Source organism: Nocardiopsis oceanisediminis (genome assembly GCF_048595525.1).
Lineage (GTDB): Bacteria > Actinomycetota > Actinomycetes > Streptosporangiales > Streptosporangiaceae > Nocardiopsis_A > Nocardiopsis_A oceanisediminis.
Window position 1 is genome coordinate 1,637,981 of the sequence record NZ_JAFMZJ010000001.1, and the last position, 54,931, is coordinate 1,692,911.

General features: G+C 74.5%; 52 protein-coding genes (2 of these 52 cut by a window edge). 25 read left to right on the top strand and 27 right to left on the bottom strand.

Annotated features, from left to right (window positions below):
• Both J0910_RS07380 and J0910_RS07385 read left to right on the top strand, forming a co-directional pair.
• Positions 1-1,399, top strand: partial view of an AAA family ATPase gene (locus J0910_RS07380; RefSeq protein WP_420157769.1) — the 3' portion only. It extends 1,970 nt beyond the left edge of the window; only the last 1,399 of its 3,369 coding nucleotides appear in the window; its start codon lies off the left edge, out of view; the stop codon is at positions 1,397-1,399.
• Positions 1,400-1,581: 182 nt separating this feature from the next.
• On the top strand, positions 1,582-2,235 hold the full coding sequence (locus tag J0910_RS07385; protein WP_420157770.1) for a hypothetical protein: 654 nt from the start codon (positions 1,582-1,584) through the stop codon (positions 2,233-2,235).
• Here the strand turns inward: J0910_RS07385 and J0910_RS07390 are convergent.
• A complete protein-coding gene (locus J0910_RS07390) occupies positions 2,226-2,675 on the bottom strand; it encodes a winged helix-turn-helix transcriptional regulator (RefSeq protein ID WP_420157771.1) in 450 nt (149 codons plus the stop codon). The two genes, J0910_RS07385 and J0910_RS07390, sit on opposite strands and share 10 nt — an antisense overlap.
• A gap of 62 nt (positions 2,676-2,737) precedes the next feature.
• Here J0910_RS07390 and J0910_RS07395 point away from each other — a divergent pair, with 62 nt between their 5' ends.
• Positions 2,738-3,550 carry a DsbA family oxidoreductase gene (locus J0910_RS07395; protein WP_420157772.1) on the top strand — a complete coding sequence of 271 codons (813 nt, stop codon included), beginning with the start codon at positions 2,738-2,740 and terminating at the stop codon, positions 3,548-3,550.
• A 175-nt stretch (positions 3,551-3,725) separates the two neighbouring features.
• Here the strand turns inward: J0910_RS07395 and J0910_RS07400 are convergent, their stop codons facing one another.
• The gene (locus tag J0910_RS07400) at positions 3,726-4,700 is read right to left on the bottom strand and encodes an NADP-dependent oxidoreductase (protein ID WP_420157773.1); all 975 of its coding nucleotides are present in this window, start codon (positions 4,698-4,700) and stop codon (positions 3,726-3,728) included.
• A 70-nt stretch (positions 4,701-4,770) separates the two neighbouring features.
• Here J0910_RS07400 and J0910_RS07405 point away from each other — a divergent pair, with 70 nt between their 5' ends.
• The 5 genes from J0910_RS07405 (at position 4,771) to J0910_RS07425 (ending at position 9,750) form a co-directional block, all read left to right on the top strand.
• Positions 4,771-5,763 carry a GlxA family transcriptional regulator gene (locus tag J0910_RS07405; protein ID WP_420157774.1) on the top strand — a complete coding sequence of 331 codons (993 nt, stop codon included), beginning with the start codon at positions 4,771-4,773 and terminating at the stop codon, positions 5,761-5,763.
• Between the two features lie 68 nt (positions 5,764-5,831).
• Positions 5,832-6,692: a helix-turn-helix transcriptional regulator gene (locus tag J0910_RS07410; protein ID WP_420157775.1), complete on the top strand. Its 861-nt coding sequence runs from the start codon at positions 5,832-5,834 to the stop codon at positions 6,690-6,692.
• Positions 6,693-6,811: 119 nt separating this feature from the next.
• Positions 6,812-7,594: an SDR family NAD(P)-dependent oxidoreductase gene (locus J0910_RS07415; protein WP_420157776.1), complete on the top strand. Its 783-nt coding sequence runs from the start codon at positions 6,812-6,814 to the stop codon at positions 7,592-7,594.
• 53 nt (positions 7,595-7,647) lie between these two features.
• A complete protein-coding gene (locus J0910_RS07420; protein ID WP_420157777.1) occupies positions 7,648-8,661 on the top strand; it encodes an aldo/keto reductase in 1,014 nt (337 codons plus the stop codon).
• Between the two features lie 372 nt (positions 8,662-9,033).
• Positions 9,034-9,750 (top strand): maleylpyruvate isomerase family mycothiol-dependent enzyme, encoded by a 717-nt coding sequence (locus J0910_RS07425; protein ID WP_420157778.1) that lies wholly within the window; start codon positions 9,034-9,036, stop codon positions 9,748-9,750.
• Positions 9,751-9,781: 31 nt separating this feature from the next.
• Here J0910_RS07425 and J0910_RS07430 read toward each other — a convergent pair whose 3' ends face one another.
• The 3 genes from J0910_RS07430 to J0910_RS07440 all read right to left on the bottom strand — a co-directional run bounded on the left by J0910_RS07430 (position 9,782) and on the right by J0910_RS07440 (position 12,280).
• The gene (locus J0910_RS07430) at positions 9,782-10,456 is read right to left on the bottom strand and encodes a lysophospholipid acyltransferase family protein (protein ID WP_420157779.1); all 675 of its coding nucleotides are present in this window, start codon (positions 10,454-10,456) and stop codon (positions 9,782-9,784) included.
• Between the two features lie 391 nt (positions 10,457-10,847).
• Complete coding sequence (locus J0910_RS07435) at positions 10,848-11,651, bottom strand: phosphatidate cytidylyltransferase (protein ID WP_420157780.1); 804 nt, start codon at positions 11,649-11,651, stop codon at positions 10,848-10,850.
• On the bottom strand, positions 11,648-12,280 hold the full coding sequence (locus J0910_RS07440; RefSeq protein ID WP_420157781.1) for a CDP-alcohol phosphatidyltransferase family protein: 633 nt from the start codon (positions 12,278-12,280) through the stop codon (positions 11,648-11,650). Before J0910_RS07440 ends, J0910_RS07435 begins: the two co-directional genes overlap by 4 nt.
• A gap of 602 nt (positions 12,281-12,882) precedes the next feature.
• Between J0910_RS07440 and J0910_RS07445 the strand changes: the two genes are divergently transcribed.
• Positions 12,883-13,458, top strand: coding sequence for an LURP-one-related family protein (locus J0910_RS07445; RefSeq protein WP_420157782.1), 576 nt, complete (start codon positions 12,883-12,885; stop codon positions 13,456-13,458).
• A 20-nt stretch (positions 13,459-13,478) separates the two neighbouring features.
• On the opposite strand, the gene J0910_RS07450 is transcribed toward J0910_RS07445, so the two are convergent.
• Together J0910_RS07450 and J0910_RS07455 are read right to left on the bottom strand one after the other, a co-directional pair.
• Entirely contained in the window at positions 13,479-13,967 is a 489-nt protein-coding gene (locus J0910_RS07450; RefSeq protein ID WP_420157783.1) for a DUF3592 domain-containing protein, read from the bottom strand.
• A gap of 101 nt (positions 13,968-14,068) precedes the next feature.
• The gene (locus tag J0910_RS07455; protein WP_420157784.1) at positions 14,069-15,304 is read right to left on the bottom strand and encodes a styrene monooxygenase/indole monooxygenase family protein; all 1,236 of its coding nucleotides are present in this window, start codon (positions 15,302-15,304) and stop codon (positions 14,069-14,071) included.
• A 767-nt stretch (positions 15,305-16,071) separates the two neighbouring features.
• On the opposite strand from J0910_RS07455, the gene J0910_RS07460 reads away from it, so the two are divergent.
• Both J0910_RS07460 and J0910_RS07465 read left to right on the top strand, forming a co-directional pair.
• On the top strand, positions 16,072-16,908 hold the full coding sequence (locus J0910_RS07460) for a MetQ/NlpA family ABC transporter substrate-binding protein (protein WP_420157785.1): 837 nt from the start codon (positions 16,072-16,074) through the stop codon (positions 16,906-16,908).
• Between the two features lie 139 nt (positions 16,909-17,047).
• Positions 17,048-17,404: a hypothetical protein gene (locus J0910_RS07465; protein WP_420157786.1), complete on the top strand. Its 357-nt coding sequence runs from the start codon at positions 17,048-17,050 to the stop codon at positions 17,402-17,404.
• On the opposite strand, the gene J0910_RS07470 is transcribed toward J0910_RS07465, so the two are convergent.
• Complete coding sequence (locus J0910_RS07470; protein WP_420157787.1) at positions 17,388-19,223, bottom strand: bifunctional metallophosphatase/5'-nucleotidase; 1,836 nt, start codon at positions 19,221-19,223, stop codon at positions 17,388-17,390. The two genes, J0910_RS07465 and J0910_RS07470, sit on opposite strands and share 17 nt — an antisense overlap.
• A gap of 119 nt (positions 19,224-19,342) precedes the next feature.
• Between J0910_RS07470 and J0910_RS07475 the strand changes: the two genes are divergently transcribed.
• Positions 19,343-19,735, top strand: a complete 393-nt coding sequence (locus tag J0910_RS07475) for an MmcQ/YjbR family DNA-binding protein (protein ID WP_420157788.1) — start codon at positions 19,343-19,345, stop codon at positions 19,733-19,735.
• 276 nt (positions 19,736-20,011) lie between these two features.
• On the opposite strand, the gene J0910_RS07480 is transcribed toward J0910_RS07475, so the two are convergent.
• Both J0910_RS07480 and J0910_RS07485 read right to left on the bottom strand, forming a co-directional pair.
• The gene (locus J0910_RS07480; protein ID WP_420157789.1) at positions 20,012-21,061 is read right to left on the bottom strand and encodes a serine/threonine-protein kinase; all 1,050 of its coding nucleotides are present in this window, start codon (positions 21,059-21,061) and stop codon (positions 20,012-20,014) included.
• A gap of 24 nt (positions 21,062-21,085) precedes the next feature.
• A complete protein-coding gene (locus tag J0910_RS07485; RefSeq protein WP_420157790.1) occupies positions 21,086-22,030 on the bottom strand; it encodes a MinD/ParA family ATP-binding protein in 945 nt (314 codons plus the stop codon).
• Between the two features lie 481 nt (positions 22,031-22,511).
• Here J0910_RS07485 and J0910_RS07490 point away from each other — a divergent pair, with 481 nt between their 5' ends.
• Positions 22,512-23,018: a hypothetical protein gene (locus tag J0910_RS07490; protein ID WP_420157791.1), complete on the top strand. Its 507-nt coding sequence runs from the start codon at positions 22,512-22,514 to the stop codon at positions 23,016-23,018.
• Between the two features lie 60 nt (positions 23,019-23,078).
• On the opposite strand, the gene J0910_RS07495 is transcribed toward J0910_RS07490, so the two are convergent.
• Positions 23,079-24,002 (bottom strand): alpha/beta fold hydrolase, encoded by a 924-nt coding sequence (locus tag J0910_RS07495; RefSeq protein WP_420157792.1) that lies wholly within the window; start codon positions 24,000-24,002, stop codon positions 23,079-23,081.
• Positions 24,003-24,120: 118 nt separating this feature from the next.
• Positions 24,121-25,149 carry an aldo/keto reductase gene (locus J0910_RS07500; protein WP_420157793.1) on the bottom strand — a complete coding sequence of 343 codons (1,029 nt, stop codon included), beginning with the start codon at positions 25,147-25,149 and terminating at the stop codon, positions 24,121-24,123.
• Between the two features lie 144 nt (positions 25,150-25,293).
• Here J0910_RS07500 and J0910_RS07505 point away from each other — a divergent pair, with 144 nt between their 5' ends.
• On the top strand, positions 25,294-26,166 hold the full coding sequence (locus J0910_RS07505) for a helix-turn-helix domain-containing protein (protein ID WP_420157794.1): 873 nt from the start codon (positions 25,294-25,296) through the stop codon (positions 26,164-26,166).
• Between the two features lie 196 nt (positions 26,167-26,362).
• Entirely contained in the window at positions 26,363-27,367 is a 1,005-nt protein-coding gene (locus tag J0910_RS07510; RefSeq protein WP_420157795.1) for a hypothetical protein, read from the top strand.
• Between the two features lie 91 nt (positions 27,368-27,458).
• Here J0910_RS07510 and J0910_RS07515 read toward each other — a convergent pair whose 3' ends face one another.
• The 3 genes from J0910_RS07515 to J0910_RS07525 form a co-directional block, all read right to left on the bottom strand.
• Entirely contained in the window at positions 27,459-27,761 is a 303-nt protein-coding gene (locus tag J0910_RS07515; RefSeq protein WP_420157796.1) for a hypothetical protein, read from the bottom strand.
• Between the two features lie 185 nt (positions 27,762-27,946).
• On the bottom strand, positions 27,947-30,655 hold the full coding sequence (locus J0910_RS07520) for a helix-turn-helix transcriptional regulator (RefSeq protein WP_420157797.1): 2,709 nt from the start codon (positions 30,653-30,655) through the stop codon (positions 27,947-27,949).
• Positions 30,656-30,748: 93 nt separating this feature from the next.
• Positions 30,749-31,228: an SRPBCC family protein gene (locus J0910_RS07525; protein ID WP_420157798.1), complete on the bottom strand. Its 480-nt coding sequence runs from the start codon at positions 31,226-31,228 to the stop codon at positions 30,749-30,751.
• A 152-nt stretch (positions 31,229-31,380) separates the two neighbouring features.
• Here J0910_RS07525 and J0910_RS07530 point away from each other — a divergent pair, with 152 nt between their 5' ends.
• Positions 31,381-31,890 (top strand): hypothetical protein, encoded by a 510-nt coding sequence (locus J0910_RS07530; protein ID WP_420157799.1) that lies wholly within the window; start codon positions 31,381-31,383, stop codon positions 31,888-31,890.
• A 521-nt stretch (positions 31,891-32,411) separates the two neighbouring features.
• Here J0910_RS07530 and J0910_RS07535 read toward each other — a convergent pair.
• Positions 32,412-32,969: an ATP-binding protein gene (locus J0910_RS07535; protein ID WP_420157800.1), complete on the bottom strand. Its 558-nt coding sequence runs from the start codon at positions 32,967-32,969 to the stop codon at positions 32,412-32,414.
• A gap of 224 nt (positions 32,970-33,193) precedes the next feature.
• On the opposite strand from J0910_RS07535, the gene J0910_RS07540 reads away from it, so the two are divergent.
• Both J0910_RS07540 and J0910_RS07545 read left to right on the top strand, forming a co-directional pair.
• The gene (locus J0910_RS07540; RefSeq protein WP_420157801.1) at positions 33,194-34,057 is read left to right on the top strand and encodes a helix-turn-helix domain-containing protein; all 864 of its coding nucleotides are present in this window, start codon (positions 33,194-33,196) and stop codon (positions 34,055-34,057) included.
• Entirely contained in the window at positions 34,054-34,362 is a 309-nt protein-coding gene (locus J0910_RS07545; protein WP_420157802.1) for a DUF397 domain-containing protein, read from the top strand. Before J0910_RS07540 ends, J0910_RS07545 begins: the two co-directional genes overlap by 4 nt.
• A gap of 92 nt (positions 34,363-34,454) precedes the next feature.
• Here J0910_RS07545 and J0910_RS07550 read toward each other — a convergent pair whose 3' ends face one another.
• Positions 34,455-34,712 (bottom strand): hypothetical protein, encoded by a 258-nt coding sequence (locus J0910_RS07550; protein ID WP_420161916.1) that lies wholly within the window; start codon positions 34,710-34,712, stop codon positions 34,455-34,457.
• Between the two features lie 244 nt (positions 34,713-34,956).
• Here J0910_RS07550 and J0910_RS07555 point away from each other — a divergent pair, with 244 nt between their 5' ends.
• The gene (locus J0910_RS07555; RefSeq protein WP_420157803.1) at positions 34,957-38,154 is read left to right on the top strand and encodes a DEAD/DEAH box helicase; all 3,198 of its coding nucleotides are present in this window, start codon (positions 34,957-34,959) and stop codon (positions 38,152-38,154) included.
• Between the two features lie 64 nt (positions 38,155-38,218).
• Here J0910_RS07555 and J0910_RS07560 read toward each other — a convergent pair whose 3' ends face one another.
• Complete coding sequence (locus tag J0910_RS07560; protein WP_420157804.1) at positions 38,219-38,794, bottom strand: TetR/AcrR family transcriptional regulator; 576 nt, start codon at positions 38,792-38,794, stop codon at positions 38,219-38,221.
• A 78-nt stretch (positions 38,795-38,872) separates the two neighbouring features.
• Here J0910_RS07560 and J0910_RS07565 point away from each other — a divergent pair, with 78 nt between their 5' ends.
• The gene (locus tag J0910_RS07565) at positions 38,873-39,853 is read left to right on the top strand and encodes a DsbA family protein (protein ID WP_420157805.1); all 981 of its coding nucleotides are present in this window, start codon (positions 38,873-38,875) and stop codon (positions 39,851-39,853) included.
• 1,323 nt (positions 39,854-41,176) lie between these two features.
• Here J0910_RS07565 and J0910_RS07570 read toward each other — a convergent pair.
• Positions 41,177-41,716, bottom strand: a complete 540-nt coding sequence (locus J0910_RS07570) for a hypothetical protein (RefSeq protein WP_420157806.1) — start codon at positions 41,714-41,716, stop codon at positions 41,177-41,179.
• Entirely contained in the window at positions 41,707-42,249 is a 543-nt protein-coding gene (locus tag J0910_RS07575; protein WP_420157807.1) for an RNA polymerase sigma factor, read from the bottom strand. The genes J0910_RS07570 and J0910_RS07575 overlap by 10 nt, the downstream gene beginning before the upstream one ends.
• A 377-nt stretch (positions 42,250-42,626) precedes the next feature.
• Between J0910_RS07575 and J0910_RS07580 the strand changes: the two genes are divergently transcribed.
• Positions 42,627-43,229 (top strand): DUF6286 domain-containing protein, encoded by a 603-nt coding sequence (locus J0910_RS07580; RefSeq protein WP_420157808.1) that lies wholly within the window; start codon positions 42,627-42,629, stop codon positions 43,227-43,229.
• 132 nt (positions 43,230-43,361) lie between these two features.
• Positions 43,362-44,177 carry a hypothetical protein gene (locus J0910_RS07585; RefSeq protein ID WP_420157809.1) on the top strand — a complete coding sequence of 272 codons (816 nt, stop codon included), beginning with the start codon at positions 43,362-43,364 and terminating at the stop codon, positions 44,175-44,177.
• A gap of 21 nt (positions 44,178-44,198) precedes the next feature.
• Here J0910_RS07585 and J0910_RS07590 read toward each other — a convergent pair whose 3' ends face one another.
• The 3 genes from J0910_RS07590 to J0910_RS07600 all read right to left on the bottom strand — a co-directional run bounded on the left by J0910_RS07590 (position 44,199) and on the right by J0910_RS07600 (position 46,164).
• Positions 44,199-44,987, bottom strand: a complete 789-nt coding sequence (locus J0910_RS07590) for an aminotransferase class IV (protein ID WP_420161917.1) — start codon at positions 44,985-44,987, stop codon at positions 44,199-44,201.
• Positions 44,988-45,049: 62 nt separating this feature from the next.
• A complete protein-coding gene (locus J0910_RS07595) occupies positions 45,050-45,670 on the bottom strand; it encodes a cysteine hydrolase family protein (protein WP_420157810.1) in 621 nt (206 codons plus the stop codon).
• A 41-nt stretch (positions 45,671-45,711) separates the two neighbouring features.
• Positions 45,712-46,164: a signal peptidase I gene (locus J0910_RS07600; protein ID WP_474646587.1), complete on the bottom strand. Its 453-nt coding sequence runs from the start codon at positions 46,162-46,164 to the stop codon at positions 45,712-45,714.
• A gap of 100 nt (positions 46,165-46,264) precedes the next feature.
• On the opposite strand from J0910_RS07600, the gene recD2 reads away from it, so the two are divergent.
• The gene (gene recD2 / locus J0910_RS07605) at positions 46,265-48,499 is read left to right on the top strand and encodes an SF1B family DNA helicase RecD2 (RefSeq protein WP_420157811.1); all 2,235 of its coding nucleotides are present in this window, start codon (positions 46,265-46,267) and stop codon (positions 48,497-48,499) included.
• A gap of 648 nt (positions 48,500-49,147) precedes the next feature.
• Here recD2 and J0910_RS07610 read toward each other — a convergent pair.
• Positions 49,148-49,474, bottom strand: a complete 327-nt coding sequence (locus tag J0910_RS07610) for a hypothetical protein (RefSeq protein ID WP_420157812.1) — start codon at positions 49,472-49,474, stop codon at positions 49,148-49,150.
• Positions 49,475-49,691: 217 nt separating this feature from the next.
• Here J0910_RS07610 and J0910_RS07615 point away from each other — a divergent pair, with 217 nt between their 5' ends.
• Positions 49,692-50,150, top strand: a complete 459-nt coding sequence (locus tag J0910_RS07615) for a (deoxy)nucleoside triphosphate pyrophosphohydrolase (protein ID WP_420157813.1) — start codon at positions 49,692-49,694, stop codon at positions 50,148-50,150.
• Positions 50,151-50,216: 66 nt separating this feature from the next.
• On the opposite strand, the gene J0910_RS07620 is transcribed toward J0910_RS07615, so the two are convergent.
• Entirely contained in the window at positions 50,217-51,260 is a 1,044-nt protein-coding gene (locus J0910_RS07620) for an iron-siderophore ABC transporter substrate-binding protein (RefSeq protein ID WP_420157814.1), read from the bottom strand.
• A gap of 74 nt (positions 51,261-51,334) precedes the next feature.
• Positions 51,335-52,357, bottom strand: coding sequence for an iron-siderophore ABC transporter substrate-binding protein (locus tag J0910_RS07625; RefSeq protein ID WP_420157815.1), 1,023 nt, complete (start codon positions 52,355-52,357; stop codon positions 51,335-51,337).
• 325 nt (positions 52,358-52,682) lie between these two features.
• On the opposite strand from J0910_RS07625, the gene typA reads away from it, so the two are divergent.
• Complete coding sequence (gene typA, locus J0910_RS07630; protein WP_420157816.1) at positions 52,683-54,575, top strand: translational GTPase TypA; 1,893 nt, start codon at positions 52,683-52,685, stop codon at positions 54,573-54,575.
• A gap of 213 nt (positions 54,576-54,788) precedes the next feature.
• Here typA and J0910_RS07635 read toward each other — a convergent pair whose 3' ends face one another.
• Positions 54,789-54,931 carry the 3' portion of a nitroreductase family deazaflavin-dependent oxidoreductase gene (locus J0910_RS07635; protein ID WP_420157817.1) on the bottom strand. Its footprint extends 400 nt past the window's final position, so 143 of the gene's 543 nt are visible here — the last part of the coding sequence; the start codon falls outside the window, past its right edge — the gene reads right to left on this strand; its stop codon occupies positions 54,789-54,791.

A 54,931-nucleotide genomic window follows, 5' to 3' on the forward strand; every position in this document is an offset into this window, starting at 1 on the left:
AGCGACCACCGGCAAGACCACCGCGCTGTTCGAGAAGGCGCGCGGCGGGGTGCTCTTCATCGACGAGGCCTACGCGCTGTCCCGGAAGTTCGGCTCCGGATCCGACTTCGGGCAGGAGGCCATCGACGCGATGATCAAGCTGATGGAGGACCTGCGCGACGACGTGGTGGTGGTCTTCGCCGGCTACTCCGACGAGATGCGGAAGTTCCTCGCCGCCAACCCGGGGCTGAAGTCGCGGGTGTCCAGGGTCGTCGCATTCGAGAACCTCGCCCCGGAGCAGCTCACCACGGTCTTCGCCGGTATGGCCGAGGGCAAGGGCTACGTCCTCGGCGACGGGGTCCGCGAACTGGTCCTGCGGCACTTCCAGAACCAGGTGCGGGACGAGTCGTTCGGCAACGGCCGGGAGGCGCGCCGGATGTTCGAGGAGGTCATGCAGCGCCAGGCGGGCCGGATCGTCGACACCGGGGCGACCAGCGTCGAGGCCCTGACCCTGGTGCTGCCCGAGGACCTGGACGGGGTGGTCGACGCCGGCCTCACCGCCAGGGTCGGCGAGGCCCGGGACGCGGGGCAGGCCGAACGGCTCCTCGAACGGCTGGACGGGATGATCGGCCTGGCCGCGGTCAAGCACGAGGTGGCGGAGCTGACCAGCCTGATCTCGGCCGGTCGGCGGCGGCAGGCCGCAGGGCTGGAGGCGCCGCTGCCCTCCCGGCACCTGGTGTTCGCCGGGCCGCCCGGGACCGGCAAGACCACGGTGGCCCGCATCTACGGCGAGCTGCTGGCCGCGCTCGGGGTGCTCGCCGAAGGGCAGGTGGTCGAGGTGGCCCGGGCCGATCTGGTCGGCCAGTACGTGGGGCAGACCGCGCAGCGCACCAGGGACGTCTTCGAGAAGGCCCGCGGCGGAGTGCTCTTCATCGACGAGGCCTACACCCTGGCCCGGCGGGGAGGCAGCGGGCACGACTTCGGCCAGGAGGCCATCGACACGCTGCTCAAGCTGATGGAGGACTTCCGCGACGAGGTGGTGGTGATCGCGGCCGGCTACACCGGTGAGATGGACGGGTTCCTCGCCGCCAACCCCGGTCTGGCATCGCGGTTCTCCCGGACCGTGGTCTTCGACCCCTACACCGCGGATGAGCTGGCCGCGATCTTCGGCGGGACCGCCGAGGCCAAGGAGTACACCGCTCCCGAGGCGACGCTGGCCGCGGTCGGCGGCACCGTCCGCGCAGACCCGGACCGCTTCGCCGACGGCAACGGCCGCGAGGTGCGCAAGCTCTTCGAGGAGAGCGTGACCCGGCAGGCCCGGAGGATCGAGCGGATGGCGCAGCAAGGGGAGGAGCCCGGCGTCGAGCAGCTCCGCGAACTGCTTCCCGAGGACGTCGCCCCGGAGCACGGGGCGCACTGAACCCGGGCGCCTCCGCCGGGGCGCCGGGCGGGCCGCCCCGCTGCGGGTTCGGTCGGGGCGGCGGTGTGACACGGCGGATACCGGGCCGTTCCGCCGCCGGGGGCGAGCGGAACGGTGGTCGGGCGGAGATAAGGTGACGTTCCGTCCCCCGCGCGATCACTTGAGGAGAGCAGGCGGAGCAGGTGTCCACCCCCGGTTCTGAGCAGAGCGGCTCCGACGGCGACGGCTCCGGCGGTCCGCCCGGCGGGCGGCTCCGGGCGCGGCGGGCCTCCTGGCCGGAGCTGTTCTCCTGGGTCGTGCGGTCCGGCGGGATGCTCTGCCTGGGCGGCGCGCTCCTGCTGGTGGTGCAGTTCGCCGCGCGCCTGGGCGACCTCGGCTCCCCGACCAGCAGGGTGTGGATCCCGCTGGTCGGCGGGATCGCGGTGCTGGTGGTGCTCTGCGGGCGCGTCGTGCACCGCACCGGGTGGACCCGGGAGGCGTCCGCGGCCGCGCCCCGGGTCCGCCCGGCGGAGCGGCTGGGCATCCGGGCCGCCGCGCTGCTGGTGGCCTCCAGCGCGGGCTGGGCGGCGGTCCGGGTGATCCCCGGCGGCCCGCTCCGCTCGGTGCTCCCCGAGTTCACCCGGGGCTGGCCGTGGTACACCCACGCGCTCTGGATCGCCTGCCTGATGCTGCTGGTCGGCGGGGTCCTGCTGGCCTTCGGCGGAGAGGGCGACCGCTCCGGCCGCTCCGGCCGGGCGGACCGCCCCCGCGCGCCCGGCGGCCGGTGGATGGCCTACGCCTTCGCGGGCCTGATCTTCCTGACGGTGGCCGGCGCCGGCGCGACGGTCTACGCCTGATCCTGCGCCCGCCCCTGCGCCTGCGCCGACCGCGCGTCATAGGCCTCCTGGGCGGCGACCACCTCCGGGGCGCGCCGGGCGATCCAGTCGACCAGTTCTCCCAGCGGCTCGGTGAGCTCGGCGCCCAGCGCGGTGAGCGAGTAGCTGACCTGCGGCGGGGCGGTCGGCTCCACGGTGCGCTCCACCAGGCCGTCGCGGGCGAGGGTGCGCAGGGTCTGGGAGAGCATCTTCTCGCTGATGCCGCCGATCCGGTCGCGCAGCCCGGCGAAGCGAACCGGGCCGCCGGTGAGGGTGCGCAGGATGAGGACGCCCCACCGCCCGGTCACGTGGTCCAGCACGGTTCGGGCCGGGCAGTCCGGGTCGAAGACGGTGCCGGCGGCCGGCGGAGTCCCGGAGGCCTGCCCGGCCGGCGCCTCTGTGCGCTGCGAACCTACGTTCATGCCAGGAGCCTACCTTGAAGTGGGTACTTACATCGAGTAAGCCGCCTACCTATGGTGAGTACATGAGCGATATGAGCGGTACCGGAACGGGCGGCGCGGCCGCCGTCTCCGTCGAGGTCTGGACCGACCTGGTGTGCCCGTGGTGCTACATCGGGAAGCGGCGGCTGGAGCGTGCGATACGGCTGACCGGGCTGGGCGAGCGGGTCCGGGTGCGGTGGCGCAGCAGCGAGCTGGACCCGCACGGCGGCCCCGGCGGCGACCTGACCCTCCCCGACTACATGCGGCGCCAGGGACTCTCCGCGGCGGAGATCGCGCTCCGCCTCTCCTCGGTCGGAGCCCAGGCCGAGGAGGAGGGCCTGGCCTACCGGCTGGACCGGGCCCGCCCGGTCAACACCCTCGACGCGCACCGGCTGGTCCACTTCGCGGAAGAGCGGGGCATCGGCGGCGCGGTCCAGGAGCGGCTGATGCGCGCCTACGCCTGCGAGGGCGCGGTCCTCTCCGACCGGTCCGCCCTGGTCGGCCTGGCGGCCGAGGCGGGGCTGGAGGCCGGGGCCGCCGCCGAGCTGCTGGAGAGCGGCCGGCACACCGGCACCGTCCGCGCCGATGAGGCCCGCGCCGCCTCCCTCGGCCTGCACGGCGTCCCGTCCTTCCTGTTCGGCGGGGAGCACGCGGCGTCCGGAGCCCGCTCCGCGGAGGAGCTGGACGCCCACCTCCGCCGCGCGGCCGGCGCCTCCGCCCCGCCGTCCGGCGGAGCGGCCCCGCACGGCTCCGCCCGTCCCGTCGGAGGCGGCCGCCCCGGCGACCCCGGGGACGGTGCCTGCGCGGCCTCCCCGGCGGCCGCCGAGCCCGCCTCCGAGGGGACGTCCGCCCCCTGACCGGAAAGAGCCCCCGGCCGCTGCGGCCGGGGGCTCTCTGCGCAGCGGACACGTCCCGCAGGTGCGGGGCGGGCGCCCTTCCCCGGAAGGAAGACCCGGCCCCCGCCGGAGCATCCCCGCAGGCCCGGGGCGGGCGTCCCCGAAGAGCCGCAGCCGCCCCGCCGCCCGCGGACCGCTACTCGGAGACGGAGAGCACCAGCTTGCCGGCGACGCGGCCGGTCTCGCCCTGGCGGTGCGCGTCGGCCGCCTTCTCCAGCGGGAAGACCCCGGCGACCTCCGGGCGCAGCGCGCCGGAGCGGGCCAGGGCCGCGATGGCGCGCATCCCGGCGTGGTCGTGCTCGACGATCATCTCCACGCCGCGCACGCCCAGCTCCCGGGCGGCCGCGGGGAGCCGGTCGGTGCCGGTCGGCAGGATGCTGACCACGATCCCGCCCGGGCGCAGTGCGCGCAGCGAGCGGACCGGGACGTCCCCGCCCAGGGTGTCCAGCACCGCGTCGACCTCGCCGGCCGCCTCCACCGGGTCCTGCTCGCGGTAGTCGACGACCTCGTCGGCGCCCAGCCCGCGCACGAACCCGTGCTTGGGGGCGCTCGCGGTGCCGATGACGTACGCGCCGCGGGCCTTGGCGATCTGCACCGCGAAGTGGCCGACGCCGCCGGCCGCCGCGTGCACCAGCACCCGCTGCCCCGCCTGCACGTCCGCCGTGTCGACCAGGGCCTGCCAGGCGGTCAGCGCGGCCAGCGGCACGGCGGCCGCCCGCACGTGGTCCAGCTCGGCGGGCTTGGCGGCGAACGCGCGGGCCGGCCCCGCCGCGTACTCCGCGTGCGCCCCGGCGCCCCAGGGGTAGGGCAGCATGCCGAACACCTCGTCGCCCGGCCGGAACAGGGTCACCCCGAGGCCGACCGCGGCGACCGTCCCGGAGACGTCCCAGCCCAGCACGTAGGGCGGGTCGCCGAGGAACCGGCGGCCGGAGCGGTGCTTGTAGTCGGTGGGGTTGACCCCCGCCGCCCGCACCTTCACCAGGACCTCCCCCACCCCGGGGGAGGGGACCTCCTTCTCGACCAGGTGCAGCACTTCGGGGCCGCCGTGCTCGTCCTGGGAGACCGCCCGCATCGCCGCGGGCACCTGCGGAACGTCGTTCGCTTGGCTCATGGTTCCAGGGTGCCGCCCGCATCCCCGGCAGGGAAATGGCATGATCGCCATCATTCGATACGATCCGGCCATGCACCGTGTGGCCGTACTCGCCCTGGACGGCGTCTACCCCTTCGAACTCGGCATCCCCGCCCGGGTCTTCGGCTCCGCCGGGGACCTCTACCAGGTGGTGACCTGCGGCGCCGGGCCCGCCGGGACCGTCGCCACCCAGGCGGACTTCCGGATCGCCGTGGACCGCGGCCCGGAGGCGATCGACACCGCCGACACCGTCGTCGTCCCGCCCTTCTCCCCGGAGCCGCTCCTGACCGCCGGGCAGGCGCCGCCGGCCGCGGTCGCCGCGCTGCGCAGGATCCGACCCGGCGCCCGCCTGGTCTCCATCTGCACCGCGTCCTTCCTGCTCGCGGCGGTGGGCCTGCTGGACGGCCGGCGCGCCGCCACGCACTGGCGCCAGGCCGACGCGATGCGCAGGGCCTTCCCCCGGGTCCGGGTCGACCAGGGCGCGCTCTTCGTCGACGAGGGCGACGTCCTCACCTCGGCCGGAGCCGCCTCCGGCATCGACGCCTGCCTGCACCTGGTCCGCCGGGACCACGGCGCGGAGACCGCCAACCGCGTGGCCCGGATCTGCGTGGTGCCGCCGTGGCGGGACGGCGGCCAGGCCCAGTACATCGAGCGCCCGGTCCCCGAGGAGGGCGACACCGGGACCGGGCCGACCCGGGAGTGGGCGCTGCGCCGGCTGCGCCGGCCGCTGAGCCTGGCCGAACTGGCCGCGCACGCGCGGATGAGCGAGCGCACCTTCGCCCGGCGGTTCCGGATGGAGACCGGCACCAGCCCCGGGCGCTGGCTCACCGGGCAGCGCGTGGCCCGCGCCCGCGACCTGCTGGAGGCCACCGACCTGCCGGTGGACCGGATCGCCGCCGAGGTCGGCTTCGCGACCGCCGCCTCGCTCCGCCGGCACATGCACGCCGAGCTCGGCGTCGCCCCGCTGGCCTACCGGCGCACCTTCCGCTCCGCGGCGGACCGGGCCGGGGCGCGGCGGGCGGCGCCGACTATCGTGAAGGCGTGAACCCGCCCCGGCCGCCGTGGAGGAACCGGGCCTCCGCACCGGCCGGGGCCGCTGCCGGAAAGGACCCGATGAGCGCCGAGAACGCCCGCGCCGACTCCGAGCGCCGCCGCACAGAGCTCCGCGACTTCCTGCGCAGCCGCCGGGCCCGGCTCACCCCCGCCGACGTCGGCATGCCCGAGGCGGGCCGCCGCCGCACCCCCGGGCTGCGCAGGGAGGAGGTGGCGGTGCTCGCCGGGGTCGGCGTCTCCTGGTACACCCGGCTGGAGCAGGGGCGCGCGGACAACGTCTCGGCGGAGGTGCTCGACGCCGTCGCCCGCACGCTGCGGCTGGACCCGGCCGAGCGGCGCCACCTGTACCTGCTGTCCGGGCTGAACCCGCCGCTCGCCCCGGCCGCGCCGGACGGCGGGATCCCCGCGGAGCTGCACCGGCTGCTGGAGGCGTGGGCGCCCCGGCCCGCCTACGTCCGGGACCGGCACTGGAACCTGGTGGCGTTCGGCCCGACCGTCCCCGAACTGCTCGGCTACGGCGAGAACGACCACAACTGCCTGGTCACCTTCTTCACCAACGCCCGCTACCGGGAGCTGCAGCCGGAGTGGGAGCGGGCCGCCCGCGGCGTCGTCGCGCGGTTCCGCGGCGACGCGGCGCGCTACCCGGACGACCCCCGCTTCGACGCCATCGCCGACGACCTCAGATCGGTCAGCCGGGAGTTCGCCGAGCTGTGGGCGCTGCACGAGGTGGCCGACGGGAGCCGGGCGGTCAAGGCCGTGGCCCACCCCGACCACGGCGACCTGGTCTTCGAGTCGACCCTGCTGACCATGCCCGACCTGCCCGGGTACAACGTGGTGCTGTACAACCCGAAGCCGGGCACGGGCACCGCCGAGGTCCTGGAGCGGCTCGCCTCCCGGAGCCGGCCGGCCCGGGTGGGCTGAACCGGGCCCGCGCGGCGCCCGCCCCGGGACGCCGCGCTCCGGCGCACCAGGGTGGCACCGGCAGTGCCAGGATCGGCCGGGTCTGCCGCCCCGCCCGCTCCGCCGCCAAGATCGTCCCCATGGACACGAACGAGAACACCGGGACCGCCGCGGCGCACCGCTTCGCCGGACGGACCGTCCTGGTCACCGGAGGCACCAGCGGGATCGGCCTGGCCACCGCCGCCCGGTTCCTCGAGGAGGGCGCCCGCACCGTCATCACCGGCCGCGACACCGGCCGGCTGGAGGCCGCGGCCAAGGGGCTCGGCGCGCCCGACCGGGTGCTGCCGGTGCGCGGCGACGCCTCCAGCGCGGCCGACCTGGACGCGCTGGCCGAGCGGATCCGGGAGTGGTCCGGCGGCCTGGACGCGGTCTTCGCCAACGCCGGGACGGGCTCCTTCGAGCACCTGGAGGACACCGCCGAGGAGGAGATCGGCCGGGTCCTCGGCGCGAACTTCACCGGCGTCTACCTGACCGTGCAGAAGTCCCTGCCGCTGCTGCGCCGGGGCGGGGCGGTCGTGATCAACGCGTCCTGGACGCTGCACCGCTCCCTGCCGTCCTCCTCGCTGTACGCGGCGAGCAAGGCGGCCGTGCACAACCTGGCCCGCACCTTCGCCGTCGACCTGGCCGGACGGGGCATCCGGGTGAACTCGGTCAGCCCCGGCTACATCGTGACCCCGATGTTCCACGAGGCGGTCGACCACGAGGCGGTCCCCGGGATGGAGGCCGCCACCCTCGCCGGCCGGCTCGGCGCCCCCGAGGAGGTCGCCCCGGTGGTGGCCTTCCTCGCCTCCGGCGACGCCTCCTACGTCAACGGCCAGGACATCATCATCGACGGCGGCCTCACCACCGGGTTCCCCGCCTGAGCCGGGGCGCGGCGGAACGCACGGGCACGAGCGGAAGAAGAAGAGGGACGGACATGCGCACACGAGGGTTCCAGGGCGCCGAGGTCGGCGCGGTCGGCCTCGGGCTGATGGGGATGAGCTGGGCCTACTCGGCCTCCGAGCGGGACGACGCGGCCTCGCGGGAACTGATCCGGGAGGCGGTCGGCCTGGGCGTGACCTTCCTGGACACCGCCCAGGTGTACGGCGACGGGCACAACGAGGAGCTGGTCGGCCGGGCCCTGGAGGGCCTGCGCGACCAGGTGGTGCTGGCCACCAAGACCGGGCTGGTGGTGGACGACGCCCGCACCCACGCCATGCACCGGGACGGCTCGCCCGAGCACGTGCGGCGCTCCCTGGAGGAGAGCCTGCGCCGGCTGGGCACCGACACCGTCGACCTGTACTACCTGCACCGGGTCGACCCGGAGGTGCCGCTGGCCGAGACCTGGGGCGCCATGGCCGAACTGGTCGCCGAGGGCAAGGCCCGCCACCTGGGCCTGTCCGAGGTGACCGCCGCCCAGGCGGCGCAGGCGCACGGCATCCACCCGGTCGCCGCCGTCCAGTCGGAGCTGTCCCTGTGGACCCGGGACGCCATGGGGGCCTCCGGCGGGACCGGGAAGCAGGGACCGGACTTCCCCGCCGCCGACACCGGCGGGGAGACCGGCGACGTGCTCGGCTGGTGCGCCGCCAACGGGGCCGCCTTCGTGCCGTTCTCCCCGCTGGGCCGCGGTTTCCTGACCGGGAGCGTCACGGCGGGCGGGCTGGAGGAGGGCGACTTCCGCGCCGGCAACCCGCGGTTCCGCGAGGAGGCGATGCGGGAGAACCGGCGGATCGTGGAGGTGGTCCGGCGGATCGCCGAGCGGCACGGCAGCACCCCGGCCCGGGTCGCCATCGCCTGGACGCTGGCCCAGGGCGACCACGTCATCCCGATCCCCGGCACCAAGAAGTCCCGCTACCTGCACGACAACGCGGGCGCGGCCGGCTTCGACCTCACCCCCGCGGACCTGGAGGAGCTCGACGGGGTCCCGGCCGCGGTCGGCGACCGCTACTGAGGGCGCCGGGGCGGGACGGGCCACGCCCCGGGGCCGCGCCGCCCCGCGCGGCGGCCCGCCGGGACCCTTCCCGATCTGGGGTCCAGGCCTTCGCGCCGGCTTTCCGGAGCGGGGGCCGTCCGGTCCGGTCCGCTGCCGCCGCGGCCCGCTCGGGAGGTCCGGGCGCCTGCTCCCGGCGGATCTGCCGTCCGGTCTGCTCGCCCCGTGCGGCTCTGGCCGGGGAGCGGCAGGCCGTCCGCGGGAGAGCGCAGACCGGGGGCGGGGCGGTTGCCGGGAGGGGCGCCCGGCGCCAGGATGGATGCGGCCCGCAGGGGAAGGGAGCCTCCCCTTCTCGCGCGGCCGCACCCGCCGCCGATCCGGGAGGACCCCCGCATGCCATCGATCCCCTCCACCAGCGCCGCGACCTTCCGGCAGGTCGTCCGGGCCACGGACCGGGCGTGCGAGCGGATCGGCGCGCCGGCCGACGAGGACGTCCGCGCCCCCTCGCTGCTGCCCGGCTGGAGCCGCGGCCACGTGCTGAGCCACCTCGCCCGCCAGGCGGAGGGGCTCGGGCGGCTGCTGGAGTGGGCCCGCACCGGCGTGGAGAACCCCCAGTACCCCGACCGGGCCTCGCGGGACGCCGAGATCGAGGCGGGCGCGCACCGCCCGGCCGCGGAGCTCGCCGCCGACGTCGCCGCCACCGCCCAGGCGCTGAACAGGGCCTTCGCCGAGCTGCCCGCCCCGGCCTGGTCGGCAGAGGTCCGGCCGTTCAGCGGCGGGCCGTCCACCCCGGAGCGGATCCTGGTGTTCCGCCTCCGCGAGCTGGCGGTCCACCTCGTCGACCTGGACCTCGGCTTCGGCTTCGCCGACCTGCCCGGCGACGAGTGCGAGACGCTCCTGGGCGACCTCGCCGGCTACTACGACCGCCACCCGGACACCCCGGCGATGGTGCTGCGCGACGACTCCGGCGCCGAGGCCGCCCGGTTCGGCACCGGCGGCACCGAGGTCACCGGCTCCCGGGCCGACCTCCTCGCCTGGCTCACCGGCCGCTCCCCGGGCACCGGGCTGGCGGCCGACCCGGCCCTGCCCGCCCTGCCGCCCTGGATCTGACCGCCGGGCGGGCCCCGGGCCGGCGCCGCGGTCAGCCCTCCCCGCCCCCGGCTCCGAGGAGCCGGGCGACCTGGGTGCGGGCCGCGCCGATGTCCTCGGCCGGGATGCCGAAGCGGACCGTCACCCGGGCCGGGCGGAACCGGCCCTCCCGGTCGAGCAGAGCGCGGGTGCCCTCGATCGCCGCCGGGACCAGGGGGACGCCCGCGGCCGCGGCCAGCCGGGCGGCGCCGGAGCGGAACCGGGCCAGCGAGCCGTCGGCGGAGCGGGTCCCCTCCGGGTAGACGATGACCACCCGGCCCTCGCGCAGGAACCGCTCGGCGGCCAGCAGGTCGGCGGCGCCCCCGCCGCTCCGCCGGACCGGGAACGCCCCGGTCAGCGCCCGCGCCGACCAGGCCCGGACCGGCCGGGTGAACCAGTGGTCGTCGGCGGCCGCCACCACCGGGCGGCAGCGGGCCGGGAGCGCGGCGATCAGCGCCGCGGTGTCGGCGTGCGAGGAGTGGTTGGCGACCAGGACGCACGGCCCCTGCGGCGGGGATCCGAGGACGCGGATCCCGCCGGTCCCGGTCAGCGCCGTCCGCCACAGGGCGGTGCGGGCCGCGGAGCCGGGCGTCGCGCCTCCCCGGCCGGGGGCCTCGGGCAGGGCGGGGCGGGCACCCCGCTGGGCGGAGGCGCGGCGGTCCGGAGCGGCGGAGAAGAAGGCGGTCATCGGGACTTCCTTTCTGCGGACACCCCGGCTCCAGACCGGGGCCGGCACGGATTCCTGCGGCGTCGGACCGGACGGAGGCCGCCGCAGCCGGAGCGGTGGCCGGCGGGGCGGCGGGACGCCCGGCCGCCTTCCCCGGCACCTCCGAGCCCCGGTGTCCGGGCGAGGACCGCAAGCCGGAACCGCTCCGCCCTGCCGTGCGGTCCGCGGGCTCCGGCAGCGGCGGTCCGGTCCGGTCGGCCCGGTGCGGGCGGGACGGCGGACGCGCCGGCGCCTCCCGGCCCCCGCGGCCGCCGCCGGGCTCCGCCGTGCGGGCCCGCGCCCGGTCGGGGGCGGGACGCGGTCCAGGGGCGCGAGCGGCGGGAGGGGGCCCTGCCCGGCTGCGGAGGGGAGGTCACGACAGCACCACCGCCACCGGCAGGGCGAGCAGCAGCGAGTCGGCGCGGTCCAGCAGGCCGCCCATGCCGGGAAGCCAGGCGGCGGTGTCCTTCACCCCGGCCTCCCGCTTGACCATGGACTCCAGCAGGTCGCCGAGCGGGGCGGCGACGGCGACCGCGAGCACCAGCGCCGGGGTGGCCGCGCCGAACAGGAAGAGCACCGCGGTCCCCGCCGCCGCCCCGGCCGCCGCACCGCCCCAGCGCTTGGCCGGGGAGAGCGGGGAGAGCCGGGGCCCGCCGAGGAACCGGCCGCCGAACCAGGCCCCGACGTCGGCCACCGCGACCGCGGTGCACAGCGCGAACGCCGCCGGGCCGAGCAGCACCAGCCCGGCGGGCGCGGCCAGCCAGACGGTGCCGAACAGCGCGCGCGAGGCGCGGCGCGCCCCGTCCGCCGCGTCCCCGGCCAGCACCGGGACGAGCACCGCGGCCAGCGCGCCCGCCGCGAGCACCCGCCAGAGCAGCTCCGGGGCGATCCAGGCGACCGGCGGCAGCGCCGCGACCACGGCGCCGGCGACCAGCGCCTCCGGCGGGCGCAGGCCGGCCGTCCGGGCGTACTCGGCCATGGCGGTGGCGGCGAGGGCCGAGGCCAGCGCCGCCACCCCGGGGGCGCCCAGCGCGAACGCCCCGCCGACCACCGCCGCGATCAGCACCCAGCTGGACCAGCGCCGGATCAGCTCGGCCCGCCGGGACGCCCATACCCCGGCCCCGGAGAGCAGCAGCGCGCCGCCGATGAACGGGGCCGCCTCCACCGCGCCGGTCACCGCGGACCACCCGCCCCGAGCGGAGCGGCGGCGGCCCCGGCGGGCGCCGCTCCGGTGCGCAGAACCCGGGCGACGCGCACCAGCCGGAGCGCCGCGGTGGCCAGCGAACCGGCGATCACCAGGCCGAACAGCAGCGGCGCGGCGCCGAACGCGGCGAACGCCACGAACAGGGCGCACCGCTCGGTCTTGCCGCACGGCCCGCCCTGCACCCGCGGCGCCCCGGCGGCCGCGCCGGCCAGCGCGATCCAGGACGGCAGGGCTGCGGCGCAGGCCGCGCCGAGCACCCAGGCCGCCGGGGCGGCGAACAGGCACCCCGCGAACACCGCGAACTCGGCGAGCCGGTCGCCCAGCTCGTTGGCGACGCAGCCGAACCGGGTGGTCCGGCCGCTCTCCCGGGCCACCCCGCCGTCCAGGTTGGCGCAGGCCAGCCGGGCGACGAGCAGCACCGCCACCGCGGCCGCGCACACCGCGCCCGGTGGCAGCACCGCCAGCGCCCCGCCGGCGGCCGCGCCGAACCCGACCCCGGCCCAGGTCAGCGCGGCGGGCGGCACCCGCCGCGCGACCAGTGCCCGGCGCACCGAGGCCAGTCGGCGGGCGAACCAGGGCTTGAGTCCATAGAGTCCGTCCATGCAGGTCAGGATCGCCCGGCGGGCGCGCCCCGGCATCGGCGCGCACCCCCACCCGGCCTGAGTAGGGGTACTCAGCGGAGTCCCGAGAGCCTCCCGCCGGCCCCGCGGCCGCCGTCGGAGGAAGCCCGCTCCGAGCCACCCGGGGAGCGGCCGGCGCGGCGCTCTCCGGAGCCGGGCGCCCTTCCCCGTCAGCGGCCTGGGAGGGTGCCGGGTATGCGGTCGGCCGCCCGGGGCATCCGCCCTCGGGCCGCCCCGCTTCCCCGCTGCTCTCGGCGCTGCGGGGGAGCAGAGCGCTCCGGTACCACCGCAGCGCCGGGACCGGCGCGCGGGAGGGCGCGCCGGGGCGGAGCGGGCGCCTCGCGGGGGCGAACCGCGCGACCGCCCGCGTACCCGAAGGCCTCTGAGGGGGAGCCCGGCCCGCGCCGGCCTGCGGGGCGGTACCGGCGACCGGTCCGTGGACCGGTGAGGGGCGGCGCACCGGTGGCGGCTCCGCGCCGGCCGCGGCCGGCGCGGACCGGCGGGAACCGGCGGGCGCGGCCTTCCGTCGAACGGCTCGCAGCAGGTCCGCCGCGGGGCGGGCCCCGAGACGGAGCGGGAGTGCGATGTACGGCTTGCAGGAGATGACCCGGCTGGTCGTCCGGCAGCGGATCCGGCCGATGGTCAACCAGTACGAGGTTCGGGCCGAGCGCCCGGACGGCTCCGAGGGCGAGATGGTGGCCTTCGCCCAGCAGAAGCGGATGGCCTTCAAGGAGCAGGTGACGTTCTACACCGACGACACGCGCAGCGTGCCGGTGCTCGGCTTCAAGGCCCGCCAGGCGATCGACCTGGGCGCCGTCTACGACGTCGTCGACGGCTCCGGCGCCCCGGTGGGCCTGTTCCGCAAGGACTTCAAGCAGTCGCTGCTCCGCTCCACCTGGCACGTCGAGCAGCCCGGACTGCCGCCCGCGGTGGGGACGGAGCGGAACGAGACCCTGGCGCTGCTCCGCCGCTTCCTGGAGTTCCTGCAGTTCATCCCGTACCACTTCGACTTCACGGGCGCGGACGGCAGGCCGCTGTTCAGCGTCGACAAGCGGTGGGGGCTGCGGGACCGGTACACCGTCGAGATCCAGGAGCCCGCGATCGACCGCCGCCTGGTGATCGCGATGGCCGTCGCCCTGGACGCGCTCCAGCAGCGCTGACCCGGTCCTGCGGCGCCGGGTCAGCCCCGGGCGCGCAGGGCCCGGACCAGGGCGGCGACCGCCCCGGCCGCCGCGGCGGCGCCGAGCACCAGGGCGCCGATGCCGAGCGGGCGGAACAGGTCCAGCGCGCCCTCCTCGGTGCTCTGCACGGTCACCGGGGAGTCCGGGGCGCCGGGCTCGTAGGCCACGGTGAGCGTGTCGCCCTCGCCGTGGTCGTCGGCGTCGAGGCCGTTCAGGCGGACGTCGGAGTAGTCGGTCCCGTCCACCCGGTAGCCGACGTACACGTCGTAATCGACCCGCTTCCGGCGGTCGTCGCCGGCCCTCCGGTCGATCTCCCGGTCCACCCGGGTGACCACGGCCTCGGCGCGCCCGGTGTGGCCGCTGTAGTCCTGGGAGCCCAGGACGGTGAAGACCGTCCCGATGATCAGCATGACCAGGGTGAGCACCCCCAGCACCATGGGCAGGACGAAACGGTTGCCCCGCTTCGGGGACTTCGGGCGCGCGGTCATCGGGACCTCCGGGGGCGAGGCGGGGCGGTCTGCACCCGGGCCGGGCCGCTCGAACGGCCGGGACCGGGCCCTGCGGTTCTACCGCACCGGGGCCCGCCCGGTCACGCCGGGGCGCCGGAGCGGACCCGGTCCAGGTACTCGTAGGCGCGCTCGGGGTGCAGGAACCAGCCGATGAGGTCGGCCGGGTCGTCGAAGGCGGCGGCGAACCGGTCGGCGAGCCCGGGGTGGTCCGCGGCGGCGCGGAGCAGCTCCCAGGCGTGCGGCGGGCCGTCCAGCATCACCTCGCTCCAGGCGGTGACGTGCCGGGCGTGCCGCCAGTACGCGCTGAACGCCCCGCGCATGAACCCTTCGTCGAAGGGGCGCTCCCCGTGGTCCACGATGGCCCTGCGGTAGACCTCGGCGCAGGCCGAGGCGGCGTTGGCGCCCTGGGAGGTGATGGGGTCGTTGACCACGACCGTGTCGGCCATGCCCAGCACCGCGGTGCCGCCGGGCAGGCGGCCCACCGGGTTGCGCACCGCCGGCGCGTACCCGCCGCGGGCCTCGGCCGCCGGATCGGTGGGCCGGACCTCCGCGCAGCGCTCGTACACCCACGGCGCGCTGTCCCGCAGCACGCCGAGGATGCTTTCCAGCACCGCGCCGGGCTGCGGCCGGGAGGGCACCGGCCGGTCCATCGGGCCGCCCGGGACGGCCTCCACCAGCACCGCGTGGCAGCGACCGGAGACGGTCAGCGCGGGCAGCGTGATCACCTCGCCCGCCCCGGGCACGGCGCTGCGGTGCATCATGGGCCCCTCCGGGTGCTCGGCCATGCCGTGCACGTAGGCCAGGGCCAGGGTGCGCCGCGGGCCGGTCCGCCGGGTCCGGGCCCGGTCCGGCTCGAACAGGGCGGACAGCTCGCCCTTGCCCGCGGCCACCACGGTCAGGTCGTAGGCGCCGCCGAACCACTCCAGGTCGGAGAGGGTGACGCCGTGGTAGACGGTGCGCCCGCCGCGCCGCTCGAACTCCTCCAGCCAGGCGGCCAGCTTGACCCGCTGGTCGACCGACTGGGCGGGCTCGCGCAGCCGCCCGGTCCAGGAGGCCTCCTCGGCGCCCCGCTCGCCGGCGATGGACATCCCCACCCCGGTGATCTCGGGGGCGGCGCCGTCCCAGAAGGCCAGCCGGTGCCGGCGCTCGCGGCGGAGCGCGGTGCCGAACAGGCACTGGGTGGACAGCACCCGGCCGGCGCGCAGCTCGTCCGGTGACTGGAGGGTGGCCAGGGTGACGTCGTAGCCGTCGCCGAGGAGGCCGATCGCCAGCTGGAGCCCGGACTGCCCGGCGCCGACGATGAGGATCTTGCGCATGCGGTTCCCGTCCTGTCGCGGAGGATCGTGGGGGCGGGGAGGCGGCCCGGTCGGGAACCTAGCAGCGGCCCGGCGGGGGCCTGATCCGCCCCCGGGCAGGGCGTCCGAGGCCCGGGAGCGGCCGCGCGGGGAGGGCTCCGCGCCCCCGGTCCCGGCCGACCTGGGGAGTCCGGCCTGGCGGGGGAGGGCGGGGCGGCCCCGGGACCGCCGGAGCGGGGCGCGGGGGCGGGGCCGGAGGCCCCGGAACGCCCGGGTGCGGTCGGTCACACCGCGGCCGCGCGCCCGGCCGGCACCGGTCCCGGACATGGAAGGACCCCGCGGCCGGCGCCGGCCGCGGGGTCGCCCCGACGGGTCAGCGCCCGGTCTTGGGGCCGTCGTAGGTCTTGGTGAAGAAGGCTCCGAGGACGCCGGCGATGAGCATCATCGGGAGGCTGATGAACATCAGCACGGCTGCGACGGTACCGACCATGGGTGTGAATCCTCCGTTGTTCTGCCACGCGGCCGGGCAAGGGAGGGGCGGCCCCCCGTGCTTCCTTCGTCGTCCCGGCGTCTCCTCCTACCGAGGATAAGGCGCGTTCGCGGCGGGGCGGCTCCGCCCCCGGCCGATCGGCGCGGCCCCCCGGGGCCGGGCCCTGTGCCGTTGGTCACGGAGGGTGGTCGGCGCCGGAACCCTTGATTTACGATCGGGCGAATAGGAAATAAGGGTTGATATGCCGTGATTCGCGCAGTCGTCCCGCCCCCGCCCGCGAGCAGAAGGATCCCCTGCCATGCGCCGCCGCACCGCCCTCGCCGCCCTCGCCGCCGCCCTCCCGCTGGCGGCCGCCTCCTGCGGCGCCCCCTCGGAGAACGCGGCGGGCGCCTCCGGGGAAGGGGAGGCCCTGCGGGTCGGCGCCACCGCGGTGCCCGCCGGCGAGATCCTCGCCTTCGTCCGGGACGAGCTCGCCGCCGACGCCGGCCTGGACCTGGAGATCGTCGAGTACTCCGACTACATCGCCCCGGACACCGCGCTGGCCGAGGGCGAACTGGACGCCAACCTCTACCAGCACGAGCCGTTCCTGGAGGAGTTCAACGCCGGCAACGGCGCGGACCTGGTCGCCGTCCAGGACGTCTACCTGCCCCCGCTGGGCCTCTACTCCAACGCCGTCGACGACCCGGAGGACCTGCCGGACGGCGCCGAGGTCGCGGTGCCCAACGACCCCACCAACGAGTACCGGGCGCTGCTGCTGCTCCAGGAGGGCGGCCTGGTCGCCCTCTCCGAGGACGCCGAGGAGGGCTCCTTCTCCCTCTCCGACATCGAGGAGAACCCGCGCGGCCTGGAGTTCCGCGAGGTCGACGCGGCCCAGCTGCCGCGCTCGCTGGACGACGTCGACGCCGCGGTGGTCAACAACAACTACGCCCAGGACGCCGGGCTGAACCCCGCCGAGGACGCCGTCCTGGTCGAGGAGCCGGAGGGCAGCCCCTACGTCAACGTGCTGGCCGCCCGCTCCGACAACGCCGGCGACCCGCGCATCGCCGCCCTCGCCGAGCTGCTCACCGCGCCGGAGACGGTCGCGTTCATCGAGGAGGAGTACGCCGGCAGCGTCATCCCCGCCGCCGCGGACTGACCCCGGGGCCGCCGGGGATGTAGGGTCCGCTCCGAGGGGAACGGAACGGCTACCCGGGTCGTTGTCCTGGTACGAACCGAAGACCGACCCCGAGCCGCCTCCCGCAGCCGCTCCACTGACCCCCGAAGGCGGAGGTGCGATGGTGCCCTTCGAACCGAACGTCCGCGTACCCGGCGGCGCCCCGGTCCCCTACGGGGCCCGGACCCCCGACGAGTTCCTGGAGGCGATGCGCGAATACCGCTCGCAGGCGGGCGCCCCCTCCTACCGAGAGATGGCCTACCGCTCCGGCGGCGTGTGCACCGCGGAGCGGTTCCAGCGCACCCTGGAGGGGACGGAGCAGCTCACCGTCGCCCTGGTGGGCGCCTTCATCACCGCATGCGGCGGGGACGCCGAGGAGTGCGGGCAGTGGACCACGGCCCTGCGCTCGCTCCGGCTGCGGATGGCGGAGCGTGCACAGGGCCGAGGGTCCGAGCCGGGGATCAGTCCAGCCGGGTGATCCGGCCCTCGCCGCCCTCCGGGTAGTCGGCGGCGGTCACCGCGCCGCCCAGGTCGCCGCGGAGGTAGCCGGAGAGCGCCTGCTGGTGCACGGTCCCGACCGGGGTGAACCCCGCCCCGCGGAACGGGTACCGGTCGCCGCCGGCGGCGGTGAAGTCGATCGTCGCCACGGTGACCGGTGCGCCCTCGACCACCTGCCCGTCGGCGACCAGCACGGTGCCGTCCTCCAGTACGGCGTCGCGGACCCGCTCACCCGGGGTGAGCACCTCGCCGTCGTCGTTCACCGCCTGCGCGGTGCGGCTCGCGTCGTAGCCGAACTCCACCCCGGCCACCTGGGCGAACCGGCCGTCGGCCGCGGGGATCCGGGAGACCGCGTGCTCCAGCAGCTCCTTGACCTGGGAGCGGGGCAGCTCCGGCACGACCGCGATCTGGTTGGTGAACGGCAGCACGGAGTAGGTGTCCAGCTCGGAGACGGGCCCGGCGGGCAGCACCGAGTTGTTCCGGATCCCGCCGCCGTTCTGCAGCGCGAGCTGCGGCTCGGGCACCCCGTACTCGCCGGCCTTGGCCCGGCCCGCGGCCAGCACCGCGTCGGCGACCAGGTCGCCCAGGTTGGTCTCGGCGGTGCGCACCCCCGGGTCGCGGACGCCGTCCAGCGGCACCTCGGAGGTGGCGGCGACGTCCCCGGCCAGCGCGTCCAGGTGCTCGCGCACCGGCCCGTGCACCTCGGAGAGGACCTCCGGGTCCGGCTCGACGGCGTCCTCCCCGGTGCCGGAGACGCGCACCGGGCCGGAGCGGTCGGCGACGCGGAGCAGGTTCCCCTCGGCGTCGAAGTCGGCGACCAGCCGGCCGATGTACTTGTAGTCGGAGTTGGCCTGGACCACCGGGACCTCGGCGCCCGCGGAGTCCCGCGCCCACAGCGGATAGCCCATCGGCTCGCCGGTCCGCGGGTCCTCGGTGACGGTGTCCCCGGGGACCAGCGGCGTGTCCGGGCCGGCCTGCACCTCCCCGCCGCCGCCCGCGATGACGATGTCCACGCCGCGCAGCTCGGAGACGAGCGCGCGCTCGTTCTCCACGTCCTGCAGGTGCGAGATGAGGACGATCTTGTCGACGCCCTCGTCGGTCAGGTCGTCCACCGCGCCCTGCACGGCCGGGGCGACCTCCGGGTCGACCACCACGCCGCGCGGGCTGGAGATGGAGGGCAGCTCCGGGGTGAGCGCCCCGACCACGCCGATCTCCTCGCCCCGCTCCTCGAGCACGGTGCTCGGGGCGATCGCGCCGCCGGCGGCCAGCTCGGCCAGGCGCGGTTCGGCGGAGACGTCGGTGTTGGCGGAGAGGAACGGCGCGGTGCCGCCGGCCTCCCGGTAGGCCTCGATGTAGCCGGCGTAGAAGTCCGGGCCGAAGTCGAACTCGTGGTTGCCGAAGGAGATCGCGTCCCAGCCGGTGCGGGCGGCGGCGACCGCGTCGTAGAACGGCGCGCCCTCCCGGGTACTGGCCGAGAGCTCCGGGCCGGCCAGGTACATGTCCCCGGAGGAGAGCGCGACCACGCCGCGGCGCCGGGACTCGCCGCCCTGGGCGGCGGAGGGCCGGCGCTCCTCGTCGCGGAGCCGGTCCATCAGCGCGGTGAACCGGGCCGCGCCCCCGTACCGCTCGTCGGCGGGCGCGCCGAGCAGCGCGGACTCCAGGTCGTTGGCGTGCAGCACGGTCAGGGTGAAGTCGGCCCGCTCCGGCGGGGGATCGGCCCAGGCGGGGGCGGGTACGGCGAGCAGGACGGCCGCGAGCAGCGCGGGGGCGGCGGCGCGGCGCAGCGGGGGAACGGGCATGTGCTCACTTCCGGGGGGGGGAGATGGAAAACGATTACACTTGCACTGTCGGTCTCGGATTCTAGGCTTCGCCCATCGGCCGCGGAAGAGCCGCGGAGGATGCGGAAGGCGGCGGCACCGTGACACCGGAGCAGATCATCGACATGGCGCTGTGGTTCCCCGAGGCGGAGGAGAGCGAGCCGTTCGGCCCCGGCCACCTGGTCTACAAGGTGCGGGGGAAGATCTTCGCCCTGCTCGGCGAGGACGGCGGGCGCGGCGTCGCGCGGCTCTCGCTCAAATGCGACCCCGGCCTGGCCCTGGAGCTGCGCGCCCAGTTCCCCGGCGTCCGCCCCGGCTACCACCTGGCCAAGAAGCACTGGAACAGCGTCGACCTGGACGGCTCGGTGCCCGACGACGAGATCGCCGAGATGCTCCGGCACTCCTACGAGCGGGTCGTCGCGGGCCTGCGCCGCGCCGACCGGGACCGCCTGCTCGCCGTCCTCGGCGAGGACCTCCCGCCGCTCCCGCGATGACCCCGGCGCTCCCGGCCGGCGGGCCGCCCCGGCCCCGGGAGCACCGGGACCGCCGCCCCGCGGCGCCGGGCGGAGGCGAGAGCGGAGGGAAGCGGCCGGGCCTCCGTCCCCGCGGTCGGCCCCCGGTAGCGGGGAGCCGCCCCCTCGGCGGGCGGACGCGGCGGCCGCCGCCGCACCGCCCGGGGCGCGCACCCGGCCTCGGCCCGGGGCGGCCCTCCCGCCTCCCCGGGGATCCGCCGCAAAGGCGGGCGCCGTCCCCGGCAGGGCGCAGGACCGCTACCCCTCGGGCGGGCGGAACCGGCCCTGGCGCGGCGGCTTCGGCGGCCGCACCGCCACCCCGGTCCACTCCCGGCGGAGCACCTCGCGCACCGCCGCCGCGCGCCCGGTCGGACCGGCCGGGGCCGCCGCCCCGTCCGCCGCGAGCAGCGCGCCGAGCAGCTCCGCCGTGCTCGGCCTGTCCTCCGGCTCCTTCGCCATCGCCGCCGCCACCGGCCCCTCCAGGGCGGGCGGCAGCCGGTCGACGTCGGGGGCCTCGCGCACCGCGCGGCGGGCCAGCTCGGCCGGGGGCGCCACCCCGAACGGGTCGCGCGCCGAGGCGGCGTAGGCCACCAGCGCACCCCACAGGAAGACGTCGGAGGCGGCCGTCACTCCGCCGCCCCGGTACTGCTCGGGGCTGATCCACCCGGGGGTGCCCAGCCGGTCGCGCGGCCCGGGAAGCCGCTCCGCGCCCTCCGGCGCCGGCTCGGGCAGCCGCAGGTCGCGCACGGCCCGGCGGTAGCGGCGCAGCCGCAGCCAGCGGGTGGCGTCCTCCCTGGTCTCCCGGTGCGCGATGCCGAAGTCGAGCAGCTTGGGCCCGGAGGGGGAGAGCACCACGTTGCCCGGGTTCAGGTCCCGGTGCACCACGTCCACCGCGTGCACCGCGCGCAGCGCGTCGGCGCACCCGACGGCGAGCGCGTACAGCATGCCGCGGCGGAGCCGGCCGTGCCGCTCCACATGCCGACGCAGGGTCGGGCCGGGCACGAACTCGGTGGCCAGCCAGGGCCGCTCCGCCTGCACGTCGGCCCCGGCGAAGCGGGCCACGCACGGGCTGTTCACCCGGGCGAGCAGCCGCGCCTCCGCGGCGAACCTGCGGCGGAACGCGCCGTCGCCGGCGTGCCGCTCGTGCACCACCTTGACCGCCAGGTAGCCGCGGAGCCCGTCACCGGTCGCGGCGTAGACGGTGCCCATCCCGCCCGACCCGACCCGGCCCACCAGGCGGTACCCGCCGACCTCGGCGGGGTCGCCGGGCAGCAGCGGGTCCAGGCGGCGCGGGCCGCGGGCCTTCACCGGGACCGTCCGGGGGCCACCGGGTCACGCCCCCTCGGGCCGGCCGCCGGCGCGCGCCCGGCCGAACCCCTCGGTGATCTCCACCGCGAGCTCCAGCAGGCCGAGCGCGGTGGGGGTGCGCACCCCGTCCAGCTCGACCGGCCGCCCCGCGGACAGCTGCGGGTCCTCGGGGAGCAGGAGCGCCGCGGCGCACCGGTCGGCCAGCTGCCGCCGCAGGTCCTCCACCGCGGGCGCGGTGCCGGCCCGGTCGACGACGATGGCGCAGTCCGCGGCGAGCTCGTCGAAGCCCAGGTCGCGGACCTCGTCCAGCACGGTGGCGGCGCGCCCGGCGCCCTCCTTGGTCGGGGCGGAGACCAGTACCAGCCGGGTGGCGCGGGCCAGGACCGCGGGCATCGCCGGCCGCCCCAGCCCGCTGCCGGCGTCGACCAGCTGCACCGGGTAGTGCCGCTCCACCGAGTCCGAGATCCGCCGGAACCCCTCCAGGCCCAGCGGCCGGGAGGCGGTGTCCTCCGGCCGGGAGGCCAGTACGTCCAGGCCGGAGGTGGTCTGCGCGGTGAACCGGTTCATGTCGGAGAACCGGACGGCCGCCTCTCGCGAGGCGATCAGCTCCTGCAGCGGCAGCTCCGCGTGCCACTTGAGCGGGAGCCGCTCGGTGACCGGGGCGTGCTCGGCCTCCGCGTCCACCGCGATGATCCGGTCGCCGCGGTGCGCGGCCAGCACCGACCCCAGGCCGAGCGCGACCGTGGTCGCACCGACCCTCGGGTCCGCGCCGAGCACCACGATGGACTGGTGCTCCTCCGGCAGCACGGCGCGGCCCACCGACGCCTCCAGCTCCTGGCGGCGCCGCTCGGTCTTGGACTCCCCGGGGTTGAGCCGGCCGCCGGTAACGGTGTACAGGGCGCGGCGCCAACCCCCCTTGGGGGCGGGACGCTCCCGGCGGATCAGTGCCTCCGCGCTGAGTTCGCCCAACGGGTCGGGGGCGGGCCCTCGGCCGCCGCCGGATGCGGGATCGGGTTGGGGGGAGCGAACAGACACCGCTGGACTTCCTCGGAGATCGACTCGTGCACGTGGCCCTATCCCGCGGCATTTTACGCAGGGTCGCCGGTAAGCGACGGGGCGGGGCGTTGCGCCGCATCCGGATTCCGGTGCGGAATGAACCGTTCCGCCCCCTCCGCCGTCAGACCGGAGTACGCCGGAACCGCCGGGTGGAAAGGGACCGATGCACTCGCAGTACCCTCCGCGGCGGCCTCCACACCGCCCCGCCCTCCCCCCGCCCGCGGCCTGCGGGGACGGGGCGCCCGGCCCCCGCACCGGGCGGCGGCCCCCGCCGGGCCCGCCCGCGCTCCGGGGAGCGCCCCGGCGCCCGCGCACCGCGCGTACGCACCGACCCGACCTCCGGCCGCCCGCCCCGCCGGGGCGGCGGGACCGGAACCGAATGGAGAGGACCTCCGTGTACACACCCCACCCCCAGTACGCCTACGGCCCGGCGGTGCGGCAGGAGCCGCCGCCGATCCCGGGCGGCGTCACCGCGGTGCGCGTGCTGATGTTCCTCGGCGGCTGCCTCGGCGTGCTCACCGCGCTGGCCGTCGCCGTGCTGCTCGGCGCGGTCATGGGCATGTCCCCCGGGGAGGTGTCGAACCTCTCCGACGCGCAGCGGGTCGCGCTGGAGTTCATGGCGGACGAGGGCATGGACCCCGAGGTGATGGCCGTGGTGATCGGCCTGTTCATCGGGGTCCCCGGGGTCACCGGCCTGGCCTCGCTCTTCCTCTCCGCGGCGGCCGGCCGCCGCTCCCGGATGTGGCCGGTGTGCATCGTGCTCTTCCAGGCCCTGCTGGCCCTGGGCTACCTGGTGAACCTGCTCTTCCTCAACCTGCTGGCGCTCGTCCCGCTGGCGCTGTGCGTCCTCAAGATCTGCCTGGTCTGCGGCCCGCGCGCCCGCGCCTACTACGCCTCCTGACCCCCGGCGCCCGCCCCGCCCCCCGACCGGGGAGCGGCGCGGGCACCGGCGCGAGCGGCCCTACCCGGCCGCCCGGCGGTCCGCCGCCGCGAGGTGCTCCAGCACGGCGCCGGCCACCTCGGCGACCGCCTCCGGCGCGATCAGGTGGCCCATGTCCTCGACGAAGCGCATCCGGGCGCCGGGGATCTCCGCGGCGATCAGCGGGCCGTGCCCCGGCTTGACCGGCTCACAGGCGCCCTCCATGACCAGAGTCGGCGCGGTGATCCCGGGCAGCAGGCCGACCGGCTCGAAGTCCGGGTCGGCGGCGGCGGCGAGGCGGTGGTTGGCGACCGTGGCGGGGTCGCGGTCCCGGTCCAGCAGCCGCTCCTCCAGCCGGCGCTGGGCGTCGGCGTCGAACGGCAGGTTCGGGCCGTTGAGCACCCGGGCCGTCTCCACCTGGAACGCGATCAGCTCCTCCCGCCCCTCCGGCGGCGCGGCGAACGCCTTCCGGAACAGCTCGACGAACTCGGCCTTCGGCCCGGGCAGGGAGCCCTCCGGCTGGGCCTCCCCGGCCAGGGCGCGCATGATCACCTTCCCCTCCCCGCGGCCGAGCGGGGAGGAGCCGATGGCCGTCAGCGACCGCACCCGCTCCGGGCGGACCGCGGCGATCCACTGCGCCAGCAGGCCCCCCGCCGAGTGGCCCACCAGGTGGGCCGAGGCGATGCCGAGCGCGTCCAGCACGCCCAGCGCGTCGTCCCGGACCGCCTCCCAGGTGTAGGGGGCGGCCGCGAAGTCGATGGCGGACGAGCGGCCGGTGTCCCGGTGGTCGTACCGGACCACCCGGTACCCGGCCGCGGCGATCCGGCCCACCAGGGCGTCCGGCCACGCCGCGCCCTGCGACATCGACCCCATGACCAGCAGCACCGGCGGGTGCGCCGGGTCGCCGAACTCCTCGGCGTGGATCTCGATGCCGTTCACCGCGAGCATGTGTTCCTGAGCAGTCAAGGCGTCTCCTCCGTCGTTCTCCGTCGGAGACCACTCTTCCGGGGCGGGCGCCCGGTGCCATCCGTAGGACCACTGGTGCCGGCGCCGGTGGCCCCGGCGCCCCGGTGCGCCCCGCGGGTCAGCGCCGGCGCAGCCGCTTGTCCGCGAGGGCCGGCGGCAGGTGGAAGGTCGGGTCGCGGACCACGTCGGTGCCGGGCGGGACGATCTCGTCGATCCGGTCCAGCACCGGGCCGTCCAGCCGCACCCCCGCGCCGGCCAGCAGGCCCTCCAGCTGCTCCTGGGTGCGCGGACCGATGAGCACCGAGGTCACCGCCGGGTGCGCCAGCACGAACGCCAGGGCCAGGTGCGGCAGCGGCACCCCGGCGTCCGCGGCGACCTTCTTCAGCTCGGTGACCGCGGCCAGCTTCGCCGCGTTGCCCGGCAGCGCGGTGTCGTACATGGTGCCCAGCATCGCGCTGCGGTGCGCCTCGCCCGGGTCCGCGCCGTCCGGGCCGCCGTACCGGCCGGACAGCCAGCCGGCGCTGAGCGGGCTCCAGGTCAGCACCCCCATGCCGTACCGCTGCGCGGTGGGCAGCACGCCCGCCTCGATGCCCCGGGCCAGGATCGAGTACGGCGGCTGCTCGCTGCGCGGCAGGACGTGGCCGCGCCGCTCGGCGGTCCACCGCGCCTCCACCAGCTCCTCGGCGGGGAACGCCGAAGTGCCGTACGCCCGGATCTTCCCCGCCCGGACCAGATCGGACAGGGCGGACAGGGTCTCGTCCAGCTCGGTGTCGGGGTCGGGCCGGTGCACCTGGTAGAGGTCGATCCAATCGGTGTCCAGCCGGCGCAGGCTGTCCTCCACCGCGCGCACGATCCACCGGCGGGAGTTGCCCCGGTGGTTGGCGTCCGGGCCCATCGGATTATGGAACTTGGTGGCCAGCACCACGTCGTCCCGGCGCCCCTTGAGCGCCTTGCCGACGATCACCTCCGACTCGCCGTCGGAATACATGTCCGCGGTGTCGACGAAGTTGATCCCCGCGTCCAGCGCGGTGTGCACGATCCGCGCCGCGGCCCCGTGGTCGGCGGTGCCCCACGCGCCGAGCATCATCGTGCCCAGCGCGAACTCGCTGACCGAGATCCCGGTGCCGCCGAGAATGCGTCGCTCCATGACAATTCGCCCCCATGCGGTGGTGGTCCGGTTCCGGCGGGCCGCGCGGCCCGCCGCGATGACCACCGTCCCGGGTCCGCGCCGGGGGGACCAGGCCCGCCGCAACCTGGGTCCGCCGGTACCAGGAACGGCTATTTTCGGTGCATGGTGCAATCGGCCGCAGAACTGAGCCTCTTCCTCAAGGCCCGCCGGGACGCGCTCGCCCCGGAGGACGTGGGCCTGCCCGGCGGGATCAACCGGCGCCGGGTCCGCGGGCTGCGCCGGGAGGAGGTCGCCCAGCTCGCCGGCGTCAGCGTCGACTACTACACCCGCATCGAGCAGGGGCGCGGCGGCGCCGTCTCCGACGAGGTGCTGCAGGCGCTCGCCCGGGCCCTGGTGCTCTCCGCGGACGAGCGCCGCTACCTGCGCAACCTGGCCGGGAACGCGGTCCGCCGCTCCACCCGGGCGGCCCGCCCGGCCGAGCCCTGCACCCCGCCCGAGGTGCCCCGGCAGACCGTCCGCCCCGAACTGCGCGCGCTGCTGCACGCGATGGCGGGGGTGCCCGCGGCGGTGCTCGGCCGGGGGCTGGACATCCTCGCCTGGAACCCGATGATGGGCCGGCTCTGGCCCGGCCTCGGCGACCTCACCGAGGCCGAGCTCAACCTGCCCCGGCTGCTCTTCACCGACCCCGGCACCGCCGCCCTGCACGCCGACGCCGACCTGCTCCGCGCCGAGGTGGTCGCCCGGCTCCGCGCCGACACCGGCCGCGACCCCGAAGAGCCCCGGCTCTGCGCGGTGGTGACCGGCCTGCAGCGGACCAGCGCCCTCTTCCGCGAGCTGTGGGAGGCCCGCGAGGTCAAGGAGGCCCCGCACGGCGCCCACCGGCTGCGCCACCCGCAGGTCGGCGAGCTGACCCTGTACTTCGAGAAGCTGCCGCTGCCCGCCGACCCCGGCCGGTTCCTCCTCGTCTACGCCCCCGAGCCCGGCTCCGTCTCCGAAGAGCGCCTCCGCCTGCTGGCCGCCGGCCAGCCCGCCTGAACGGGGCCGGCCCGGCCCCTCCCGCGATGCCCGCCGCCCGGGGCGGCGACCGCTCCCCGGCCCCTGCCGGCGGTGGTGCGCGCACCACCGCCGACAGGGGAGCCGCCGGGTGCGGAACGTCCTCCGGCACCACCGACCCGCCGGGGGTCTCCGCAGCAGACTCGGAGCCGAAGCGAGACGCTCTGAGGAGGCCCCGGTGAACGCAGTCCCCCCGCACCACCGCACGGACGGCGCGGAGCGGCCGCCCGGCCCGCACCGCCCGCTGCTCGGCTTCGCCCTGCTCTCCGCGGTGCTCGCCGCGGTCTGCTGCGTCGGCCTGGCCGTGGACGGGCGGATGGTGGCGGGCGAGCCGGTCTGGCTCAAACCGCTCAAGTTCGCGGTCTCCTTCGGGCTCTACGCGGCCGCCCTGGCCTGGATGTTCGGCAGGTTCCCGCGCTGGCGCCGGACGCTGTGGTGGCTGGGCACCGCGATCACCGCCGCCCTCCTGGTCGAGACGGCGGCGATCACCTTCCAGGCGGCGCGAGGGCGGCGCAGCCACTTCAACTTCGCCACCGGCCTGGACGAGGCCGTCCAGAACGCGATGGGCGCCGCGTCGGTGGTGCTGGTGCTGTTCACCCTGGCCATCGGGGTCCTCCTGGTGTGGCAGCGCCGGGTGGACCGGCCGATGGCGTGGGCGATCCGGGCCGCCGTCCTGCTCTCGGTCGCGGGCATGGCCTTCGGCCCGATGATGACCCAGCCCACCCCCGACCAGCTGCAGGCCCTGGAGGGCGGCGCCGACCTGGCGGTCATGGGCGCGCACACCGTCGGGGCCCCGGACGGCGGCGCGGGCATGCCGCTCACCTGGTGGAGCACCACCGGCGGGGACCTGCGGATCCCGCACTTCGCCGGGCTGCACGCGCTCCAGGTGCTCCCGCTGTTCGCGCTGGGCATCACGCTGCTCGCCGCCCGGGTGCCGGTGCTGCGCGGAGAGGGGGCGCGGCTCGGCCTGGTCGCGGTGGCGGCCGCCGGCTACACCGGGCTGATCGTGCTGCTCGCCTGGCAGGCGTTCCGCGGCCAGCCGCTGCTGCAGCCGGACGCCGCCACGCTGGCCGCCGCCGGAGCCCTCGCCCTGGGCACGGTGCTCGGAGCGGCCGCCGTGCTCGCGGCGTCCGCCCGCCGCCTCCGCAGCGGCGCTCCGGAGCGGCGCGCCCGGGTCGGCTGAGGGCGGCGGCCCCGGCGCCGCGGGGGACCGGAGCGCTCCGGTCCCCCGGCCCGCCCACCGGTCCGGTCCCGGCTCCCCGGCCGGCCCGGGATCACTCGTCGCGCCACTCCGCGGCGAGGCGGCGCGCCTCGCGCCGGCCCGCGTAGCGCTCCCTGCGGTTCCCGGCCCTGACCATCCGCTGCCACTCCCCGGTGCAGGAGCGCCGGTTGCAGCCGGCGCAGCAGCTCCAGCCGAGCATCACGCCGGGGTCCTCCCACCGGCAGCGCGTGCCGGGGGCCTCGCGGCTCGGCCCCGGAGGCAGGTCGCAGGGGCCGTACCGGTGGTCGTGGAGCGGCCGGGGACCGTGCTCGATCTGCCGCACCCACAGCGGCTTGGTGTTGTCCGTACGGGACATCTCGTTCCTTCCGGAACCCGCCGCCCGGACTCCCGGAACCTCCGGGCGGGCGGCTAGGTCGACCGCTGCACGGCGACCACGCTCCCCTCTTCTTCTCTCGGCTCGGGACACGCTCCACGGCGGTGGAGAGCCTTGCAGGCTAACCCCGCGGATCGAGCACGGACAAGGGCCCCGTGCGGGCCCGCCTACGGGGCCAGCAGGCGGACCAGCTCGGTGCGCGAGCCGATGCCCAGCTTCGGATAGACCTTGTACAGGTGGTACTCCACGGTGCGCGGGCTCAGGAAGAGCCGCGCCGCGACGTCCCGGTTGGAGGCGCCCTCGGCGACCAGGCGGGCGATCCGCAGCTCCTGCGGGGTGAGCGCGTCCAGCGCCCCGGGGCCGGCCGGCTCCGCGGCCCCGCCCGCGGCCCGCAGCTCCCCGGACGCGCGGCCCTCCCAGGGCGCCGCGCCCATCCGCTGGAACGCCTCCGCGGCCGCGCGCAGGTGCGGCCGGGCCTCGGCGGGGCGGCGGCCGCGGCGCAGCCGCTCGCCGAGGAGCAGCGCGGTGCGGGCGCGGTCGAACCCGGCCCCGCCCACCCCGGTGAGCGCCTCCAAGGCCTCCTGCAGCAGGCCGACCCCCTCCGCGTCCGGGAGGGTGAGCGCCTCGCAGCGGGCGAGCAGCGCCCGGGCGCGCGGCGCCTCCCGCTCCGCCACCCACCCGGCCAGGAACGCGGTGGTCTCGCGGGCCGCGCCGAGGTCGCCCGCGGCCACCGCCGCCTCCACCCGGTCCGCGGCCGAACCCCAGGCGTTGACCGGGGAGCCCATGCCCGGCGCCGGGGAGGCCAGCGGGGCCAGCCGCTCGTGCGCCTGGGCGAACCGGCCCGCCCCCAGGTCGAGCAGGCCCAGGGCGTAGGCCGCGACCCCGGCGCGCAGCCCCAGCCGGTGCGGGACGGCGATGGCGAGCGCCTCCCGGGCGTGCGCGCGGCAGCTCTCCTCCCGGCCGCGCAGCGCATCGCAGACGGCCAGGTTGGCGTGGTGCGCCGCGGCGGAGTTGGCCGCCCCCGACTCCTCGGCGAGCAGCAGCCCCTCCTCGGACAGCGCGGCGCTGAGCGCGATGTCGCCGTTGAACCGCTCGCCCGTCGCGGCGTTCTCCAGCACCACCGGCAGGGTGCCCGCGACACCGGACACCCGCGCCGCCCGGCCCGCGCGCGCCCCGTACGCCGCGGCCGCCGCGGCGTCGCCGAGCATGCTCGCCGCGGAGGCCGCCCAGAGCAGCAGCGCGGGGTCGTCCTCGTCGTCGGGCAGGCCGCGCAGGGCGCGGCGGAGCAGGCCGGCGCCGCGCTCGGCCTCGCCCCGGGCCCGCGCCCCGTCGCCGGCCAGCACGTCGCGGAGGAACCGCTCGGAGCCCCGGCCGGGAACCGGGAGCGCCTCTGCGAGCGCGCCGACCCGGGCGGCGGCGCCGGTGTCGCCGACGTAGGCGGCCGCCTCCGCCGCGTCGGCCAGGACCCGCCAGGCGAGCGGCCCGCCGGCGCCCTCCGCGGCGGCGAGCAGGATCCGCAGCGCCTCGGCGGCGTCCCCCGAGGCCAGCTCGAACCGGCCGCGGAGCCGCTCCAGGGCGAGCCGCGCTTCCGGGGCGCGGGCCTCGGCGCGGGCCGCCGCCAGGCTGCTCTGCGCCTGGCCGGGCAGCCCGCCGAGCCACGCGGCCTCGGCGGCGTCCCGCAGCCGGCCGGCCCGGGCCTCCCCGGGCGGCGACAGCTCGGCGGCGAGCCGGTAGGCCCCGGCGGCGTCGGCGTGCCCGCCGCGCGCCCCGGCCCGGCCGGCCGCGGCGGCCAGCGCGGCCGCGGCCTCCTCGTCCGGGCCCACCGCCGCGGCGGCCCGGTGCCGCGCCGCCCGGTCGGGGTCGCGCCCGTCCAGCAGGCCGGCGAGGAGGCGGTGGGTGCCGCGCCGCTCAGCGGCGGAGGCGGCCGCGACGACCGCGGACCGGACCAGCGGGTGCCCGAACCGCACCCCGCCCGCGCCCAGCTCCACCAGCCCGGCCTCCTCCGCCGGGCCGAGCACCTCGGCCGAGCCGCCCACCGCAGGGTCGCCGGAGCCGTCCAGCGCCACCGCGAGCAGCGCCGACCGGGCCTCCGCGGGCAGGCCGGCGATCCGCTCCCGGTAGAGCGCGGTGACGCCCTCCCCGGCGGGCAGCGGGTCGGGGAGCGGCGCCGCGCCGGTCAGCTGGGCGGGGGTGAGCAGGCGGGCCGCCTCGCGGAGCGCCAGCGGGTGGCCGCCGGTCGCCTCGGCGACCCGGGCGGCGACGGCCGGGGCCGGCGGCTCCGGGGCGTGCTCGGCCAGCAGCCGGGCCGCGTCCGCGCCGCCCAGGCCATCGAGGCGGAGCTCGGGCAGGCCGCGGAGGAGGTACAGGGCGTCCGGGTCCTCCCGGGTGCCGAACAGCAGCCCCACCGGGTGCCCGTCCAGCCGGCGGGCGGCGAACAGCAGGGCATCGGCCGAGGCGCGGTCGGCCCAGTGCACGTCGTCGACGACGCACAGCAGGCCGCCCGGCTGCGCGGCCTCGGCCAGCAGCGAGGTGACCGCCGCCGACACCAGGAACCGGTCGTCGGCGCCGGAACCGAGGCCGAGCGCACCGCGCAGGGCGTCCCGCTGCGGCTCCGGGAGGGCGCCGGACAGGCCGAGCGCGGGGTGGAGGAGCTGGTGCAGCAGGGCGAACGCCATCCGCCCCTCGGTCTCGCCGGCGGTGGCCCGCAGCACCCGGACCGGCGACGCGGCCTCCGCGTACCGCAGCAGCGCGGACTTGCCGATACCGGGCCGCCCGCGCACCACCAGCCGGGCCCCGCCCCCGCCGCGGATCCGCCCGAGGAGGCCGTCGACCGCGGCGGCCTCCGCCTCCCGCCCCACCAGGTCCCCGTCGGCCATCGGACCCTCCCGCCCCCTCGGCACCGGCCCCGGCCGGCCGCCGGAGCGGACAAGATCATCCCACCGCGGGCCGACCGGACCCGTGTCCGGCGGTCAGAGCCTCTCCGCGGCCGCGCGCAGCGCCTTCACCAGCGGGCTCCACTCGGTGCGGGGGCCGCCCAGGCCGAGGCTCCGCTCGGCCTTGTCCAGCGCGTCCTCCAGCAGGGCGTCGTGCAGCGGCCGGTACACCAGCGGCCAGCTCGCCCGCGCCGGGCCCACCAGGTGCATGGTCAGCACGTGCCGCAGCAGCGCACCGCCGGCGGCCTCTTCGACCGAGAACCCGTGGTGCCCGAGGAACCCGGCCGGCGCCTCGAACCTGAACCGGATCCGCCGCCCCGGGAGGTACTCCACCACGCTGTACCGCACCGGCCCGTGCCCGCCGCGGGCGCCCACCCCCAGCGGCCGGTCGAAACGCATCGCCGGCCACTGCTCGTGCGGCCAGAGCCGGTCGTCGTCCGAGGCCAGCCCATCGATGAGCGCCCCGGCCTCGGCCACCGGCACGTCCAGTAGTCTCCGGTGCTCGTTCCAGACCATGCGGGCCTCCCCGTCGCTCCAACGCCTGCGGATCGGTCAAGCAAACCACGGCGCCGCCGCCCGGCACGGCCGGGCCCATCCGCGGCCCGGGGCGGCCTCAGTAGGGTCCCGGCTGAGAGCCGCACACGACGGCGCGCACGGAAGGCGGCGGAATGAGCCCGACCCACCCGGGAGCCGGGGTTCGACCGGGCTCCGGCCCGTCCCGCCCCTTCACGGTGTTCGGCCTGCTGGCGGCGGTGTCCGCGGTGGTGATCGCCGCGGTGCTCATCGCCCCGGCGGTGCACCCCGTGGTCCGGGCGAACGAGGCGCACATCGTCGGCGACGAGGAGCTCATGCTCCAGCTGCTCTCCTTCGGCCACGAGACCCGCTCCGGCGAACCCGCCACCGCCTGGGCCGTCGAAATCGTCAACGGCACCGGCCGGGACATCCCCCTGACCATTGCCACCGGCTGCCGGGTCGGTTTCCCGCCCCGCCGCACGGAGCCGCTGCACGCCCCGGAGAAGGTCACCGTCTCGCCTGATGAGGCGCACACCCGGCCGGACGGGTGCACCGGCCTGGCCGCGGGGGAGCGGTTCTTCTACACCGTGCGTTTCCTGGACGGCCAGGGAGGCAGGGCGCACCCGCCGGTCACCTTCATCGGCAAGTCGCCGCCGGCGGGCTGACCGGCTACCCGAGCAGCCCGAGCAGGTGCGCGGCGGTGGCCATGGCGGCGAACGGCACCCCGAAGGCCAACGCCTCCAGCGCGGCCCGGTGCCCGCTCCGTCCGCGGCGGCGCCGTCCCACCTCCGGGGCGGGTCGGGAAGGGGGCAGAGGAACGGGCAGGGGAGAGTCGAACCCGCCGGCCACCGGGGCCCGATGCCGTCCGATGCGAGGCGGGGGCGGTCCGAGCTCTTCGTGTGCCGGAGGCGCGGCGCGGGCATGGGGCGAGAGCAGCAGCGGCGGCCGGGGAACGGGCACGGCGGTGGCACCGGTCCGGGGGCTGCCGGGGGCGCTGAACCGCCTCCCGCGCGGGCGCGCGGTGCGGGCATGCAGCCGGTCGATGGTCGAGACCGGCAGAATCGACGGAGCCATACGGAATCACCTTCGGAGAGTTCGGAGCGGATCGGGGAGAGGGGAAGGCCGGAGCGAGGTGCCCGCCCCGCCCCCTCCAGCGCGGGGCGGGCACCTGCGCGCGGGTCCGCCTTCAGGGGGCGTTCCAGGCGCTTCCGGTGAGGTCGTAGGCCAGGTGGAACCAGACGTGGCGGTAGGAGGCCCGGCCGTTGTCGCCCCAGGCGCTGGCGAGCACGGCGACCATGGCCAGGCCGCGGCCGCGCGCCTTCTCGATGCCGAGCGGCTCGGGGCGCAGCGGGGCGTCGTCGCGGGCGGTGGTGAGCACCCCGGGCGGGACGGTGCCGTCGTCGCGGCAGGTCAGGGTGAGCCCGCCGGTGCCGCGCCGGACCACGAGGGAGTAGCTGCCGCCGGGGCGGCCGGAGCGGGAGTGCGCGATGGCGTTGGTCGCCAGCTCGCTTCCGAGCAGGGTGAAGAGGTAGCGGTAGTCGCGGTCGTGCTCGGCGGCGCAGGTGTCGAGGAAGGCGCGGGCGAGTGGGAGGAACCCGGGCCGGCCGGGGAAGTCGTAGCGGCGCGTGGAGTAGTGGGGGCGGTCGGGGCGGCGGTTGAAGTAGTGCCGGTAGAGCGGCGGGATCAGGTCGTCCAGCGCGACGGTCACCTCGGGCAGCGGCGGCACGGGGGCCAGAGCGGGCATGCGGACACACTCCTCCTGCGAGAGCAGTGGACAGGGGCGGGGAAGGCGCCCGCACGGACTCGCTCGATCACCGGTCAGGGCAGCGGACACCCGGTAGCGTGACCGTCGGATACTCGGGGTGATGTGTCGGTCACTGGCTACACGTGCCACGGTAAGTCGACATCGTAGAGTTTTGCAATAGTTTTTATCTACGAAGTAGAGTTTTCTTTCGCTAGGGTTCTCCCATGACCACTCCCCACAGCCCCACGCTCCGGCTCCGCCGGCTCGCGGCCATGCTGCGCCGAGCCCGCGAACAGGCCGGCTACACCACCTCCCAGGTAGGCGCGAAGTTCAAGTGGAGCGCGGGCAAGGTCTCCAAGATGGAGACCACCGAGACCAAGCGGATCAGCCCGAGTGATCTCGACAGGCTCATGGACCTCTACGGCGTCACCGATCAGGCGGAGCGCGAGGGGATGCAGGCGCTGGCCCGGGACGCCCGGCAGCGCGGCTGGTGGTCCAAGTACAAGAAGGTCTTCTCCGACCATGCCCTGCCCGACTTCGAGGCCGAAGCATCCCTCATCCGCACCTTCGAGGCCCAGATCGTCCCAGGGCTCCTGCAGACGCCTCAGTACGCTGAGGCGCTGCTCAAAGGCGGCCGCTACACCGATCCCGAAACGGTTCGGCAGAAGGTGGAGGCGCGTATGGCCCGGCGGGACATCCTCACCCGGCCCGAGTCGGCCCGCCTGCGAGCGGTCATCGACGAAGCCGCGCTCCGGAGGCCGATCGGCGGTACCGAGACGCTGCGTGGGCAGCTGGCGCACCTGCTCTACATGGCGCAGCTGCCCAACATCGACGTCCAGGTCCTGCCTTTGGACGCCGGGGCACATGCTGCTCTAGGGGCGCCGTTCACTCTCTTGGACTTCCCCGATCCCCTCGATCTCCCGATCGTCTACATCGACACCGCAGGCGAAGGGGTGTTCCTGGAGGACCCGGAAGAGGTCGAAGCTCACAGTGCTACCTTCGGCGATATCCAAGGATCCGCGCTGAGCACCACGCGCTCCGCCGCCGTCATCACCGACCTCCTCAGAGCACCAGAGAGCGAATCATGAGTGCCGACCTGACGTTCCGCAAGAGCAGCTACAGCGCCCACTCGCAGAACTGCGTGGAAGTGGCAGCCTTCCCTGACTTCCGGAAGAGCAGCTACAGCGCACAAGATCAGAACTGCGTGGAAGTGGCCTCCTCTGACTATCGGAAGAGCAGCCACAGTGCACAAGACCAGGACTGCATCGAAGTCGCCGACTCCTCTCACGCCGTTGCCATCCGCGACTCTAAGCACGCCGAGGCCGGCCACCTCGCCTTCTCTTCAACCGAGTGGGACGCTTTTCTGAGAGGGGCCAAGACCGGTGGCTTCTGACGCGGCTTGAGCCGAGGCGGTGATCGTGAGCATCGTCGGTCGCACGTCGAGGCACGCGCCACCTCGAGCAGGGGAGGAGCTCTCCGGGCGGCCTATCGATCCTGCCTGCTCTTGACGAGTTCGGCGACGTGCTCGGCGGCGATGGTCGGATCCTCGTGTTCCCACACTCGGATGACCTGCCAACCCTGTTCCGTCAGCAGTCGGTTGGTCTCTTCGTCCCGCTCCCGGTTGCGCCTCACCTTTTCGGCCCAGTAGCCGGCGTTGGTCGCCGATTTCGTGTGGTGTTCAGGGCAGCCGTGCCAGAAGCAACCGTCCAGGAAAACGGCGACCTTGACACGGGTGAACACCATGTCCACCGTTCTCTTGGTGGCCAGTTCCGGACGTATAGACACGCGATAGCCCAGCCGCGGGGCGCTAGGCGGAGAGCCGCTTCGGGTTTGGTGGCCCTCTCCGTGCAGGACTGGCAGACCCTAGGCGCCCAGCAGTGAAGCTTGAGACAGACACGAGGCAAGCCTGCTAGGTCATCCCGGTAGCCGCCTGTCCTCTACCTCTGATAGAAGATAGATTATCTATGCCCCCTAGCGAAGGATCGCTATGCCTGAATCTCCTCTAGGTAGCAGTCCTGTTGAAGGACTCTATGAGCTTCTGATTACCGGATCAGTGCGGAGAGACCTACAACAAATTGAAAAAGACGGCTGGATATATCAGCAAACCCCTGTGAGTGAAGAGTCAACTTCTAACGTACTTGCCGCTTATGTTTTTGATCAACTCCGTTTGATTCTAAGTCAGGCATCTATAGGGGAACAAGTTCAGATTATTAATCGACTCCTTGAGGCTCTTGAGGAAGAGAGTGAAGATGTTGAGGGGGTTAAATTTAATGCGGACAGAGTTGAACTTGAAAGCAGCGACAACAAGGAGTTTATTGCTCGTCTTTTTGCTTTGAAGGACGGATTTGATCTAGGTAGGTATGCGCATCGCCCTAGAACTCCGCTCACTGAGGCTGCTCTGCTCACAAATATGCCAGAGGACCCCAGCCTAGGGAGTGAGATCCGACAGGAGTTGATTACCGCTGATCGCGTTGATCTGCTCTGTGCTTTTGTTAAATGGTCTGGGTTGCGTCTGTTAGAGGAGCCGCTCAAGGAAGCCCATGAGCGTGGAATTCCGATTCGGGTTTTGACGACGACTTATATTGGAGCCACGGAGCGTCGTGCTCTTGACCGTCTTGTCCGAGACTACGGTGCAAAGGTAAAAATTAACTACGAGGAGAAATCAACAAGGCTGCACGCTAAGGCTTGGCTGTTCCGAAGAAAAACGCAGTACGATACGGCTTATGTGGGAAGCTCGAACCTCTCACGTGCAGCTTTGTTGGATGGTCTGGAGTGGAATGTTCGACTCTCTGCCCACGCTACCCCGGATGTGCTGCGAAAGTTCGAGCTAACCTTTGATGCATATTGGGAATCTTCATCCTTTCAAGAATATGATCCGGACAGAGACGCTGAGCGTCTTGATCGTGCGCTAGCTCAAGCAGGAGGAAAGCTTGACGGTGCTGGAGGAGAGATTAGCCTCTCGAGTCTGGATGTCCACCCTTATCCGCATCAGCGAGACATGCTTTCTCGCTTGAAGGTTGCTCGGGAAGTTCGCGGCGAGCACAGGAATCTTCTTGTTGCTGCGACAGGTACTGGAAAAACGGTCATGGCTGCCCTCGACTATAAGGAGCTATGTCGTCTGTCAGGTAAGCGGTTGAACTTGCTCTTCGTGGCCCATCGCGAGGAGATTCTTGCGCAATCTTTGGCCACCTACCGCGCAGTTCTTAATGACGCTAACTTTGGCGAAGAGCTGAACGGAAAAAATAAACCTAAGCTTGAGAAACATGTCTTCGCGAGTGTTCAGACGTTGAGCAAGGACCGCTATCTAGAAAAGTATGATTCCAGTCATTTTGATGTTGTAGTTATTGACGAGTTTCACCATGCTGCTGCGGACACTTACCGCAAGATCATTGACCATTTTGAGCCCATAGAGTTTTTGGGGCTTACTGCAACACCTGAACGCAGTGACGGCATCGCTATCCAGGATCTGTACTTTAACGGACGGATCGCTGCAGAGCTTCGCTTGTGGGAAGCTCTCGACAATGAGCTGCTGAGTCCTTTTCACTACTTTGGTATCGCTGATACGACCGACCTGAGGGCAGTCAAGTGGACTCGGAGAGGTTACGACGAGTCTCAACTGGATAATATTTTTACTGGTAATGACGCAAGGGCGCGCCTCATCATCAAGGCGGTTCGCGATAAGATTTCTAACCCTCTTCAAATGAAGGCCTTGGGGTTCTGTGTTTCCCGTCGACATGCCGCATATATGGCAACTTGTTTTAATAGGGTTGGAATTCCAGCAGTCAATATTGATGGAGAAACCGACGAAGAGAAGCGTAAGCAGGCGCTCCGTGATTTGCGTTCCGGAAAAATCAACGCCGTCTTCTCTGTAGATATATTTAATGAGGGTGTTGATGTTCCAGATGTCGACACTGTGTTGCTGTTGCGCCCCACATCGAGTGCGACAGTTTTTCTGCAGCAAATTGGGCGAGGGTTGAGGCGGACGGAAGATAAAGCGGTACTGACTATTCTTGACTTCATTGGGATGCATCGTGCTGACTTTCGAGCCGAAGAGCCCTATCGGGCTATGCTCGGGAAGGGGCGCATGCGGGTGAGGCGTGAGATAGATGAAGATTTTCCGCATCTCCCGCCGGGGTGTCAGATTATCCTTGAGCCTCGAGCTAAGGAAGAGATTCTAAATAATATCAAGAGTCAAGTTAGGCAAAATATTTCCATTATCTCTGGCGAAGTCAGGGAATATGGTCGAGATGATCTTGCTGGGTACCTTAGTTACAGCGGTCGTAGGCTTGAAGACATCTACCGAGGGCAGAACTCTTGGACGACTGCTCTGCGTCTCGCTGGACGACTGAAGGGTGCTATCCCGGAAGGCGAAGGGGAGCTAATTAAGCGCCTTCAAACACTTCTTCATGTTGATGATCAACAGCGGGCTGAGTACTACAAGATGCTCATTAAGCCTGGTTCGCCTGCGTATGATGAGCTGGACGAACAATCACGTCTCTATGCTCGAATGTTGGTGTTTTCTCTTTGGCCTGACAAAAAGAATGGTGTGGCGACTCTGCAGGATGGCCTAGACAGGTTGAGGTGCCAACCTCACTTGTGCGACGAACTTGACCAATTGTTCTCTTTCACTGTTAATCGGGCTGATCATGTTGGTCGTCCACTGCTAAATGGGTTGGCCAGTATCCCGCTGTTTATCCATGCCAGGTACAGTCGTGCGGAAGTTCTAGCGGCGCTGGGACAAGCCAAGCTTGCGAGTGAAGATCCACTGGGGAAGGGGTTCTATCCGGGAGGGGCGCAGGAGGGGGTGAAGTGGTGTCCAAACATCAAGACTGATGTATTGTTTGTTACTATCGAAAAAGATGAGAAGGATTTCTCTCCTCAGATTCGATACAAAGACGTTGCGCTCAGTGAATCGATCTTCCACTGGGAGTCGCAGAATAAAGTTTCGTCGACTTCTGGGTCGGGTGTTCGTTATCAGAATCATGAGCGCATGGGTACGCAGGTTTTGTTGTTTGTTCGCCCCTTCAAGCGTACCGATATTCGAACTCCGGAGCCTTCCATTTTCCTGGGGCCTGTGAAGTATGTTCGCCATGAGGGGGAAAAGCCCATGGGGATCACTTGGAAGCTGCAGTATGAGATGCCGGCTGATGTCTGGTCTTATGCGGCTGTAGCCAATGCCAGCTGAACTCAACCAGGGCAGTTGCTGTTCATTCTGTTCGGCGGAGTGTGTATCCGCCGGGCAGGGCCCTTCAGTCGGCTGAGGGAATCCCCCCTGCCATCAACATCCAGGCCATGTTTGCGGCCTCCTCCGCGGAGGTGGGGGATGCGCTCGCCGTCCAGTGTGCGATCACCCCGGTCAGGGCCCCCGCCAGGTAGGCCGCGTGCAGGTCGGCGGGGGGCTCGGTGGGATCTGGAGCCCCCTCGTCTCGGGTGAGGCGGGGGGTGAGTTCCTCGATCATACGTTCGCGCATGCGGGCGGCGAAGCGGGGGCTGCCCTGGGGGCCGAGCATTTTGCGGTAGAGGGCGGCGTTGGCCGCGACGTGCTCGAAGAGGTCGCGGATGGGGGCGGGGGCGCGGTCGGGCGGGGCGTCCAGGGGGCAGACGGCGGCGGCGCGGGCCGCCTGGGAGAGGGCGTCCTCCATCGCGTCGGTGAGCAGCTCGTCGGCGTCGCGGTAGTGGGCGTAGACCGTGGCGCGGTTGACGCCCGCCGTGCGGGCGATCGCGGCGACGCCGAGGGTGCCGGGGTCGGCGTCGGCGGCCAGGGTGAGCGCGGCCTCGCGGAGCCGGGCGCGGGTGCGCCGGGCGCGGGGGTCGTCCGGGTTCATGCCGGTGATTCTACGTGGATGAGCGTGGATGAAAAACACCTGTTGTTTAGACGACGGGTGTTGGTTAGTGTTGCCGCCATGCGAATCGAGATCTGGGCGGACGTGGTCTGCCCGTGGGCCTACATCGGCAAGCGGAGGGTGGAGGCCGCCGCGGCGCTGCTCGGCGGCGAGGTCGAAGGCGGGGTCGAAGTCCTCTGGCGCCCCTACCGGATCGATCCTTCGGCTCCGGCCGTCGCCGAGCCGCTGGAGGAGGCGCTGCGCGAGCCCGTCGCGGACGGGGCGCTGGAGGCCTGCTCGCCTGGGCTCGGCCACGAGGAGAACCGGGCGCGGGTCGCCGAGATCGCCCGCGCCGAAGGGCTCGGACCGAAGTGGGGCGCGGTCTGGCGGGTGGACAGCGGCCCCGCGCACCGGCTGCTCGCCCTCGCCTGGGAGCACCGCGGGGCGCAGGTGCAGAACGCGGTGGCCGAGGGCGTCATGCGGGCGCACTTCACCGAGGAGGAGGACATCGGCGACCGCGCGGTGCTGGCCCGGATCGCGGAGCAGGCCGGTTTCCCGGAGGGGCCGGGCCTGCTGGACGCGGGCGGCGGCGAGCGGGAGGTGCGCGAGCTGCTGCTCTACGGCAAGGCGCGGGGGGTCGCCACCTCGCCGACGCTGGTGGTCGGCGGCCGGTCCCTGGAGGGGGCGCAGCCCGCCGAGGCGATCGCCGGGTTCCTGCGCGGCGGCACCGGACCGGCCCCGCTTCCGCCGGAGGTGGAGCGGTTCCGGCTGGCCGAGGCGCTGCTGGAGCGCCGCGACCCGCTCGGCGCGCTGGAGATGCTGGCGCCGATGCTGCGCAGCCACGGCGGCGACCGGGGCGTCCGGCTGCTGGCGGCCCGCTGCCGGTTCGCCTCGGCCCAGCTCAACGGGGCCGAGCGGGAGCTCCGCTCGCTGGTGGAGGAGGACCCCGGCGATTCCTACGCCCGGCTGCTGCTCGGCCGCACCCTCTACCGCCGGAACCGGGACGCCGAGGCCGCGCCGCACCTGCGGATGGCCGCCGCGATGAACCCGGACTACGCCTGAGCGGCCGCCGAGTGCGCGGCCGGGGGTCCGGGATGCCCGCCTTTCCCCGATGATCTCGACGTTGCGGCCCTATCGGCGCGGGTGGTTTCCAGTGTCCGTTGCTACACCGCACACCGGAGGACAGAAGGGGACCGGTTGGTCGGTCGGGCGCGGTGTCTCGCGGGGCGGGGGTTCAAACGGGCGGCGACGGCAAGAGGGGGACCGGCCGGCCGGTCGGTCGGGCGCGGCGCCTCGCGTGGCCGGGGTTCAAGCAAGCGGCGACGGCAGCGGCGGGGGGCGGGGCCGGGCGTCTCACCCGAGCGCGGCGCCTCGCGGGGCGGGGGTTCAAGCCGGCGGCGAGGGCGGGTGGGGGACCGGCTGGTCGGTCCGGCGCGGCGCACCACGGGGCCGGGGTTCAAGCGGGCAGCGGGGGCGGGAGGGGGTCGGGCGCCGCGTTCACCGGCCCGGCTCGCGCCCCCAGGAGGCCTTATCCCCCTATGCCTGGTTTGCGGCGGGAGTCGGGCGGGGGCGGGGGGCGCCCTGCGCACCTCCGCAGCACCCCGATTACATCTACCGGCGAGTAGTAAGCCCCCAAGCCCCCACCACCCCCTCGGTAGTTACCCAGAGTGGCCAAACAAGGCCTCCCAGGAGAATAAAAGCGACATCCCGCCCCCCGCCTCTACCCTCCCCGGGTTCCGGCCCCCTACTTCCCGGTCTTGCGGGTGGCCCGAACCCCCGAACACCGGCCCGATCAGGGCCAATCGGGCCCCAGGAGGCCCGATCCGGCCCGGGATGCGCGCCCAGGAATCACCGGGGTGCTCTCGCGGTGCGCAGGGCGCCCCACCCCGCCATCACCCTGCGTATTCACCCAGGTCAGAGAGGGGCAGCGGTTTCAGAGGCGGCCGGCCACGGCGCCCGGGGCGGCACGGGCACGGCGACCCCGCCCCCGGCCCACCCCGACCGGCCCCACCCCGCTCTGCCGCACCCGACCGACCGGCCGCTGCCCACCGCCGCCTTCGCTGCCGGCTTGAACCTCGACCCCGTGGGGCCCGCGCCCGAGCGACCACCTGCACCCTGCCCCTACCGCTGCCGTCGCCGCTGGTCTGAGCCTTCACTCCGTGGGGCGCTGCGCCCGACCGACCGGCCGGTGCCCACCACCGCCGTTGCCGCCTGCTGGGACCTCAACCCCGTGGGGCGCCGCACTCGGCCGGGGCACCTCCCCGCCCCCCGCCTCTCCCCGCGTTCCTCGTTTTTCTCGTTGCGACGACCACTTGACGGCAAGGAGCCTTGATAGGGCCGCAACGTCGAGATCATCGGGGAGGGCGGCCTGCCCCGGCGACGATCTCAGCCGATGTCGGTGAACGCGATGTCGATCCGGGCCGGGTCGGCGCCGAGGGACTCGCGGGCGGCGGTGCGGACCGCCGTGCGGAGCCGTCCGGCCAGCTCCGGGGCGGGGACCGTGCTGGTCAGGTGGGCGGAGAGGGCGATCTCCAGGCCGTCCGGGCCCTCGGTGAGGCGGCAGCGGCCGACCGCGGCGCCGGGGACCGTGTCGCAGGCGGCGACGAGGAGGGCGCGGGCCGCGGACTCGCGGACGGCGGTCCGGCCCGGCCCCCGGGCTGCGACCGGGAGGAGGCGGTCCGGGCGCGCCTGGGAGCGGACCGCGCGCATCACCGACCCCACCAGGGCCGGCGGCGGCTCGGGGCGCTCCGCGGCGAGTTCGGCGCCGGCCAGGGCCAGCGGCCGGTGGCGCTCGGCGACCGCCCTGCAGTGCGGGCAGTCGCGCTCGTGCCCGGTGGGGCACCCCCGCAGGGCGTGCTCGGCGACCTCGTCGGGCTGCCTCCCGCAGGGCAGCCGCTCGGGGTCGGAGGGCCGGTCTACCGCCATGGTTCAAGCGCCTCCACGAGACGGGTGCGCGCGCGGTGGATGCGGCCGCGCACGGCGGTCGGGGTGCTGCCGGTGATCTCGGCGATCTCCCGGTAGCCCAATCCTTCCAGCTCCCGCAGGACCCAGCAGGCGCGCTGCGGCGGCGGCAGGCCCGCCAGCGCGGCGAGCAGCGCCTCGCGCAGCCCGCCGGCGACCGAGTGCTGGGCGGGCCCCGCGCCGGGGTCCGGCAGGACGGCGGCCTCCTCGTCCCCGGGGCGCTCGGGGCGGCGCGCCCGCAGCACGTTCAGCGCCCGGCGGGCGGCGATCCGGTGCAGCCAGGCCGGGAAGGCCGCCGGCTCGCGGAGCTCGGGCAGGTTGCGCCAGGCGGTGAGGAAGGCGTCCTGGGCGGCGTCGGCCGCGTCCGCCTCGTCCAGCAGCGTGCGCAGCGCGATCCGGTAGACCGCCCCCTGGTGCAGGCGGACCAGGGCCTCGAACGCGGCGGTGTCGCCGTCCTGCGCCCGCTCGACCAGGGCGGCCTCCGGAGGTCCGGTCATGGCCGTCGCACCGCCTCCCCGGTGCCGTGCCGCCCCGGCGGGCCGGGCGCGACTCTTCGCGGTCATCGGATGGCCGAAAGTTATCCGGGGGCCGCGCGGGGGCGGGGGAGGCGCGGCGGGTGTGCTGCAGGTCACAGCGGGTGTCGCGTGAGGGGCGTCGGATTTCGGTGTCTTCCTGAACAGCAGGTTGATGATGACCGAAACCCCGGTATTCGGGTGATCCCAGATGGGATCGGGGGGAAGGAACAGAGAAGGTGTTCCGTCCGCCCCGCCCCGGGGCCCGCTCGGACGGGCCGGCCCGCACCCGCCGGGTGCCGGGTCGAGACCGCGCGGAACCCCCCGCGCGGCGCCACACCAGAGGCGAAGGAGCGGTTCGGATGACTTCTCTCCACGAGGCGGCCCCCGCCTTGGACCCCTCTGACCTGCGGCAGGCCGATGTGGACCGGGCCCGCCAGGCGGCGCTGCGCGTCCGGCGGCGCAGACGGGCCGCGGGGTACGTGGCGGGGGCCGCCTTCGCCGCACTGGTCGCCGCGGCCGCCGCCGAGGTCGTCTCCTACCTGGCCGGCAGCCCGCTGCGCCTCCTCGCCTTCGGCGGCGCCCCGTCGGGCGGCACCCTCTGGGACGACCCGGTGATGCTGGCCTCCTCCGCCCTGATCGCCCTGGTCGGCGCAGGCCTGCTGGTCTACGCGGTGCTGGCCGGCGGGGGAGGGGGAGAGCGGCCCCGCCCCGGCCCCATCACCTGGGTCGCCGACTGCGCCCTGCGCAGCCTCCTCGCCGACGCCGCCTGCTCGGTGCAGGGCGTCCGCACCGCCTGCGTCACCGTGCACGGCCCGTGGGTCCGGGTCCGGGTCACCACCGAGCCGGGCGCCGGGGTCGCCCCCGCCGACGTCGAGGCCGCCGTCGCCGACTGCCTGCGGGAGCGCCTGCACACCGGCGGCTTCCGGGTCAGCGCCGCGGTCGGCGCGCACGGCCGCTCCTGACCCGGGCGGGGGAGGGGCGGCGGGCGGAACCGCCGTCCGGCCGCCGCGGCCCGGGCGCGCCGCTCCCGGCGCACCGCCGGGGGTGCGCGGCGGATCGGGGGCGCGCGCGGTACCGTCGGCGCGGGGGTGGCGATGACGGCGGTTTTCGACCCCGGGCTGCCGGAGCACGTCGTGGCGGAACTGGAGCGGGCACCCGGGCTGCTGATCCCGGCGGGCGCCGACCCCGCCGATCCCGCGCACCTGCCCCGCGGGGAGCGGTACAAGCGGGGCGGGGCGGTCGTCGGGGCCATGGCCCTGGTGCTCGCGGGGATCGCGGCGCTGCTGCCGGTCGCCCCCGAGCTGGTGGCGCTGGTGGCGCTCTCCTGGGCGGTGGCGGTCGCCGTCTACGGGGGCTTCCGGGGCGTGCCGCGGATGCTGTTCGGCGCCCTGCTCCTGGTCCCGGTGCTGGTCCGGCTCTTCCTGGACGCCGGGCCGGGCGGGGTGGCGATCGTGTGCGCGCTGACCGTGGTCGTCGTCGGGGGCCAGCACGCGCACCGCAGGTTCACCGGGGCCGACCCGGAGCGCGCGCCGGTCCGGTTCCACGGCCGCTACCTGCTCCCCGCGGACCTGGCGCCGGCCGACCTGGAGACGGTGCGCCGCGCGCAGCGGGCCGAGCGCCGCCTCGCCGCGGCCGCCCCGGCGCTGCGCGGCACGTCCTTCGACGCCGGCCGGGCCCGCCTGCTGCTCCGCGACCGCACCTGGCGGATGGCCCGCTCGCTGTACCACAACCGCAGGCCCGGGGTGCGGCCGCTGCGCGTGGTCACCGAGGAGGCCCGCCGGTGGGCCGGGGAGATGGAGGAGCTCGCCGCGGCGGTCCGGGCCGCCGCCTCGGACACCCGGGGGCGCGGCGCGCACCTCGACCGCGCGCTGCGCATCCAGCGCCGGCTGGGCCGGCCGTACCGGTACTGAGCCCCTGCGGGACGGGTCCCGCTACAGCGGCTCGCCGGGCAGCGCCCGGTAGGCCGCGGTGAGCCGCTCCACCACCGGGGACGGCACCGGGAAGGGGTGCTCGTCCACGGCGGAGACCGGGCGCACCCCCGCGGCGGCGTTGGTGACCAGCGCGGCCTCCATCCCCGGCAGGTCGGTGACGTGCACCGAGGCCGGGCGGCTGGCCAGGCCGACGGAGCCGGCCAGCTCGGAGAGGAGCCGCATGGTGGTGCCGGGCAGGTGCTCGGCGCTGGGCCACAGCAGCGTCCCCCGGCACAGGAAGGCGATGTTGAAGGTGGCGCCCTCGGAGACCAGCGAGCGGCGGTCCAGGAACAGGGCGTCGTCGAAGCCCGAGGCCTGCGCGGCGCGCCGGCGGACCAGCGTGCCCAGCAGGGCGGTGCCCTTGACCCGGGGCAGGTCGCGCTCGAAGGGGACGGTGGCCAGGGAGACCGGCCCGGGGCGGTCCGGCCCCGCGGGCCGGGTGGTCACCAGCAGGCGGGGCCGCGCGTCCCGGGCCGGGTGACCCAGCTCCAGGTCGGGGTCGGTGACGGTGACCCGCACCACCAGCGGCGACCCCTCCCGCTCCGCGGCCTCGCGGACCCGCTCGCGGACGGCGCCGGTGTCCAGCTCGGTGCCGAACAGGAACCGGCAGTCCGCCGCCAGCCGCTCCAGGTGCAGGGAGAGGCCCTGCACCCGCATGTCCCGCACGCGCATGGTGGTGAAGTGGCCGTAGCCGTAGAGCGCCGGCCCGATCAGCTCCTCCGCGCTCACCGGCCGTCCGTCGAGGTGCATCATGGCGGCATCGTCGCATTCCCGGGCGGTCCCCGGGGAGGGAAACGGGGCCGCCGCCCGGGTCAGCCGGCGCCGAGCAGCTCCAGGGCCCGGTCCGCGTCGAGCACGCCCGCGGTGGCCAGCTCCAGGTTGGCCAGCGACGCCCGGTGCACCTCCGGGTCCGCGGCCGCCGTGCAGTCGCCCAGCACGTGCACGGTGAAGCCCAGGTCGGTTCCGTGCCGGGCGGTCTGCTCGACGGTGAGGTTGGTGGCCACCCCGGTCACCAGCAGGGTGTCCACGCCGCGGGCGGAGAGCCGCTCGGGCAGGTCGGTGCCGGCCAGTCCGGAGAGGCGCTGGTTGTCCCAGACCTCGGCGCCGTCCTGATCCATCTCCGGGATCAGCCGGGCGCCGGGGGAGTCCGGCCGGAACGCCTCCCGGGCGTCGTCGACCGCGGCCATGAACGCGGTGTTGCGGACCAGCGCCCCGCCGTCCTCCGGCACGGTGAACCGGGTGAACAGCAGCGGGACCCCGGCGCCGCGGGCCCGCTCGTGGAACCGGGCGGCGCGCTCCACCGCCCCGGAGGCGCGCACCGGCTCGGCGAGCATGCCGCCGAAGAACCCTTCCGGGCGGACCACGTTGACCTGCCAGTGCAGCGCGAGCACGGCGGTCCGGGCGGGGGAGAGCGAATTCTGCGGTGTCGTCATGCCGGGTGATCCTGCCACGCCCGCGGCGGCTCCGGCGCCGCCTACTCCGGCCCGCCGCCCCGCCGCGCGGTCCCGCCCGGCGGGGACTGGGCGGAGGCGTCCGGGCCGCCGACCCGGTAGCCCGCGATCGAGGGCCAGCGGACCGTCAGCACCACCGAGTCCTCCTCGGCGATCCAGGAGTGGTCGGTGCCGGGGTGCCAGACCGCGTAGTCGCCCTGCTCGGTGAGAAGCACGCCGCCGGACCGGAACAGCAGCCGGAACCGGCCGCTGACCAGCACCAGCAGGGCGGTGCGCTTCTCTGCGACGGCCCACTCGGCGCGCTCCTCGCCGGCGGGGTGCACGCCCCACTTCACCTCGACGTCGGTGCTGTGCCGCAGGTCGCCCACGGGCTTGAAGTGCCCGAGCAGCCAGCCGCCGTCCAGCGGGGCGTCGGCCCCGGCCCTGCCGGTGTACACGCGGTCGCCCGGGTGGTCCGGGTCCCTCTCATCGATCACGGGGCACGAGGGTAGCCGGACCGGTCCTGTGGACGGGCCGGGCGGATGTCGCGGGAGGGCGGCATGATGGGGAGGGACCCGAGAGGCAGGAGGGATCGCCGTGGGCGGTGCGCGGCAGGGCGGGGACGGCCCGGGCTTCCGGCCCGCCGAACTCGAAGGGGTCCTGGAGCGGATCACCTTCGCCAACGAGGAGACCGGCTACACCGTGGCCAAGGTGGACACCGGCCGGGGCGCAGCGGAGCTGACCACCGTGGTCGGCGCGCTGATCGGCGCCCAGCCCGGGGAGGCGCTGCGGATGCGCGGCCGCTGGGGATCCCACCCCCAGTACGGCCGCCAGTTCACCGTCGAGGACTACACCACCGTGCTGCCCGCCACCGTGCAGGGCGTCCGCCGCTACCTGGGGTCGGGGCTGATCAAGGGGATCGGCCCGCGGCTGGCCGAGAAGATCGTCGACCACTTCGGCGCCGGGGCGCTGGCGGTCATCGAGGAGGAGCCGGAGCGGCTGATCGAGGTCCCCCGGCTGGGCCCCAAGCGCACCAAGCTGATCACCGCGGCCTGGGAGGAGCAGAAGGCCATCAAGGAGGTGATGGTCTTCCTGCAGGGCATCGAGGTCTCCACCTCGCTGGCGGTGCGCATCTACAAGAAGTACGGCGACTCCTCCATCGGGGTGGTCCGCACCGAGCCCTACCGGCTCGCCACCGACGTGTGGGGCATCGGCTTCAAGACCGCCGACGCCATCGCCCAGGCCGTCGGCATCCCGCACGACAGCCCGCAGCGGGTCAAGGCCGGCATCCAGTTCACCCTCTCCGAGTCCACCTCCGACGGCCACTGCTACCTGCCCGAGGAGCGGCTCATCTCCGACGCGGTGAAGATCCTCCAGGTGGACTCCGCGCTGGTCATCGAGTGCCTGGCGGAGCTGGTCGCGGAGGAGGGCGTGGTCGCCGAGAAGCTGCCCGGCCCGGACGGCGAGGCGGTCACCGCCGTCTACCTGGTGCCGTTCCAGCGGGCCGAGGCCTCGCTCGCCGCGCAGCTGCGCACCCTGCTGTCGGCGCCCGCCGACCGGCTGCCCGCCTTCGCCGGGGTCGACTGGGACAAGGCGCTGGGCTGGCTGCGCGAGCGCACCGGAACCGAGCTCGCCGCCGAGCAGGCCGAGGCGGTCAAGCTGGCGCTGACCGGCAAGGTCGCGGTGCTCACCGGGGGGCCGGGCTGCGGCAAGTCGTTCACCGTGGCCTCGGTGATCACCCTGGCCGCGGTGAAGGGCGCCAAGATCATCCTGGCCGCGCCCACCGGCCGGGCGGCCAAGCGGATGACCGAGCTGACCGGGCACGAGGCCTCCACCGTGCACCGCCTGCTGGAGCTCAAGCCGGGCGGGGACGCCACCTACGACCGGGACAACCCGCTCGACTGCGACCTGCTGGTGGTGGACGAGGCCTCCATGCTCGACCTGCTGCTGGCCAACAAGCTCGCCAAGGCCGTCCCGCCCGGCGCGCACCTGCTGCTGGTCGGCGACGTCGACCAGCTCCCCTCGGTCGGCGCCGGGCAGGTGCTGCGCGACCTGCTGGACGCGGACTCCCCGGTCCCCGCGGTCCGGCTCACCCAGGTGTTCCGGCAGGCCCAGCAGTCCGGGGTGGTGAGCAACGCGCACCGGATCAACCGGGGCGAGCCGCCGGTGCTGCGCGGGCTGCCCGACTTCTTCCTCTTTCCGTGCGAGGAGGCCGAGCGCGCCGCCGAGGTCACGGTGGACGTGGTCGCCAACAGGATCCCGCGCCGGTTCGGCCTGGACCCGCTGCGCGACGTGCAGGTGCTGGCCCCCATGCACCGCGGCCCCGCCGGGGCGGGCAACCTCAACACGGCGCTCCAGGCGGCGCTCACCCCGCCCCGGGAGGGCGCGCCGGAGCGGCGCTTCGGCGGCCGGGTGTTCCGGGTCGGCGACAAGGTCACCCAGATCCGCAACAACTACGACAAGGGCGCCAACGGGGTGTTCAACGGCACCCTCGGCGTGGTCACCGGGATCGACCAGGTCGAGCAGGAGCTGGTGGTCCGGACGGACGAGGACGAGGAGATCGGCTACGACTTCGCCGAGCTGGACGAGCTCGCGCACGCCTACGCGGTGACGGTGCACCGCTCCCAGGGCAGCGAGTACCCGGCGGTGGTGGTCCCGGTGACCACCAGCGCTTGGATGATGCTCCAACGCAACCTGCTCTATACGGCGGTCACCCGGGCCAAGCGGCTGGTGGTGCTGGTCGGCTCGGAGCGGGCGCTGGCCCAGGCGGTGCGGAACGCCTCCTCCGGGCGGCGGTACACCGGTCTGGCGCACCGGCTCGCCACCGCCTGACGCCGCCGGGCGCGCGCCTGCTCGGAAAGGGGGAGCGGGCCCGTTCCGGCATTCCCCGGAAAGTTCTCTCAAGAGGTAGGGGAACGAATGGGGCGAACGTCGGATAGGTGGCCTTCTGTTCGGATTCAAGAAGTCGTTTTGTCCGGTGGATCAGAAATCCCGGGAAAATTCGTTCTTATCTCCAAAAGGCGTCCGGGGGTTCCTCCCCTACGGTGGAGAGCGGCGGGCCCCGGGCCGGACCCCCTCCCCGAGCCCGGAAGAGCCCCGCCCATCAGGGGCCGCGCCCAACCCCCTCCCGGGTGCGGCCCCTGCTACCCGCCCCGCCCCCGGCCCCGTTCCGAGAATCCCGAGGGTTTTTCTCGTTTCCGCGGCGGCGGCCGGGCGGTGTTCAATAGGCTCCCCATCGGGGCCGGGCAGGTACCCGGCGCGGGTCCTCCTGGAGCCTTCCCGCGGTGCGGAATCCGCCGACCCCGCAGATCGGGGCGTGCCGGCAGAGCCCGACCCTCCTCCCTGAGCCGTCCGGAGGCCCTGGCACCGCCGCCCCCGATGAGCGCTGACGCTCTTTCCACTCCCCCCGGAGAGCGTCGGCCCCCTCGGGCGCCGGCCCGGCGCCGGCGCCCGAGGGCTGCGCCGAGGCGGGCCGCGGCCTCACCCCCGCTCCGGCTCCCGGGTCCGGTGCAGCAGGATCTTCTCGCAGGTGACGGTGAGCCCGGCGTCCTCGCGGCCGAAGGAGAAGTCCAGCCGCAGGCGGTCCTCGTCGTGCTCGGAGCGGACGTCGGAGACGTCGGCCCCCTCCCAGGGGGCGCCGTCCTCGTCGAAGAAGCTGGCGTCGGTGACGCCCTCCAGGACCAGGGTGTAGACGGTGGCGGGAACCGTCCCGGCCGGGGTGCGCAGGGCGAGGGTGACGCTGTGCGCCGGGACGTCGATCCACGTCCCGGTGAGCGAGCACCCCTTCAGGGAGTCCAGAGCCGACATGAGCACCCCTCCGTGCCGTGGCAGGGCCCCTCGGGTACGGCCTGCCCCGAACGTCCGGTTTCCACACGGTCCCGGCCGCTTCCGGGCGGGCCTCCGGGAAAGGTATTCGATCGGCGCCCCTCGCGTCCCCTCGGCACCGGGCGGAACCCGGGCCCCGGGCGGTCCGAAACGCGGCCGCCCGCACCGGCCGCACCGGCCTGGAGTACCGTTGTCGACCGTGACCGAGCTGCAGAGCGGCCGCCGCGGCGAGGAGTCCGCGGACGGCCCGCACATCGTCGTCGTCGGCGCCGCGATCCTGCGCGGCGGAGCGCTGCTCGCCGCGCAGCGGGCCTCCCCCGCGCGGCTGCGCGGGCGCTGGGAGCTGCCCGGAGGCAAGGTGGATCCGGGCGAGTCCGACACCGAGGCGCTGGTCCGCGAGTGCCGGGAGGAGCTGGGCGTGCTGGTCCGCCCGGTGCGGCGGATCGGCGGGGAGGAGGCCCTCCCGCAGCGCGGCGACGGGACCACCGCCTCGCTCCGGGTGTGGGCCGCCGAGCTGGTCGAGGGCGAGCCCCGGCCGGTGGAGCACCTCGCGCTGCGCTGGCTGCGCGCCGGCGAGCTGGACGGACTCGACTGGCTCCCCGCCGACCTGCCCTTCCTGGAGGCGGTCCGCCCGCTGCTGGAGCCGGGGAAGGGCTGACCCCGGAGCGGCGGGCCCGCCGGCGCACTCCGGCGGACCCGCGGCACCGGGGCCGGGAGGGACGGGTCAGGCCCCGCCCTCGGCCGCGGTGGAGAGGTCCTCGACGACCTCGTCCATGGCCCACGGGATGGACAGCGGGCTGGGCGAGGTGATCGCCATCGTCAGGGCGGTGTCGTCGTAGCCGATGTAGCCGCCCTCGCGGACCGCGTCGACCTTCTGGAACACCTCGCTCCCCTCGAGCTTCTCCCGCTCCTCCGGGCTGCCCGCCCACATGACCAGCACCTCGGCGTCGATCCGCTCGGCGTGCTCCCGGCTGAGCCGGGCGGAGAACGCTCCGGGCTCGGGCTCCAGGCCGCCGATGAACGGCGCCGGCTCGAAGCCCAGCTGCTCCAGCAGGCCGTAGCGGGCGTCGCCCTCGACGGAGAAGCCGAAGTCGCCGGTGCCGGGCTCCTGCCGGCCGGTGGCGAAGGTGGTCCCCTCGAACTCGGGGTGCTCTTCGGCGAGGCCGGCCAGGTAGCCGTCGACGCCGTCCACGACCCGCTGCGCGTCGTCCTCCTGGCCCAGCGCCCTGCCGACGGCGAGCGCCTCGTCCTGCCAGGGCGTCATCCACGGCCGGTCGAGGTAGGCGACGGTCGGCGCGACCGCGGAGAGCTGCTCGTACTCCTTCTCCTCGATGCCGGTCTGCACGGCCAGGATCAGGTCCGGTTCCAGCGCCGCGATCTTTTCGGCGGGGATGCCGTCGTCGGTGTCGACCAGGGCCGGCTCCTCGGCGCCGAGCTCCTCGATCTTCTCGGTGTTCCACGGCAGCCGGCCCTCGTCGTCGCCGGCGAAGCTGGAGGCGTTGATGCCGACCGGGACGACGCCCAGTTCGAGCAGGGTGGCCTCGCTGGTCCAGCCGAGGGTGACGATGCGCTTCGGCTCGGCGGTGATCTCGGTGGAGCCGTGGGCGTGCTCGATGGTGACCGGGGACCAGCCGCCGTCCGCCTCGGCCTCGGGGGCACCCGCTCCGGAGGTGCAGGCGGCGGTGGTGAGCAGGGCGAGCGCGGCGGCGGGGGCGAGCGGCGCGGTGCGGCGCCGGCGGGCGGCGCGCGGGGACGGGGCGGGGGGCATGGGGGCTCCTGTGTCCGGGGGAAAGGGGGAGCGGTGCGGCGCCGGGGGCTCGGGGCCGCACCGCCGGTCCGGGGTCAGGCCTCGCCCTCCACGGCCTCGGCCAGGTCGCCGACGAGCCGGTCGGTCACCCACGGGATGGTCAGCGGGTTGGGCGAGGAGATCGCCATCGCCTCGGCCGGGTCGTCGTAGCCGACGTAGCGCCCGCCGGCGACGGCGTCGATCTCGGCGAAGACGTCGCTCTTCTCCAGCTTCTCCCGCTCCTCGGGGGTGGCGTGCCACATGAGCAGGACGTCGGTGTCGACCCGGTCGGCGTGCTCCCGGCTGAGCGGGGCGAAGAAGGCGCCCTCGTCGGCCTCCAGCTCGTCGATGAACGGGGCCCGGGTGAAGCCCAGCTCCTCCAGGAGGGCCGCACGGGCGTCGCCCTCCAGGTAGAAGCCGAAGTCGGTGCTGTTGGGGACGACGGTGGCCGCGGCGACGGTGGTCCCCTCGAACTCGGGGTGCTCGGCGGCGAGGTCGGCGAGGTGGCCCTCGGTCTCGTCGACGACCTTCTGCGCGTCGTCCTCCCGGCCCAGCGCCTTGCCGATGGCGAGGGCGGCGTCCTGCCACGGCGTCTTCCACGGCTCGTCGAGGTAGGGGATGGTCGGCGCGACCGCGGAGAGCCGCTCGTACTCCTTCTCCTCCAGCCCGGACTGGAGGCCCAGGATGAGGTCGGGCTCCAGTGCGGCGATGTCCTCGACCGGCATGCCGTCGTCGGTGTTGAACAGCTCGGGCTTGTCCTCGCCGAGCTCGTCCAGCTTCTCCAGGTCCCAGGGGAGGTACCCGTCCTCGTCCCCGGCGTAGGTGGAGGCGGCCATGCCGACCGGGACGACGCCCAGTTCGAGCAGGGTGGCCTCGTCGGACCAGCCGATGGTGACGACCCGCTTCGGCTCGGCGGTGATCTCGGTGGAGCCGAAGGCGTGCTCGACGGTCACCGCGGACCAGTCGCCGTCGGACTCGGCGGCGGGCGCGCCCGCCCCGGAGGAGCAGGCCGCGGTGGCGAACACGGCCGCTGAGGCGAGCAGGGCGAGGCCGGTCAGGCGGCGCGGCGAGGAAGTCATACGGACCCCTGGAGGTGGTCGGGCGGCCCAGGGGCGGGGGGTCGGGCCGCGTCGGTACGGAGCAGGGCCGGGCGCCCGGACGCGGCGTCGCGGCCGGGGCGCACATGGTAAGGCCCGCCTTGCTAAGGCACGCCTATCCTAAGTCCATATTGTGGTGACTTGTCCAGTCGGAGTGATGGACGCCGCCTGCCGTCCACCCCCTGTTCAGGGCCCCGAGAAAGCCGTGACCTGGCCGTTTCCCTCGCTATCCGGTACAAGCGCATAAACTTGTGCACGGCCGCGGGTGTCGCGGTTCTTCCCAGCAGATGAGATCGAGACCTTTCGCATGTCCAGCGCCACTACCGCCGAGGGCTCCGCACGCCGCGCCGACCTCCGCAACGTCGCCATCGTCGCGCACGTCGACCACGGCAAGACCACGCTCGTCGACGCCATGCTGTGGCAGTCCGGGGCGTTCCGCGAAAACCAGGACGTCGATGACCGCGTCATGGACTCCAACGACCTGGAGCGCGAGAAGGGCATCACCATTCTCGCCAAGAACACCGCGGTCCACTATGCCTCGCCGGAGGGCGAGGAAGTCGTCATCAACATCATCGACACCCCCGGCCACGCCGACTTCGGCGGCGAGGTCGAGCGCGGGCTGTCCATGGTGGACGGCGTCGTCCTGCTGGTCGACGCCAGTGAGGGCCCGCTCCCGCAGACCCGCTTCGTGCTGCGCAAGGCCCTGCAGGCCAAGCTCCCGGTGATCCTGTGCATCAACAAGGTGGACCGGCCCGACAGCCGGATCGCCGAGGTGGTCGACGACACCTACGAGCTCTTCATGGACCTGGGGGCCGACGACTCCCAGATCGACTTCCCGATCGTCTACGCCTGCGCCCGCGACGGCCGCGCCTCGCTGGAGCGCCCGGCCGACGGCGAGGTGCCGGACAACGACGACCTCACCCCGTTCTTCCGCACCATCCTGGACACCGTCCCGGCGCCGGAGTACACCCCGGGGGCGCCGCTGCAGGCGCACGTCACCAACCTGGACGCCTCGCCGTTCCTCGGCCGGCTCGCGCTGTGCCGGGTGCGCCAGGGCGAGATCCGCAAGGGCCAGCAGGTGGCCTGGATCCGCACCGACGGCAGCACCCAGCAGGTGAAGGTCACCGAGCTGCTGATGACCGAGGCGCTGGAGCGCAAGCCCGCCGAGCAGGCCGGGCCGGGCGACATCATCGCCATCGCCGGCATCCCGGAGATCATGATCGGCGAGACCCTCGCCGACCCCGCGGACCCGCTCGCGCTCCCGCTCATCACCGTCGACGAGCCGGCCATCTCGATGACCATCGGCACCAACACCTCGCCGCTGGTCGGCCGGGTCAAGGGCGCCAAGGTCACCGCCCGCCTGGTCAAGGACCGGCTCGACCGCGAACTGGTCGGCAACGTCAGCCTGCGGGTGCTGCCCACCGAGCGGCCGGACGCCTGGGAGGTGCAGGGCCGCGGCGAGCTGGCGCTGGCCATCCTGGTCGAGCAGATGCGCCGCGAGGGCTACGAGCTGACCGTCGGCAAGCCGCAGGTGGTCACCCGCGAGATCGACGGCAAGGTGCACGAGCCGGTCGAGCGGCTCACCGTGGACGCCCCCGAGGAGTACCTGGGCGCCATCACCCAGCTGCTCAGCGTCCGCAAGGGCCGGATGGAGCAGATGAGCAACCACGGCACCGGCTGGGTCCGGATGGACTGGCTGGTCCCGTCCCGCGGCCTGATCGGGTTCCGCACCGAGTTCCTCACCGAGACCCGCGGCACCGGCATCGCCCACCACGTCTTCGAGGGCTTCGAGCCGTGGTTCGGCGAGCTGCGCACCCGCCCCAACGGGTCGCTGGTGGCCGACCGGGCCGGTGTGGCCGTCGCCTTCGCGATGTTCAACCTCCAGGAGCGCGGCGTGCTCTTCGTCGAGCCGACCACCGAGGTCTACGAGGGCATGATCGTCGGCGAGAACTCCCGCTCCGACGACATGGACGTCAACATCACCAAGGAGAAGAAGCTCACCAACATGCGCTCTTCCACCGGTGACGAGCTGGTCCGCCTGGTGCCGCCGCGCAAGCTCTCCCTGGAGCAGGCGCTGGAGTTCTGCCGCGAGGACGAGTGCGTGGAGGTCACCCCGGAGGCGGTGCGCATCCGCAAGGTCATCCTGGACCAGAAGGAGCGCGGCCGGATCGCCGCGCACAAGAAGCGCAGCTCCAACTGACGCGCGGCCGGCGCAGGCCGGCCCTCCCGCGGGCCCCGGGGCTCCGCCCTCCCCTCCCGCCCGTCCGGCGGGCGGGGGAGCGGCGGGCCCCGGGGCCCGCCGCCGTCCGGGGCGGTCCCCCGGGGCGGCGCCCCGATGCCCCGGCCGGGGCGGGCGGCGGGAGGCGGCGCTCCTCCGCGGCGACGGCCCCGGAGCCGCGGGGGCACCGAGGGGTCAGCCGGCGTCCGACCGCGGGGTCAGCCGGAACACCCGGGGCTCGCGGCCCGCGCGCGAGGCGTAGGAGTCATAGGGCCACATCGCGTTCAGCGCGCCCCACACCTCCGCCTTCTCCCCGGGGGAGAGCAGCGCCCCGGTCA

Excerpts from the sequence above, each read along its gene's own strand:
- J0910_RS07390 (WP_420157771.1), bottom strand. The coding sequence starts at position 2,675 with ATGAACGTAGGTTCGCAGCGCACAGAGGCGCCGGCCGGGCAGGCCTCC.
- J0910_RS07395 (WP_420157772.1), top strand. The coding sequence starts at position 2,738 with ATGAGCGATATGAGCGGTACCGGAACGGGCGGCGCGGCCGCCGTCTCC.
- J0910_RS07400 (WP_420157773.1), bottom strand. The coding sequence starts at position 4,700 with ATGAGCCAAGCGAACGACGTTCCGCAGGTGCCCGCGGCGATGCGGGCG.
- J0910_RS07405 (WP_420157774.1), top strand. The coding sequence starts at position 4,771 with ATGCACCGTGTGGCCGTACTCGCCCTGGACGGCGTCTACCCCTTCGAA.
- J0910_RS07410 (WP_420157775.1), top strand. The coding sequence starts at position 5,832 with ATGAGCGCCGAGAACGCCCGCGCCGACTCCGAGCGCCGCCGCACAGAG.
- J0910_RS07415 (WP_420157776.1), top strand. The coding sequence starts at position 6,812 with ATGGACACGAACGAGAACACCGGGACCGCCGCGGCGCACCGCTTCGCC.
- J0910_RS07420 (WP_420157777.1), top strand. The coding sequence starts at position 7,648 with ATGCGCACACGAGGGTTCCAGGGCGCCGAGGTCGGCGCGGTCGGCCTC.
- J0910_RS07425 (WP_420157778.1), top strand. The coding sequence starts at position 9,034 with ATGCCATCGATCCCCTCCACCAGCGCCGCGACCTTCCGGCAGGTCGTC.
- J0910_RS07430 (WP_420157779.1), bottom strand. The coding sequence starts at position 10,456 with ATGACCGCCTTCTTCTCCGCCGCTCCGGACCGCCGCGCCTCCGCCCAG.
- J0910_RS07440 (WP_420157781.1), bottom strand. The coding sequence starts at position 12,280 with ATGGACGGACTCTATGGACTCAAGCCCTGGTTCGCCCGCCGACTGGCC.
- J0910_RS07445 (WP_420157782.1), top strand. The coding sequence starts at position 12,883 with ATGTACGGCTTGCAGGAGATGACCCGGCTGGTCGTCCGGCAGCGGATC.
- J0910_RS07450 (WP_420157783.1), bottom strand. The coding sequence starts at position 13,967 with ATGACCGCGCGCCCGAAGTCCCCGAAGCGGGGCAACCGTTTCGTCCTG.
- J0910_RS07455 (WP_420157784.1), bottom strand. The coding sequence starts at position 15,304 with ATGCGCAAGATCCTCATCGTCGGCGCCGGGCAGTCCGGGCTCCAGCTG.
- J0910_RS07460 (WP_420157785.1), top strand. The coding sequence starts at position 16,072 with ATGCGCCGCCGCACCGCCCTCGCCGCCCTCGCCGCCGCCCTCCCGCTG.
- J0910_RS07465 (WP_420157786.1), top strand. The coding sequence starts at position 17,048 with ATGGTGCCCTTCGAACCGAACGTCCGCGTACCCGGCGGCGCCCCGGTC.
- J0910_RS07470 (WP_420157787.1), bottom strand. The coding sequence starts at position 19,223 with ATGCCCGTTCCCCCGCTGCGCCGCGCCGCCGCCCCCGCGCTGCTCGCG.
- J0910_RS07500 (WP_420157793.1), bottom strand. The coding sequence starts at position 25,149 with ATGGAGCGACGCATTCTCGGCGGCACCGGGATCTCGGTCAGCGAGTTC.
- J0910_RS07505 (WP_420157794.1), top strand. The coding sequence starts at position 25,294 with ATGGTGCAATCGGCCGCAGAACTGAGCCTCTTCCTCAAGGCCCGCCGG.
- J0910_RS07515 (WP_420157796.1), bottom strand. The coding sequence starts at position 27,761 with ATGTCCCGTACGGACAACACCAAGCCGCTGTGGGTGCGGCAGATCGAG.
- J0910_RS07520 (WP_420157797.1), bottom strand. The coding sequence starts at position 30,655 with ATGGCCGACGGGGACCTGGTGGGGCGGGAGGCGGAGGCCGCCGCGGTC.
- J0910_RS07525 (WP_420157798.1), bottom strand. The coding sequence starts at position 31,228 with ATGGTCTGGAACGAGCACCGGAGACTACTGGACGTGCCGGTGGCCGAG.
- J0910_RS07530 (WP_420157799.1), top strand. The coding sequence starts at position 31,381 with ATGAGCCCGACCCACCCGGGAGCCGGGGTTCGACCGGGCTCCGGCCCG.
- J0910_RS07535 (WP_420157800.1), bottom strand. The coding sequence starts at position 32,969 with ATGCCCGCTCTGGCCCCCGTGCCGCCGCTGCCCGAGGTGACCGTCGCG.
- J0910_RS07540 (WP_420157801.1), top strand. The coding sequence starts at position 33,194 with ATGACCACTCCCCACAGCCCCACGCTCCGGCTCCGCCGGCTCGCGGCC.
- J0910_RS07545 (WP_420157802.1), top strand. The coding sequence starts at position 34,054 with ATGAGTGCCGACCTGACGTTCCGCAAGAGCAGCTACAGCGCCCACTCG.
- J0910_RS07550 (WP_420161916.1), bottom strand. The coding sequence starts at position 34,712 with ATGGTGTTCACCCGTGTCAAGGTCGCCGTTTTCCTGGACGGTTGCTTC.
- J0910_RS07555 (WP_420157803.1), top strand. The coding sequence starts at position 34,957 with ATGCCTGAATCTCCTCTAGGTAGCAGTCCTGTTGAAGGACTCTATGAG.
- J0910_RS07560 (WP_420157804.1), bottom strand. The coding sequence starts at position 38,794 with ATGAACCCGGACGACCCCCGCGCCCGGCGCACCCGCGCCCGGCTCCGC.
- J0910_RS07565 (WP_420157805.1), top strand. The coding sequence starts at position 38,873 with ATGCGAATCGAGATCTGGGCGGACGTGGTCTGCCCGTGGGCCTACATC.
- J0910_RS07570 (WP_420157806.1), bottom strand. The coding sequence starts at position 41,716 with ATGGCGGTAGACCGGCCCTCCGACCCCGAGCGGCTGCCCTGCGGGAGG.
- J0910_RS07575 (WP_420157807.1), bottom strand. The coding sequence starts at position 42,249 with ATGACCGGACCTCCGGAGGCCGCCCTGGTCGAGCGGGCGCAGGACGGC.
- J0910_RS07580 (WP_420157808.1), top strand. The coding sequence starts at position 42,627 with ATGACTTCTCTCCACGAGGCGGCCCCCGCCTTGGACCCCTCTGACCTG.
- J0910_RS07585 (WP_420157809.1), top strand. The coding sequence starts at position 43,362 with ATGACGGCGGTTTTCGACCCCGGGCTGCCGGAGCACGTCGTGGCGGAA.
- J0910_RS07590 (WP_420161917.1), bottom strand. The coding sequence starts at position 44,987 with ATGCACCTCGACGGACGGCCGGTGAGCGCGGAGGAGCTGATCGGGCCG.
- J0910_RS07595 (WP_420157810.1), bottom strand. The coding sequence starts at position 45,670 with ATGACGACACCGCAGAATTCGCTCTCCCCCGCCCGGACCGCCGTGCTC.
- J0910_RS07610 (WP_420157812.1), bottom strand. The coding sequence starts at position 49,474 with ATGTCGGCTCTGGACTCCCTGAAGGGGTGCTCGCTCACCGGGACGTGG.
- J0910_RS07620 (WP_420157814.1), bottom strand. The coding sequence starts at position 51,260 with ATGCCCCCCGCCCCGTCCCCGCGCGCCGCCCGCCGGCGCCGCACCGCG.
- J0910_RS07625 (WP_420157815.1), bottom strand. The coding sequence starts at position 52,357 with ATGACTTCCTCGCCGCGCCGCCTGACCGGCCTCGCCCTGCTCGCCTCA.
- typA (WP_420157816.1), top strand. The coding sequence starts at position 52,683 with ATGTCCAGCGCCACTACCGCCGAGGGCTCCGCACGCCGCGCCGACCTC.